49 protein-coding genes and 2 pseudogenes (1 of these 51 only partly in view) are annotated in these 56223 nt (G+C 66.6%); 24 read left to right on the forward strand and 27 right to left on the reverse strand.

Annotated elements, in window-relative coordinates; all coding sequences use genetic code 11:
• Positions 1 to 197 precede the first annotated feature (197 nt).
• Positions 198 to 560, reverse strand: coding sequence for a DUF3509 domain-containing protein (locus ACFW0B_RS11870; RefSeq protein ID WP_449148300.1), 363 nt, complete (start codon positions 558 to 560; stop codon positions 198 to 200).
• Positions 561 to 895: 335 nt separating this feature from the next.
• Between ACFW0B_RS11870 and ACFW0B_RS11875 the strand changes: the two genes are divergently transcribed.
• Together ACFW0B_RS11875 and ACFW0B_RS11880 are read left to right on the forward strand one after the other, a co-directional pair.
• Positions 896 to 1237 (forward strand): FKBP-type peptidyl-prolyl cis-trans isomerase, encoded by a 342-nt coding sequence (locus tag ACFW0B_RS11875; RefSeq protein WP_449148302.1) that lies wholly within the window; start codon positions 896 to 898, stop codon positions 1235 to 1237.
• Positions 1238 to 1523: 286 nt separating this feature from the next.
• Positions 1524 to 2183 carry a glutathione S-transferase family protein gene (locus ACFW0B_RS11880; protein WP_449148304.1) on the forward strand — a complete coding sequence of 220 codons (660 nt, stop codon included), beginning with the start codon at positions 1524 to 1526 and terminating at the stop codon, positions 2181 to 2183.
• Here the strand turns inward: ACFW0B_RS11880 and ACFW0B_RS11885 are convergent.
• Positions 2141 to 3058 carry a LysR family transcriptional regulator gene (locus ACFW0B_RS11885; RefSeq protein ID WP_449148306.1) on the reverse strand — a complete coding sequence of 306 codons (918 nt, stop codon included), beginning with the start codon at positions 3056 to 3058 and terminating at the stop codon, positions 2141 to 2143. The genes ACFW0B_RS11880 and ACFW0B_RS11885 overlap by 43 nt on opposite strands.
• A gap of 97 nt (positions 3059 to 3155) precedes the next feature.
• On the opposite strand from ACFW0B_RS11885, the gene ACFW0B_RS11890 reads away from it, so the two are divergent.
• The 3 genes from ACFW0B_RS11890 (at position 3156) to ACFW0B_RS11900 (ending at position 5658) form a co-directional block, all read left to right on the forward strand.
• On the forward strand, positions 3156 to 3686 hold the full coding sequence (locus ACFW0B_RS11890) for a GNAT family N-acetyltransferase (protein ID WP_190834148.1): 531 nt from the start codon (positions 3156 to 3158) through the stop codon (positions 3684 to 3686).
• A gap of 1 nt (position 3687) precedes the next feature.
• The gene (locus ACFW0B_RS11895) at positions 3688 to 4836 is read left to right on the forward strand and encodes an MFS transporter (protein WP_449148308.1); all 1149 of its coding nucleotides are present in this window, start codon (positions 3688 to 3690) and stop codon (positions 4834 to 4836) included.
• Between the two features lie 117 nt (positions 4837 to 4953).
• The gene (locus tag ACFW0B_RS11900) at positions 4954 to 5658 is read left to right on the forward strand and encodes a glutathione S-transferase N-terminal domain-containing protein (RefSeq protein WP_449148310.1); all 705 of its coding nucleotides are present in this window, start codon (positions 4954 to 4956) and stop codon (positions 5656 to 5658) included.
• A gap of 141 nt (positions 5659 to 5799) precedes the next feature.
• Here ACFW0B_RS11900 and ACFW0B_RS11905 read toward each other — a convergent pair whose 3' ends face one another.
• Entirely contained in the window at positions 5800 to 6387 is a 588-nt protein-coding gene (locus ACFW0B_RS11905) for an eCIS core domain-containing protein (protein ID WP_449148312.1), read from the reverse strand.
• Positions 6388 to 6584: 197 nt separating this feature from the next.
• Between ACFW0B_RS11905 and ACFW0B_RS11910 the strand changes: the two genes are divergently transcribed.
• The 6 genes and pseudogenes from ACFW0B_RS11910 to ACFW0B_RS11935 all read left to right on the forward strand — a co-directional run.
• Positions 6585 to 7217 carry a hypothetical protein gene (locus ACFW0B_RS11910; protein WP_449148314.1) on the forward strand — a complete coding sequence of 211 codons (633 nt, stop codon included), beginning with the start codon at positions 6585 to 6587 and terminating at the stop codon, positions 7215 to 7217.
• A gap of 22 nt (positions 7218 to 7239) precedes the next feature.
• Positions 7240 to 7851, forward strand: a complete 612-nt coding sequence (locus tag ACFW0B_RS11915; RefSeq protein ID WP_449148316.1) for a helix-turn-helix transcriptional regulator — start codon at positions 7240 to 7242, stop codon at positions 7849 to 7851.
• A 104-nt stretch (positions 7852 to 7955) separates the two neighbouring features.
• Positions 7956 to 8543 (forward strand): annotated as a pseudogene (locus tag ACFW0B_RS11920) (phosphoethanolamine transferase); the annotation flags it as partial.
• An 82-nt stretch (positions 8544 to 8625) separates the two neighbouring features.
• Complete coding sequence (locus tag ACFW0B_RS11925) at positions 8626 to 9321, forward strand: class I SAM-dependent methyltransferase (RefSeq protein ID WP_449148318.1); 696 nt, start codon at positions 8626 to 8628, stop codon at positions 9319 to 9321.
• A 15-nt stretch (positions 9322 to 9336) separates the two neighbouring features.
• Complete coding sequence (locus tag ACFW0B_RS11930; protein WP_449148320.1) at positions 9337 to 10278, forward strand: hypothetical protein; 942 nt, start codon at positions 9337 to 9339, stop codon at positions 10276 to 10278.
• 15 nt (positions 10279 to 10293) lie between these two features.
• Positions 10294 to 10383: pseudogene (locus ACFW0B_RS11935) on the forward strand (hypothetical protein); the annotation flags it as partial.
• 37 nt (positions 10384 to 10420) lie between these two features.
• On the opposite strand, the gene ACFW0B_RS11940 reads toward ACFW0B_RS11935, so the two are convergent.
• Positions 10421 to 10561, reverse strand: a complete 141-nt coding sequence (locus ACFW0B_RS11940; protein ID WP_449148514.1) for a hypothetical protein — start codon at positions 10559 to 10561, stop codon at positions 10421 to 10423.
• Here ACFW0B_RS11940 and ACFW0B_RS11945 point away from each other — a divergent pair, their 5' ends adjacent.
• Both ACFW0B_RS11945 and ACFW0B_RS11950 read left to right on the forward strand, forming a co-directional pair.
• Positions 10562 to 11245, forward strand: a complete 684-nt coding sequence (locus ACFW0B_RS11945; RefSeq protein ID WP_449148322.1) for a response regulator transcription factor — start codon at positions 10562 to 10564, stop codon at positions 11243 to 11245.
• A gap of 272 nt (positions 11246 to 11517) precedes the next feature.
• The gene (locus tag ACFW0B_RS11950) at positions 11518 to 12699 is read left to right on the forward strand and encodes an MFS transporter (protein ID WP_449148324.1); all 1182 of its coding nucleotides are present in this window, start codon (positions 11518 to 11520) and stop codon (positions 12697 to 12699) included.
• Here the strand turns inward: ACFW0B_RS11950 and ACFW0B_RS11955 are convergent.
• The 12 genes from ACFW0B_RS11955 to ACFW0B_RS12010 all read right to left on the reverse strand — a co-directional run bounded on the left by ACFW0B_RS11955 (position 12696) and on the right by ACFW0B_RS12010 (position 23616).
• Positions 12696 to 13625 carry a LysR family transcriptional regulator gene (locus tag ACFW0B_RS11955; protein ID WP_449148326.1) on the reverse strand — a complete coding sequence of 310 codons (930 nt, stop codon included), beginning with the start codon at positions 13623 to 13625 and terminating at the stop codon, positions 12696 to 12698. The genes ACFW0B_RS11950 and ACFW0B_RS11955 overlap by 4 nt on opposite strands.
• 149 nt (positions 13626 to 13774) lie before the next feature.
• Positions 13775 to 14791: a branched-chain amino acid ABC transporter permease gene (locus tag ACFW0B_RS11960; protein WP_449148328.1), complete on the reverse strand. Its 1017-nt coding sequence runs from the start codon at positions 14789 to 14791 to the stop codon at positions 13775 to 13777.
• Positions 14791 to 15654 carry a branched-chain amino acid ABC transporter permease gene (locus ACFW0B_RS11965; RefSeq protein WP_449148330.1) on the reverse strand — a complete coding sequence of 288 codons (864 nt, stop codon included), beginning with the start codon at positions 15652 to 15654 and terminating at the stop codon, positions 14791 to 14793. The genes ACFW0B_RS11960 and ACFW0B_RS11965 overlap by 1 nt, the downstream gene beginning before the upstream one ends.
• A 2-nt stretch (positions 15655 to 15656) precedes the next feature.
• Positions 15657 to 16358: an ABC transporter ATP-binding protein gene (locus ACFW0B_RS11970; protein WP_449148332.1), complete on the reverse strand. Its 702-nt coding sequence runs from the start codon at positions 16356 to 16358 to the stop codon at positions 15657 to 15659.
• A gap of 4 nt (positions 16359 to 16362) precedes the next feature.
• Entirely contained in the window at positions 16363 to 17085 is a 723-nt protein-coding gene (locus ACFW0B_RS11975; RefSeq protein ID WP_449148334.1) for an ABC transporter ATP-binding protein, read from the reverse strand.
• 84 nt (positions 17086 to 17169) lie between these two features.
• Entirely contained in the window at positions 17170 to 18474 is a 1305-nt protein-coding gene (locus ACFW0B_RS11980) for an ABC transporter substrate-binding protein (RefSeq protein ID WP_449148336.1), read from the reverse strand.
• Positions 18475 to 18556: 82 nt separating this feature from the next.
• On the reverse strand, positions 18557 to 19906 hold the full coding sequence (locus ACFW0B_RS11985; RefSeq protein ID WP_449148338.1) for an outer membrane beta-barrel protein: 1350 nt from the start codon (positions 19904 to 19906) through the stop codon (positions 18557 to 18559).
• Positions 19907 to 20281: 375 nt separating this feature from the next.
• Entirely contained in the window at positions 20282 to 20497 is a 216-nt protein-coding gene (locus ACFW0B_RS11990) for a DUF3820 family protein (protein ID WP_449148340.1), read from the reverse strand.
• A 49-nt stretch (positions 20498 to 20546) separates the two neighbouring features.
• A complete protein-coding gene (locus tag ACFW0B_RS11995) occupies positions 20547 to 20873 on the reverse strand; it encodes a DUF190 domain-containing protein (RefSeq protein WP_449148342.1) in 327 nt (108 codons plus the stop codon).
• 49 nt (positions 20874 to 20922) lie between these two features.
• Positions 20923 to 21666: an SDR family oxidoreductase gene (locus tag ACFW0B_RS12000; protein WP_449148344.1), complete on the reverse strand. Its 744-nt coding sequence runs from the start codon at positions 21664 to 21666 to the stop codon at positions 20923 to 20925.
• A gap of 305 nt (positions 21667 to 21971) precedes the next feature.
• Positions 21972 to 23168 carry a CynX/NimT family MFS transporter gene (locus ACFW0B_RS12005; RefSeq protein ID WP_449148346.1) on the reverse strand — a complete coding sequence of 399 codons (1197 nt, stop codon included), beginning with the start codon at positions 23166 to 23168 and terminating at the stop codon, positions 21972 to 21974.
• Complete coding sequence (locus ACFW0B_RS12010) at positions 23155 to 23616, reverse strand: nucleoside deaminase (RefSeq protein ID WP_449148348.1); 462 nt, start codon at positions 23614 to 23616, stop codon at positions 23155 to 23157. The genes ACFW0B_RS12005 and ACFW0B_RS12010 overlap by 14 nt, the downstream gene beginning before the upstream one ends.
• A 170-nt stretch (positions 23617 to 23786) precedes the next feature.
• Here ACFW0B_RS12010 and ACFW0B_RS12015 point away from each other — a divergent pair, with 170 nt between their 5' ends.
• Positions 23787 to 24659, forward strand: coding sequence for a LysR substrate-binding domain-containing protein (locus ACFW0B_RS12015; RefSeq protein ID WP_449148350.1), 873 nt, complete (start codon positions 23787 to 23789; stop codon positions 24657 to 24659).
• 82 nt (positions 24660 to 24741) lie between these two features.
• Here ACFW0B_RS12015 and ACFW0B_RS12020 read toward each other — a convergent pair whose 3' ends face one another.
• From ACFW0B_RS12020 to ACFW0B_RS12035, 4 genes are all read right to left on the reverse strand, one after another.
• Positions 24742 to 26199, reverse strand: a complete 1458-nt coding sequence (locus ACFW0B_RS12020; RefSeq protein WP_449148506.1) for an efflux transporter outer membrane subunit — start codon at positions 26197 to 26199, stop codon at positions 24742 to 24744.
• Between the two features lie 38 nt (positions 26200 to 26237).
• Positions 26238 to 29345 (reverse strand): multidrug efflux RND transporter permease subunit, encoded by a 3108-nt coding sequence (locus ACFW0B_RS12025; protein ID WP_449148352.1) that lies wholly within the window; start codon positions 29343 to 29345, stop codon positions 26238 to 26240.
• A 118-nt stretch (positions 29346 to 29463) separates the two neighbouring features.
• Entirely contained in the window at positions 29464 to 32553 is a 3090-nt protein-coding gene (locus ACFW0B_RS12030) for an MdtB/MuxB family multidrug efflux RND transporter permease subunit (protein ID WP_449148354.1), read from the reverse strand.
• On the reverse strand, positions 32550 to 33818 hold the full coding sequence (locus ACFW0B_RS12035; RefSeq protein WP_449148356.1) for an MdtA/MuxA family multidrug efflux RND transporter periplasmic adaptor subunit: 1269 nt from the start codon (positions 33816 to 33818) through the stop codon (positions 32550 to 32552). Before ACFW0B_RS12035 ends, ACFW0B_RS12030 begins: the two co-directional genes overlap by 4 nt.
• Before the next feature lie 169 nt (positions 33819 to 33987).
• Between ACFW0B_RS12035 and ACFW0B_RS12040 the strand changes: the two genes are divergently transcribed.
• The 4 genes from ACFW0B_RS12040 (at position 33988) to ACFW0B_RS12055 (ending at position 39731) form a co-directional block, all read left to right on the forward strand.
• On the forward strand, positions 33988 to 35421 hold the full coding sequence (locus ACFW0B_RS12040) for a TldD/PmbA family protein (RefSeq protein WP_449148358.1): 1434 nt from the start codon (positions 33988 to 33990) through the stop codon (positions 35419 to 35421).
• Positions 35421 to 36749 (forward strand): TldD/PmbA family protein, encoded by a 1329-nt coding sequence (locus tag ACFW0B_RS12045; protein ID WP_449148360.1) that lies wholly within the window; start codon positions 35421 to 35423, stop codon positions 36747 to 36749. Before ACFW0B_RS12040 ends, ACFW0B_RS12045 begins: the two co-directional genes overlap by 1 nt.
• Before the next feature lie 273 nt (positions 36750 to 37022).
• A complete protein-coding gene (locus ACFW0B_RS12050; RefSeq protein ID WP_449148362.1) occupies positions 37023 to 38381 on the forward strand; it encodes a glutamine synthetase family protein in 1359 nt (452 codons plus the stop codon).
• Between the two features lie 51 nt (positions 38382 to 38432).
• Positions 38433 to 39731, forward strand: a complete 1299-nt coding sequence (locus tag ACFW0B_RS12055) for an NAD(P)/FAD-dependent oxidoreductase (RefSeq protein ID WP_449148364.1) — start codon at positions 38433 to 38435, stop codon at positions 39729 to 39731.
• A 41-nt stretch (positions 39732 to 39772) separates the two neighbouring features.
• Here ACFW0B_RS12055 and ACFW0B_RS12060 read toward each other — a convergent pair whose 3' ends face one another.
• The 5 genes from ACFW0B_RS12060 to ACFW0B_RS12080 all read right to left on the reverse strand — a co-directional run bounded on the left by ACFW0B_RS12060 (position 39773) and on the right by ACFW0B_RS12080 (position 46491).
• Positions 39773 to 40654: a helix-turn-helix domain-containing protein gene (locus tag ACFW0B_RS12060; protein ID WP_449148366.1), complete on the reverse strand. Its 882-nt coding sequence runs from the start codon at positions 40652 to 40654 to the stop codon at positions 39773 to 39775.
• A gap of 103 nt (positions 40655 to 40757) precedes the next feature.
• Positions 40758 to 42047, reverse strand: coding sequence for a flavin-dependent monooxygenase QhpG (gene qhpG, locus ACFW0B_RS12065; RefSeq protein WP_449148368.1), 1290 nt, complete (start codon positions 42045 to 42047; stop codon positions 40758 to 40760).
• Positions 42040 to 42714 (reverse strand): subtilisin-like serine protease QhpE, encoded by a 675-nt coding sequence (qhpE, locus tag ACFW0B_RS12070; RefSeq protein ID WP_449148370.1) that lies wholly within the window; start codon positions 42712 to 42714, stop codon positions 42040 to 42042. Before qhpE ends, qhpG begins: the two co-directional genes overlap by 8 nt.
• The gene (locus ACFW0B_RS12075; protein WP_449148372.1) at positions 42704 to 44437 is read right to left on the reverse strand and encodes an ABC transporter ATP-binding protein; all 1734 of its coding nucleotides are present in this window, start codon (positions 44435 to 44437) and stop codon (positions 42704 to 42706) included. The genes qhpE and ACFW0B_RS12075 overlap by 11 nt, the downstream gene beginning before the upstream one ends.
• A gap of 146 nt (positions 44438 to 44583) precedes the next feature.
• The gene (locus ACFW0B_RS12080) at positions 44584 to 46491 is read right to left on the reverse strand and encodes a sigma-54-dependent Fis family transcriptional regulator (protein WP_449148374.1); all 1908 of its coding nucleotides are present in this window, start codon (positions 46489 to 46491) and stop codon (positions 44584 to 44586) included.
• 219 nt (positions 46492 to 46710) lie between these two features.
• On the opposite strand from ACFW0B_RS12080, the gene ACFW0B_RS12085 reads away from it, so the two are divergent.
• The 6 genes from ACFW0B_RS12085 (at position 46711) to ACFW0B_RS12110 (ending at position 53875) form a co-directional block, all read left to right on the forward strand.
• Entirely contained in the window at positions 46711 to 47109 is a 399-nt protein-coding gene (locus ACFW0B_RS12085; protein ID WP_449148376.1) for a MerR family transcriptional regulator, read from the forward strand.
• 42 nt (positions 47110 to 47151) lie between these two features.
• The gene (locus ACFW0B_RS12090; protein WP_449148378.1) at positions 47152 to 48315 is read left to right on the forward strand and encodes an isovaleryl-CoA dehydrogenase; all 1164 of its coding nucleotides are present in this window, start codon (positions 47152 to 47154) and stop codon (positions 48313 to 48315) included.
• An 84-nt stretch (positions 48316 to 48399) separates the two neighbouring features.
• Positions 48400 to 50007, forward strand: a complete 1608-nt coding sequence (locus ACFW0B_RS12095) for a carboxyl transferase domain-containing protein (protein WP_449148380.1) — start codon at positions 48400 to 48402, stop codon at positions 50005 to 50007.
• 101 nt (positions 50008 to 50108) lie between these two features.
• A complete protein-coding gene (locus ACFW0B_RS12100) occupies positions 50109 to 50903 on the forward strand; it encodes a gamma-carboxygeranoyl-CoA hydratase (protein WP_449148382.1) in 795 nt (264 codons plus the stop codon).
• 2 nt (positions 50904 to 50905) lie between these two features.
• Positions 50906 to 52849, forward strand: a complete 1944-nt coding sequence (locus tag ACFW0B_RS12105; protein WP_449148384.1) for an acetyl/propionyl/methylcrotonyl-CoA carboxylase subunit alpha — start codon at positions 50906 to 50908, stop codon at positions 52847 to 52849.
• A 120-nt stretch (positions 52850 to 52969) separates the two neighbouring features.
• Positions 52970 to 53875 carry a hydroxymethylglutaryl-CoA lyase gene (locus ACFW0B_RS12110; protein WP_449148386.1) on the forward strand — a complete coding sequence of 302 codons (906 nt, stop codon included), beginning with the start codon at positions 52970 to 52972 and terminating at the stop codon, positions 53873 to 53875.
• A 103-nt stretch (positions 53876 to 53978) separates the two neighbouring features.
• Here ACFW0B_RS12110 and ACFW0B_RS12115 read toward each other — a convergent pair whose 3' ends face one another.
• Together ACFW0B_RS12115 and ACFW0B_RS12120 are read right to left on the reverse strand one after the other, a co-directional pair.
• The gene (locus ACFW0B_RS12115) at positions 53979 to 55397 is read right to left on the reverse strand and encodes a short-chain fatty acid transporter (protein WP_449148388.1); all 1419 of its coding nucleotides are present in this window, start codon (positions 55395 to 55397) and stop codon (positions 53979 to 53981) included.
• 460 nt (positions 55398 to 55857) lie between these two features.
• A protein-coding gene (locus ACFW0B_RS12120) for an acetyl-CoA C-acetyltransferase (RefSeq protein WP_449148390.1) crosses the window boundary here: on the reverse strand, positions 55858 to 56223 show its final stretch. The gene runs 813 nt beyond the window's last position; the window shows 366 of its 1179 coding nt (coding positions 814-1179); its start codon lies off the right edge, out of view; its stop codon occupies positions 55858 to 55860.

Here is a 56223-nt window from a genome sequence, read left to right on the forward strand (position 1 = left end):
CTTGGACTGGTGTCGATACTGGATACGATCACTCGGCTTAGCCGTATGACCTGAACCGCCGTATACGGAACCGTACGTACGGTGGTGTGAGAGGACGGAGGCCGCGAGGCCTCCTCCTACTCGATTTTAGCGTCGTCCCGATTCCAGACGACGCCAGCACCCTGCGCGCCCAAGGTGTCTGGGCCGGCTGATGGCCCTCAGCGCGCCTGCGTCCGGCGGCTCTGTTGCTCGAGCGCTTGCTTGCGCCGCGCCACCAGGGTCTTGGCTGCGGTCAGATGAACGGGACCGCCCTGATAGGTGGGCAGGTCGCGGGACACCCAATCGATGCCCTTGTCGTGCCAGTGAGCTTCCCCGGCTTCCAGCTTCAAGTCCCGCTGCAGCTCGTGGATCACCTGGCGCACGCGCTCGTCACTGTAGAAGGCCGCGCTGTCGATGGCCTTGCATACCGGCTTGCCATCCCGTCCCACCAGGGTGAGCAACAGCGAACCATCGGGACGCAGCTGGACGGTTACCTGATGCTGCGGGAAGGCATCGTAAAAGGCAGTGAATGGCAGCTTCATCCGGAACTCTCCTGTCTGCTTGTCGCCTCCCGGTTTCTAGCGAAGGCCGTGCCCAAACCTGTGTTTCCGGAGATTTCCTTGGCAATCAGCCACATGGATGCGGGGTCCGCCATGGGCGGCGGGGAATCTGCACGATTGCCCCGCATCGAGTCATGCACAATGCCCGAAACCGGATTGCGAAAAGTCATGGCGACCCCGTCCACGGCTGACGCACCAGTTGCCAGGGCGCCCGATTCCTGCGAAAAGGCTGCCCGCGACCGTCACAGGCAAAGCCGGTGACTCATGACCACGTCCGCAAGGGCTGGTTTTCCACGTTCAAATCAAGGAGCACACCCATGGGTGACGAACTGCAGATAACCGATATCCAGCTGGGCGACGGCAAGGAAGTGGTCAAGGGCGCCCTGATCACCACGCAGTACCGGGGCACGCTGGAGGACGGCACCGAGTTCGACTCCTCCTACAGCCGTGGCAAGCCCTTCCAGTGCGTGATCGGTACCGGCCGCGTGATCAAGGGCTGGGACATAGGCCTCATGGGGATGAAAGTCGGCGGCAAGCGCAAGCTCTACGTCCCCGCGCATCTGGCCTACGGCGAACGCCAGGTGGGGGCCCATATCAAGCCCAACTCCAACCTGCTGTTCGAGATCGAACTGCTGGAAGTCCTGACCCGCGACGATTGATCCCCCGCCGCGACCAGGAGCAGGTGCGCGCGGCGCACCCTACCAGGTCAGCGCCGTGCGCCCTGGCTAACTGTAGGGTGCGCCATGCGCACCGCCTTGCACCGTGCCCGGGACGCTCGCAGGGCGGCAGGAGAGCCGGTGTCAGCTACCCTGCAATGCATCTCTGCGTGCGAGCGGCCGGTCGAGCCGAACGTCCGGCTACTCCAGATAAACGATGGAGCGGCTGTCGATTTCGTCGCGCGACAATCGACCAGTCAGCGAATCCGAACCTTCACAGGAGTCGCCCATGTCCCTGCAACTGTTCGCCCACCCCTTTTCCTCCTACTGCCAGAAAGTGCTGATCGCGCTCTACGAGAATGACGTTGCGTTCCGCATGCGCCTGCTTTCGCCGGACGACCCGGCCACCTTCGAGGAATTCCAGCGGCTCTGGCCAATGCAGCGCTTCCCCCTGCTGCTTGACGACGAGCGGGCGGTGATGGAGTCGAGCATCATCATCGAATACCTGCAGCGGCATCATGCCGGGCCGGTGAGGCTGATCCCCGAGGCAGCGGACGCGGCGCTGGAGGTGCGGATGCTCGATCGCTTCTTCGATTGCTACGTGATGACGCCGATGCAGAAACCAGTGGCCGACCGCCTGCGCCCGGAAGGCCAGCGCGACGAATACGGCGTGGACGAAGCGAAGCGCCAGCTGGAGCGCGGCTACGCCTGGCTCGACGAAAAGCTCGCGGGCCGTACCTGGGCCGCCGGCGAATCCTTCAGCCTGGCCGACTGCGCGGCGGCGCCTTCGCTGTTCTATGCCGACTGGGTGCATCCGATCGATGGCGCCTTCGGCAACCTGCGTGCCTATCGGCAACGCCTGCTGGCCCGCCCCTCCGTCGCCCGCGCGGTGGACGAAGCGCGTCCCTACCGGCCACTGTTCCCGCTGGGCGCACCGGATCGCGACTGAGCCAGCCCTTCCAGGGCTTCCACCACCTTGCGCAACCCCGCACCCACGGGCTTGTCCTGACGCAGCACCAGCCCCAGGGTGCGCGACAGATCCGGGGCCAGGGGGCGGACTTCCAGGCCTCGCCGATGGTGCGCCGCCTTGACCGCCATGCTCGGCACGATGCTGCAGCCGAGCCCCGCCGCCACCATTTCCTTGATGGCCTCGATGCTGCCCAGCTCCATCACCACCCGTGGGCGCAGGCCGGCCTGAAGGAACCAGTCGTCGATCAGCAGGCGCGTACTGCTGCCCGGTTCGAAGAGCACCAGCGGACGTTCCGCAAGATCCCGGGGCGAGATCTGCGCGGACAACGCCCCGGCCGCCGAGATGGCGACGAAGTCGTCTCGCAGCAACGGCTGCACATGCAGGTTGCGGCCCGCCGCCGGTAGCGTCACCAGGCCGATATCCAGGCGGTTCTCGATCACCGCAGCGACCACGTCGTCGGTATTGCCGGTACTGACACGGATATCCAGCGCCGGAAAACGTCGGCGCATGTCCTTCAGCAAGGGCGGCAACAAGTGGATGCAAGCCGTGGCACCCGTGCCGATGGCCACCTGCCCGGCCACGCCCAGGGCATGGCTGGACATGTCCTGCAGCGCCTCTTCCACCAGATCGTCGATGCGCCGGGCATGCTCCAGCAGCCGCTCACCTGCGGAGGTGGCCTTGAGCCGCTTGCCGACGCGCTCGATCAGGCGCACGTTCAAACGGTGCTCCAGCTGGCGGATCTGCAGGCTGACCGCCGGCTGCGTCAGGCCGAGGCGCTCCGCAGCGGCAGAAAAGCTCCCGGCGGTGATGACCTCGATGAAGGTGTGCAATTGGTCCAGGTTGAGGCGGCGCATATCAAAGTTTCACTTATGCATCGAATAACATTTGAAAGCTTCACTAAGACTACGGCCAGCCCCATCATTTCGCCATCCGTTGCCGATGGGCCAAACCATGAATCCGATCCTCCTGCGTGACGCCACCCCCGCCGACCTCCCGGCCATCCAGTCCATCTATGCACCCCACGTGCTCCACGGTTCGGCCAGCTTCGAGATGGAAGTCCCGGACCTGAACGAGCTGGGCGTGCGATTGGCCAGGGTGCGGGAAGCGCGCCTGCCGTATCTGGTGGCTGAGCTGGATGGCGAAGTCGTGGGCTACGGCTACGCCGCGCCCTATCGCCCGCGCCCGGCCTACCGCTTCACGGCGGAAGACTCGGTCTATGTGCGCGACGGCCTGGAAGGGCGCGGTATCGGCCGGCTGCTGCTGGAGCGGCTGATCCAGCGCTGCGAGCAGCAGGGTTACCGGCAGATGATCGCCATGGTCGGCGACAGCGGGAACCTGGCCTCCGTGGGCCTGCACGAACACCTGGGCTTTCGCCGCGTCGGCGTGCTGGAAAACGTCGGTTTCAAACATGGCCGCTGGCTCGATTGCGTGATCCTGCAACGGGCTCTGGGCGAAGGCGCCGGCACCCTCCCCGGTCAATGACATGTCATCGCTGGTCCTGCGCTTGGGCCTGGCCCAACTGATCAACTGGGGCGTTTCCTTCTACCTGCCCGGCGCATTCGCGTCCGCCATCCTCCGCGATACCCATTGGCCGGCCACCCTGGTCCACGGTGGGCTCTCCATCGCCCTGCTGGTCATGGCGCTGGTGTCACCCCTGAGCTGGCGTTGGATCGACCGCTTCGGCGGGCGCCGGGTGATGTGCGCCGGCAGCCTGCTGAACGCAGCCGGTTGCCTGTTGCTCGCTACCAGCACCACACCGGTTCATTACCTCGCCGCCTGGCTGGTGCTCGGTGTGGGCATGCGCCTGTCGCTCTACGACGCCGCCTTCGCCACCCTGGCCGCGATCCTCGGGCAGGACGCGCGCCGGGCGATGGTGCAGATCACCCTGTTCGGCGGGCTGGCCACCAGTCTGTTCTGGCCCCTGGGAAGCTGGCTGGCCGATAGCTTCGGCTGGCGCACGGGCCTTGCCTGCTTCGCCACTTTCGCCATGCTCGGCTGGACCTTGCTGCTGGGACTGCCGCAAATGGCCCGAGTGAGCCCGGCGGGAACGACTCGGAGCGTTGCCATCGACCTGCCTCGCCGCCCGGCGCTGCTCTATGGGCTGGCCATGGCGCTGATCGCCTTTCTCGCGTCGGGCCTGTCCGCACACCTGACCGGGCTGCTGGCCGGCCACGGCTTGCCCATCGCCCTCGCCGCGCTCTGGGGGATCGGCCAGGTGGCTGCGCGATTGGTGGAAAGTCTGCAGACGAGGCCCATTCCGGCGCTGCGTCTCAACCTCTGGGTGGGCGTCGCCCTGCCGGCCTGTTTCACCCTGGGCCTGGCGGGGCTCGGTTCGGCGCCGCTGGCTGGGCTCTTCGTACTGGCCTATGGCGCCCTCAACGGCCTGGCGACCCTGCTCCGCGCCAGCCTGCCACTGGAGCTGTTCGCCAACGACGCCTATGCCAGTGCCCTGGGACGCCTGCTCGCACCAGCCTTCGTCCTCGCCGCCGTGGCGCCCTGGGCGTATGCGCTGCTGCGCACCCGGGCCGGCGACCTCGCCATGCTCTGGCTTTCCCTGGCCATTGCCCTGGGCGTCATGCTGACGGCGCTCGCGCTATATCGAGTACCGGGAGTCGAACTCGCCGAGAAGTGAACCGCGATGAATCGCCGCGTCAGTGGGAAGGACTGTTCTGCCATCGGAGCCTTTCGCCAAGTGGCCGCTGGCAGGTAAGGTGGCCCATCCGCTCCTCGATCTGAACAGGATGTCCCCATGAATGATCTGTCGGCTTTCACCATTACCCGCAAATGGCCCGCGACCCAACCTGACCGCCTGCAGCTCTATTCCCTGCCGACGCCCAACGGCGTCAAGGTCTCGATCATGCTGGAAGAGACCGGCCTGCCCTACGAGCCGCACCTGGTGAGCTTCGAGAGCAACGACCAAATGTCGCCGGAATTCCTCTCCCTCAACCCGAACAACAAGATTCCCGCGATCATCGACCCCAAGGGGCCTGACGGCCGCCCGCTGCCGCTGTTCGAGTCCGGCGCCATCCTCATCTACCTGGCGGAGAAGACCGGCCAGCTGATCCCGCAGGACGCCGCCGGCCGCTACGAATGCATCCAGTGGCTGATGTTCCAGATGGGCGGCATCGGCCCGATGTTCGGCCAGCTCGGCTTCTTCAACAAATTCGCCGGCAAGGATTACGAGGATAAGCGCCCCCGCGACCGCTACGTGCAGGAGTCCGCGCGCCTGCTGGCGGTGCTCGACCAGCGCCTGGAAGGCCGCGACTGGATCATGGGCCAGCAATACAGCATCGCCGACATCGCCATCTTCCCCTGGGTGCGCAACCTGATCGGCTTCTACGAAGCGGGCGAACTGGTGCAGTTCGAGCGTTTCACCAATGTGCAGCGCGTGCTGGATGCCTTCCTGTCGCGCCCGGCGGTGATACGCGGCCTGGCAATTCCGAAGCGGGATTGAAGCAAGCGGGTTTTCCTGTGGGGGCGAAATCATTCGCTAAGCAGTTCGAGGACTGCCCGTCGATCTTGCAGGGGCTGCTGTGCAGCCCTTAGCGATTGAAATCGCCCCCACAAGAGCGGCATTAAGTCCGAGTACGCTCCATTACTCGCCCTTCCCCCGCAAGTCCTTCGTCACCCTGGACTGCATCTCGTAGGCCGGTTCCTCCACCGCGTCGGCGTCCTCGGTATAGCGCCTGGCGAACTCCTCCACGCCCCATTCCCGGTACTGCTGCACGTGCTTGAGCTCGTGGGCCCAGAGCGCCACGTCGTGCAACGCGCCTTCCTCGTAGCGGAAGAGAATGATGTCCACCAGGGTGACGGCCTTGGTATCCGGGTCATTGAGCATCGCGGCGGCAGTTCCCAGTTCGCTGCGATCGCCCACGCGATAGCGCACCGCATCCAGCACGGCGGCGTCGTAGTAGCGCGTCAGCTGGCGGCGAATCTCGGGCGGTATCGGTTGCACGCCGGCGGCTTCGGCATCGGCGCGCGCCTGCACCAGCCAATGCTGCATGGCCCCCGCCACCACACGGATCACTTCGTCCGGCAACGGCCCCAACACCTGGCGGGTATCCGGTACGCAAATGCAGTAAGTGACACAGACTTCGAACTCACCGGGCGGGCAGACCTGGGCCGTCGCCCCCAGGCAGCAGGTTGCCAACGCCACCATCACCCTCGAAGCCCAGCCAGCCATTCGCCCCTCCCCTGCAGGCTCGCCCCTGCAATGAATCAGACCTTGCACTGCAACGGATGTCGCCAGCCGCCCGGCGAACGGCTCCGTATCCCGCGAACCGGAGCCCTGCCGACGTACGGACCCAACAAAAACAATAATGGCATTTTTTTATGCTTTAATTGATCTTGTAGGACAATCCGCAACGCGAGGATCCCGTCATGAACTTCAGGACACTGGCCTTACTGCTACTTGTCACGCTCGCCCAACCCCTCTGGACCCAGGCCGCCGAGGAGCCGGCCCAGGTCAGCGGCGACAGCCCCGCTCTGACCACTCGCCTGGCGCTGCGCGACCTCTGGGTGGAACACATCTTCTGGACCAGGAATTACGCCTTCGCCAACCAGCAGCACCAGAAGAAGGAAGCCGAGGCAGCCGCCACCGAAGTGGTCGCCAACGCCAAGTCCATCGCCAACAGCATCGCCCCGCTCTACGGCCAGCCGGCGGCTGACCAGTTGCTGGAACTGCTGGCCGGCCACTGGAGCGCCGTGAAGCATTACAGCGATGCCAGCGTGGCCAAGGATGCCGACGGCAAGAAGGCCGCCGTCAACGACATGACCCGCAATGCCCAGGGCATCGCCAAATTCCTCTCCAGCGCCAACCCCAACCTGCCGGAAGATGCGCTTGTGAGCATGCTGGGCGCCCACGGTGGGCACCACGTGGCCCAGATGGATGCCCTGGCCAAAAGTGACTTCGCGGGCGAAGCCAAGAACTGGGCAGCGATGCGTCAACACATGCTGGTTCTGGCCGACACACTGGCGGCGGCACTGGTCAAGCAGTTCCCGGACAAGTTCTGAGCTAGGTCAAGGGGGGAGTCGAATGCTGCAAGGAATGGGACGTACACAACAGGACCTGCTCGGTGCCCTGCTCTACCAGCCGGGCGGCATGAGCATCGACGAACTCGCCAACCACCTGGCGGTGACCCGCACGGCGATCCGCCAGCACCTGGCCGCACTGGAGCGCGACGGGCTGATCCTGCGGGGCGAAACGCGGCCCACCGGCCGCCGCCCCGAGCAGCTCTACCTGCTCAGCCCGCGCGGCCGGGAGCTTTTTCCCCGCCAGTACCAACTGCTGGCCGACCTGCTAATCGGCGAAGTGGCCGGGCTCATCGGTCGTGATGCGCTGATCCAGCTCATGCGTGGCCTCGGCGGTCGTCTGGCCGGCGAGCTGGAAACACAGGTCGTCGACGAGGCACGCATCGCCCAGCACATGCACGCAACCGGCTACGAGGCCGAGGTGTTCTACCGCTCTGGTGGTGAGGCAGAAATCGTCGCCCACAACTGCGTCTTCCATCACCTGGCGGCCACCCACCCGGAAGTCTGCGAACTGGACCTGGCGCTCATCGGAACCCTGGGAGGCGGTGAGGTGGAGCACGCCGAATGCATGGTCCGCCACGGCCAGGTCTGCCGTTTCCGCATCAAGCGCAAATGAGCTACCCCATGTCGGCTGGACACCCGCAGGGCAGACCTGCGGCCTGCCTGGCGATTGAAATCACCCCCCACAGGTAAAGCGCCACCTGCACTCCCTATGGGGGCGTAATCGATCAGCTCAAGGACGACTCCGTGCTGGTCCTGCACCAGATGGGCAGCCACGGCCCGGAATACTCCAAGCGTTATCCCAGGCGCTTCGAGAAGTTCACCCCGGTGTGTACCAGCAATGCGCTCAATCAGTGCAGCAAGCAAAGCATCGTCAATGCCTACGACAACACCCTGGTCTACACCGACTACGTGCTGTCGAGCCTGATCGACCTGCTGCGCAAGAACCAGGACAAGGTCAACACCGCCATGCTCTATATCGCCGACCATGGCGAATCCCTCGGCGAGTACAACCTCTTCCTCCATGGCACGCCTTACCTGCTGGCCCCGCCCCAGCAGAAGCACGTGCCCCTGCTCACCTGATTCTCCGAGAGCTACCGCAAGGACTTCGCCCTCGACACGGCCTGCCTGGGCAGGCAACGGGACAAGCCGCTGAGCCAGGACAACCTCTTCCACTCCATGCCGGGCCTGCTGCAGCTGCAGACCGGGGAATACCAGGAAGACCTGGACCTGTTCACCCCTGCCGCACCGGGACTACGGTCGAGTCCGACACCTAGGTCCGGCGCTCGCCACGCAGTCGCGCCATGACATTTTTTTCACGGACTTTTGACTTCGCCACGACAGCCCGCCCACTACCTTCAATGGATTCCTGTACGGACCCGGTGCCCGCATGCCACAACCTCAGCCCAAGCCTTTCGAGCTGGACAGTTCCGGCGAACACGATCACGCGCACGCCGAACTTCCTCCGCGGCCACGACGCAACAGTCTGACCCGGCGCCTGGCCGACTGGCGCGAAGACTTCATGGTGCGGCACGCCCTGCGCATCGCCGGGGAGCCGAACCTGGTGCTCGACCTGCCCTGTGGCAGCGGCCGCTTCTGGCCGACCCTGACCCGTCACCCCAATCGCCTGGTGCTGGCAGCCGATGATCCGCCCCCTCGGTTCGACTGCCCCCACGCCAACAGGCCCGTGGAGATTGTCGAGCGCATCTGCGAGGTGCATACCCCCGCCTTTGCTATCGACCTCGGCGAGAACGCCGTGGACGCCATCTTCTGCATGCGTTTCCTGCATCGGCTGGACGGCGCGGACCGACGCCTGGAAATACTGCGGGAGTTCCACCGGATCACCCGCGACACCCTGATCGCTTCCCTTTGGGTGGACGGCAATTACCAGGCCTGGAGACGCAAACGCATGGAGCAGCGGCGCAACCCCAATGGCCTCGGCGGGCGCCGACCCGGCCGCTTCGTGGTGCCACGCGCACAGATCGAGCGCGAGTTCCACAGCGTCGGCTTCGACATCCTTTCCCACCTGGACCTGTTGCCCGGCTTCGCCATGTGGCGGGTTTACGTCCTGCGCAAGACGTCCTGAGCCAAGGAGCTTTTCGTGTCTGCAGATTCCGCCTCGATTCCCTACCGCCGTTCCCCCATCCGCAAGCGGCCACGCCCCGGAACGCAGCTGCTGATGCTGCTCCACCGGAGCGTCGCGCGCTGGCTGCTGACGGGTGTCGCCCTGCTCCTGCTGACAGGTGCCGGTGTCCCCGCCTGGTACCACCTCTACCCGGCCACCGCCGCCGAAGGCTGGCGCTACAAGGTGCAACTGGACGCCATCGAGCGGGTCAGCGCACTACTGCCGGACGGCCAGGGCGGCCTGTACCTCAGCCAGGAGATTCAGGATGGCAAGGGCAGGATTCTCCGTACCGGGCCGGACGACCAGCACCTCGTGGTGGAAACGGGCCTGTCCAAACCCGACGGCATGGTGAGCTATCGCGGCGGTGTCGCCTTCAGCCAGGAACAGGGCGAACACCCGGTGTCGTGGCTGAACGACCAGGGCACCCGGCAGTTGTTCAGCGCTGACAGCGTCGAAGGGCTGGCCACCGACGGCCACTACCTCTACGCCATCGAGGACCTGCACAAGAACGGCCGGCTGCTGCGCTACGACCCGGAAACCGACAGCGTGACCACCCTGCGCAACGGACTGGACGAGGCCGAGGCAATCGCCTCCTGCCCCGACGGCCGGATGTTCTACACCGAGAAGAACCTCGGCCACGTTCGCCAGCTTGGCGCCGACGGTCGCGATCCCGTGGTCCTCGACGGCCTGCGGGAACCCGGTTTCATGCTCTGCAACCGCGAAGGCCTGTGGATCACCGAAGACGCCACCCACATGGCGCGCGTCCTGCTGCTGGATAACCGGGGCGGCCTGAATGTCGTGCTGTCCCACCTGCGCTCACCGCAGACCATCGTCGAGACCGCTCCGGGCCGTTACCTGGTGGCCGAGCAGGGGCGTAACCGGGTGCTGGAACTGACGCGACAGGAAGATCGCCGCTGAACGGGATTTGCAGAGATGGCCTGCAACGCCGCCCACCAGTGCATCTTCAACGCCAGGGCGCGCCTGGGCCAGGCCGAGGGCCTGACCCGCGATGACGCAGGCAACCTGCAGGTGGTGAGCGGGCCGAACCTGTTCTGCCGCTTCAGGAGGTACTGGCCGGCAACGCAGCGTCCGCCTCCAGCGGCGCGGGTCGATAGAGCACCAGGCGGTAGCAGACCAGGCTGATCAGCCAGTCGAGCAACAAGGTCGAGACGTTATGAGAGTGGGCAAGAGGGGGCAACACGTGCGCTTACTGATCATCGAAGACAACCGCGACATCCTCGCCAACCTGCTGGACTACCTCCAGCTCAAGGGCTATGGCGTCGACTGCGCCCGGGACGGCCTCTCGGGCCTGCACCTGGCGACCACCCAGCACTACGACCTGATCGTGCTGGACATCATGCTGCCCGGCATCGACGGCCTGCAGCTGTGCAAGCGCCTGCGCCAGGAAGCGCGCCGCGATACGCCGATCATCATGCTCACCGCCCGAGACACCCTGGAGGACCGCCTGACCGGGCTCAGGTCCGGTGCCGACGATTACCTGGTCAAGCCCTTCGCCCTGTCCGAACTGGTGGCCCGCATCGAGGCCGTGGTGCGGCGCAGTCACGGCGGGAGCAAGCGCCGGCTGCAAGTGGCCGACCTCAGCTACGACCTCGACACACTCGAAGCGATCCGCGCGGGCCGGATCATCAAACTCCACCCCCTCGGCCACAAACTGCTCACCACCCTGATGCGCAGGAGCCCCGCCGTGGTCCGCCGCGAAGTGCTGGAAGAAGCCCTGTGGGGCGACAACTTCCCGGACAGCGACAGCCTGCGCAGCCATATCCACCAGTTGCGCCAGGCCCTCGACAAACCCTTCCCGCGCCCGCTGCTGCACACCATCCATGGTATCGGCTACCGGCTGGTGGACTTGGAAGAACGGGACTGATGCGTGATTCAAAAGCCAGTTCGTTGGATGGCGCGCTTTACATGCACCAGCGGCGTCCAGCCGAACCTTGCATGGTGGATCGATGAAGCGTGATCCACCCATCGGGCCGGCTTTTCTGTGGGGGCGAATTCATTCGCAAAGGGGAGCGCAGCTTCCCCCTTCAAAACCATCGGGCGAACCTTCGGTCCGCAAGGCGATTGAAATCGCCTCCACAGGTTCGCGATCCCCTTCTTGCCTAACCTGATATCAGCCGCCCCCCACAGGACAGGGACATGCCCGCTGCCACAACCACCTCCCGCATCCCGCGCACGGTCTGGGCGCTGGGTTTCGTCAGCCTGTTCATGGACCTTTCCTCCGAGCTGGTGCATGCCCTGCTGCCGCTGTACCTGGTGGGCAGCCTGGGGGCCAGCATGCTGGCGGTGGGGTTGATCGAAGGCCTGGCCGAAGCCACCGCCCTGGTGATCAAGGTGTTCTCCGGGGCCATCAGCGACTACCTGGGCAAGCGCAAGGGGCTGCTGCTGTTCGGCTACGGCCTGGCGGCCCTGAGCAAACCCCTCTTCCCCCTTGCCGGTTCCGCCGACCAGGTGCTGCTCGCGCGCCTGCTGGACCGGGTCGGCAAGGGTATCCGTGGCGCACCGCGGGATGCGCTGGTGGCCGATATCGCGCCACCGGAAATCCGTGGTGCCTGCTTCGGCCTGCGCCAGGCCATGGACACCGCCGGTGCCTTCCTCGGGCCGTTACTGGCGATCCTGCTGATGACGCTGCTGGCCGGCAATATCCGTCTGGTGCTCTGGTTCGCGGTGCTGCCGGCGCTGGTTTGCGTGGCCTGCATCCTGGTCGGGGTGAAGGAACCCGACGCTGCCCGGCCTTCCCGGCCGTTGCGTTCGCCGGTGCACTTCGGTGCCTGGCGCAGCTTTCCCGCCGCCTACTGGTGGGTGGTGGGCCTGGGCGCCCTGTTCGGCCTGGCCCGCTTCAGCGAAGCCTTTCTGGTGCTGCGGGCGCAGGACGCCGGTTTTTCCACCACCTGGGTTCCCCTGGTGATGGTGGTGATGGCGGGCTTCTACATGCTCTCGGCCTACCCGGCCGGCAAACTCTCGGACCGTGCCAGCCCGACAGGGTTGCTGGCCTTCTCCCTGGTGCTGCTGATCGTCGCCGACCTGCTGCTGGCCCGTGCCGACGCCCCTGCCCTGCTGCTGGCCGGTGTCGCCTTCTGGGGCCTGCACATGGGTTTCAGCCAGGGCATTCTCGCGGCCCTGGTGGCGGAAACCACCCCGGCGGACCTCAAGGGCAGCGCGTTCGGCCTGTTCAACCTGGCCAGCGGCGCCGCCCTGCTGCTGGCCAGCGTGCTGGCGGGCTGGCTGTGGCAGAGCCTGGGCGCGGCCAGCACCTTCCTCGCCGGCGCCGCCTTCTGCATGGCGACGCTCCTGCTGCTGGCCCTGCGCCGGCGCGGCTAGGGCTGCACCCAGCCTTTTTCGAGCAGTGGCCGGTCCCAGGCCGGTTCCTCGCTGATGCGTTCCACCAGGAACTCGATCAGGGTGCGCACCTTCAGCGCCCGGCGCTGGGTGGCCGGGTATACGGCGGAGAAGTTGAAGGAGGTCAGCGAGTAGTCGGTAAGCACCGGCAGCAGGCGGCCGTCCAGCAGGTCGGCGCTGGCTGCGAGAGTGGGCAGGCAGACCACGCAGGCGCCGGTGATGGCGTAATCCCGCAGCAGGTGCACGGAGTTGGAGCGCACCTGTCCGGTGAGGTTGAGTTCCACCGGGTCGATGCCGTTGAACACCCACTTGTTGCGCGATGGATAGCCCTCGTAGAGCGCTACCTTGTGCGCCTGCAGGTCCGCAGGCACCTCGGGCGCGCCGTGGCGCTCCAGGTATTGCGGTGATGCGCAGAACAGCCGGCGCACGGAAAACAACTTGCGCTCGATCAGCGATTCGGCCAGCGGCGGAAACATCTGGAAGGCCACGTCGAAGCCTTCTTCGATCGGGTCCACCACCCGGTCGTTGACGATCACATCCACCTCGATATCCGGGTACAGCCCGGTGAACTCCGCCAGCAGCGCGCCAAAATGGCCGAGGGCGAAACCCGGCAGCATCTGGATGCGCAGCTTGCCGCTGGGCTTGGCGCGCAGGTCGCGCATCTGCTCGGTGAGGCTGTTGAAGCTGGCCACCATGTCGGCGCATTCCTTGTAGTAGGTCTCCCCCACTTCCGAGAGCCGCACATGGCGGGTGCTGCGGTGGAACAGCGGCGCGCTGATGTATTCCTCCAGCTGCTGGATGCGGTGGCTGATGACCGAACGGGTCACCCCCAACTGCTGGGCGGCCCGGGCGAAGTTGCCGGTTTCCGCGACGCGGACGAAAGCTTCGATGCTGAGCAGGCGGTCCATGTTGTTTTCCGTTACTGGCAATGACTTGCAGGATAGAAACATGTGGGGGCGAATTCATTCGCTAAGGGGCGCGAAGCGCCCCCCAAAAGGCAGTCCTTCGGACTGCATAGCGAATGAATTCGCCTCCACAAGAGCAGCTCCATTCGCCCCTAGCTACCGACCAACCTCCGCTGCATCGGGAACAACTGCCAGCCCAGCCGCTCGCTCACCAGTCCCCACACGCCCTGGGGCGCTTTCAGCATCATCACCACCGCCACGCTGCCGAGGATGATCATGTACAGCGCGCCGAACTCGGCGAAGCAGCTGCGCAGCGCGAAGTAGATCAGGGTGCCGATCAGCGGGCCTTCCAGGGTGCCGATGCCGCCGATGATGACGATGAAGATCACCGCCGCGGTCCAGTCCTGCACGCTGAAGGCGGCGTCCGGGGAGATGCGTAGCTTCTGCAGGAAGATCAGCGCGCCGACCACGCCGGTGCAGCCGGCCGCCAGTACGTAGACCATCAGCTTGGTGCGGAACACATTGACGCCCAGACTGCCGGATGCCGGCTCCGAATCACGGATGGCGGTCAGCGCCAGGCCCTGGCGCGAGCGCAGCAGCAGGTAGACCAGCAGCACCGCGCCAACGGCGATGGCCAGGGCGCTGAAGTACAGCAGCATCTCGCGACCATCCCGGCTGCTGCCGATCTGCCGCACGATGGACGCCGGCAGGCTCTGCCCGGAACCGCCGCCCAGGCTGCCGACCTGCGCCAACCCGAGGCGGAACACCTCGGCCACCACCCAGGTGCCGATGGCGAAATAGGCACCGCGCAGGCGGAACAGCACCAGCGCCGTGGGCACTGCCAGCACAGCCACCACCAGTCCGGAGAGGAATACCGCCGCCAGCGGCGGCACGCCCAGTTGCGAGGCCAGTACGAACAGCAGGTAACCGCCCAGGCCAACGAAGGCCTGCTGGCCCACGGAAACCATGCCGGCGTAACCAGCCAGCAGGTTCCACATCTGCGCCAGGGCCAGGTAGTAGGCGAACTCCACCACCAGGCGCAGCACTGCGCGATCGGCCCAGAACGGCAGGGACGCCAGCAGCAGGACCAGCACGCCCAGCAGCGCCAGGCCCACCTGGCTGCTGCGGGTGGCGCGCTGGACGAGGTAGGCATTGTTCATCGCATTCATCAGTCGACACTCCGGGGGAACAGGCCGCGCGGGCGGAATACCAGGATCAGCAGGAACACCAGGTGGCCGGCGAGGATCTGCCAGCCCGGGTCGATGCGTGCGCCGACGGCCTGGGCGACACCGAGGATCACCCCGCCGACCAGGGTGCCCCAGAGGCTGCCGAGGCCGCCGATGATCACCGCCTCGAAACCGTAGAGCAGGCGCGCCGGGCCGACGCTGGGGTCGAAGCTGGTACGCACCGCGAGGAACACCCCGGCGATGGACACCACCGCCATCGCCAGGGCCATGGCCAGGCCGAAGATGTGGCGGTTGTCGATGCCCATCAGTTGCGCGGTGGACTGGTCGTCCGAGGTGGCGCGGAAGGCGCGGCCCAGGCGGGTCTTGTAGAACAAGAGCTGCAAGCCGCCGATCACCGCCAGGGCGCAGCCGAATACCAGCAGCGGCATCACGCCGAGGCTGAGGCCACCCACGGCGACACTGGCCACTTCCAGGTCGCCCTGGGAGAGCTTCCGGCTGTCGGCGCTGAAGAACTCCAACAGCAGGTTCTGCAGGATGATCGACAGCCCGAAGGTCACCAGCAGCGGCGGCAGGATGTCGTTGCCGAGGGTGCGGTTGAGCAGCTGCCGCTGCAGGCCGTAGCCGACCACGAACATCACCGGCACCACCAGCGCCAGGCTGGCCAGCGGCGACAGGCCGAGCACTTCCACCACCACCAGGGCCAGGTAGGACGCCAGCACGATGAAGTCGCCGTGGGCGATGTTGACCAGGCGCATGATGCCGAACATCAGCGACAGGCCGACCGCGAACATGGCGTAGAGACCGCCGAGCAGCGTGCCTTGCACCAGGGTATTGAGCCATTCCATCGTCATGCCTCCGCCAGGCCGAAATAGGCCGCCTTGATCTGTTCCTTGCTCACCTCGCCCGGCTTGCCGGACAGGGAAATGCGCCCCTCCTGGAAGCAGTAGAAGCGGTCGGCGACGCTGAGGGCCTGGTTGATGTCCTGTTCCACCAGGATCACCGCCGTGCCATCGGCCCTGATCGAGGGCAGCGCGGCGTAGATGTCCTTGATGGTGGTGGGCGCGAGACCCAGGCTGATTTCGTCGCAGAGCAGCAGGCTCGGACTGGACATCAGCGCGCGGCCGATGGCGACCATCTGCTGCTGGCCGCCGGACAGCGCGGTGCCGGGGCGCTTGCGCAACTTCTCCAACACCGGGAACAGGCCGTAGATGCGCTCCAGGTTCCAGGCACCCTGGCGCTTGCTGTAGGCGCCGATCAGCAGGTTTTCCTCGACGCTGAGCGAGGGGAACAGCTTGCGCCCCTCCGGCACCAGGGCGATGCCGCGCTCCAGAACACGATTGGCCGGCAGACTGCCGATGGATTCGCCCTTGAAACGGATGGCCTCGGAGTCGTTGCGGATCAGCCCGGCCAGCGAGCGCAGGAAAGTGGATTTGCCGGCGCCGTTGGAGCCGATGATGGCGACGGTTTCCCCGGCCGCCAGGTCCAGGTCGATGCCGAACAGCGCCTGGAAGTCGCCGTAGCCGGCGCGCAGTTTGCGAATCGTCAGCATGACTTCAGCTCCCGATGCCCATGTAGATTTCCTGCACCTTCGGATTGGCCATCACCGCATCGGGCTCGCCCTCGTCCAGCTTGCGGCCGAAGTTGATCACCGCCAGGCGGCCGACCACCGCCAGCAGCGCGTGGACGATATGCTCGATCCAGATGATCGCGGTGCCGGAGCGGTGGATGCCCTGGATGGTGCCCACCAGTTCCAGGCACTCCGGCTCGGTGAGGCCGCCGGCGATTTCGTCGAGCAGCAGCAGTTGCGGCCTGGTGGACAGGGCGCGGGCCATTTCCAGGCGCTTGCGCTCCAGCAGGGTCAGCGAGCCGGCCAGGGCATTGGCTTTCTTCATCAGGCCGGTGAGTTCGAGGATGTGTGCGCACCAGGCGTAGCTGTCCTTCTCCGACTGGCCGGCACCGAAGGTGGCGCCCACCAGCAGGTTCTCGAACACCGTCATCTTCACGAACGGATGGGGAATCTGGTGGGAGCGGCCGATGCCACGCTGGCAGCGTATGAACACTGGCTCGCGGGTGACGTCTTCACCCTGGAAGCGGATGCGCCCGCTGTCGGCGGCAACGCCCCCGGCGATGAGGTTGAACAGCGTGCTCTTGCCGGCGCCATTGGGCCCGATGATGCCCAACGCCTCCCCGGGCGCCAGGGCCAGGCTGAGATCGTCGGTCACCTTCACCGAGCCGTAGCTCTTGTGCACCTGCTCCAGTACGAGGAGTTGTTGCATGTCGTGATACCTGCTTCATACCGCGCCCTCTCCCCCGTGGGGGAGAGGGCTGGGGAGAGGGGGTAAGGGGCGTAGCCCGGCCGGTCAATAGGCGATCGCCTGCATCTCCCCACCAACGGGAATCTGCGGCGCGGTCTGGTTGCTGGTGATCACCAGGTCGTAGGTGAATGGCCCGCCCAGGCGCCACTGGCCGGACACCAGCGGGGTCTTGGCGACGTTCTTCACCGGGCCGTTCTTCCAGCTCACCGGGCCGACCACGGTGTTCAGTTCGGTCTTGAGCAGCGCATCGCGGGTGGCCTCGGGATTACCCACTTCCTCGGTGCGCTGGAGGATGTCCACCGCCAGCTCGAACAGCGCATGGACGAAGCCCAGCGGCTGGGTCCACTGCTTGCCGGTGGCCTTGGTGTAACGCTCGGCCAGTTGCCCGGCGCTAAGGCCGTTGAGCGAGGACACGAAGGGATGGCTCGGGCTCCACCAGATTTCCGTGGAGAGGTTGTGCCCGGCCTTGCCCAGGGCTTCCACCGCCGAAGGGAACAGCAGCGCCTTGCCCACCGACATGGCCTTGGGCTGGAAGCCCTGCTGGCGCGCCTGGGTCCAGAAGGTGGTGAGGTCCGGCGGAATGACCACGCCGGTGACGATTTCCGCCTCGGCCTTCTTGAACGCGGAAATCTGCGCGGAGAAGTCGTCGGTCAGGCTCTGGAAGCGGCCCGGGTCCACCAGCTGGAAGCCCTTCTGCGCGAGCACCGGCGGGAAGCCCAGCTTGCTGTCGCCCCAGGCATTGCCGTCGCCGTCGTTGGGGAACAGGCCGCCGATCACCTTGTTGCTGCCCATGCCGCCCCACATGGCGGTGTAGGTGGCGATCACGTCTTCCAGGCCCCAGAAGAAGTGGTAGGTCCACTGGAAACCTTCCTCCGGCTTGCCGCCACGGGTGAAGAACCAGGGCTGCCAGGGCGCCACGGTGGAGATGCAGGGGATTTCGTTGATCTCGCACTGGTCCGACACCGGGTTGGTGGTTTCCGGGGTGGACGACACCAGCATCAGGTCGACGCCATCGGAAAGGATCAGTTCGTTGGCCACTTCGGCGGCACGGTTGGGGTTGGACTGGCTGTCCTTGACGATCACCTCCAGGCGGCAGCGCTGGCCGCCCACGGTAATGCTGTTCTTCAGCACCGACGCCAGGCTCTCGATGATGTAGGCGTCCGCGGCGGCAAAGGGCGCCAACGGCCCGGTCTGGGGGCTGACGTAGCCGATGCGGATGACCTTTTCCGCCGCCAGCAGCGGGGCCGAAGAAAAGCCCGCCAGCAGCGAGCCACCGGCCACGACGCCGCTCGCCCGCAGGAAATCACGCCGGGAGAGCCCGGCACCCAGGAGTTTCTTGTTGTTGTCCATGACGGATGCCTCGATTGGGGAATGAGGCCCGGCGCGGGCACGCAAGGGTGACCGGCCGGGGTGGCGATGAATTGAAGCCGGATCAGAAGAAGACGGTGATGTCGAAGGAACCCACCAGTTGGCTGTCTTCGCGGCCATCGCCGAAGGCGTCGCGGCCGTTGCCACTATGGATGTCGTAGCGCAGTTCGGGGCGCAGGCGGACGTTGGGCACCGGCGTCCAGGCCAGGTTGGTGGTGAAGCCGTAGAAGCTGCCCCAGCTCGGGTCGGGAATGCCGGTCTGCGTGTCGATGTTGGCCATCACCACATGTACCGGCGCGTCGGTGTAGAACCACTCGGCGCGGCTGTTCCACATCAGGTTGTCGCCCAGGCGGTGGTACCAGTTGACGTCGGTGCCGTACCAGTGGGCATTGCCCTTGTTGGCGAACGCGGCGAAGGCCGCGTCTTCCTGCTGGCCGTAGTTGAACTCCACGGCGACCCGGTTGCGCTCGTCGAGCACATGGGAAACCGTCAGGTAGGAGGCGTAGCGGGTCAGGTCCTCATCCTTGCTGCCGGCCGGAATGGGCGAGCCGCAGGCGCATTCGGCGAAGCTGTCGCCGGCGCCATTGCCGTAGATGTTTTCCCAGTCCACCCAGGTGCGGAAGTCGGCCGAGCGCCAGCGCAGGTTGGCGATCAGGTCCGGGTCGCCGTTGGGGTCCTGCATGTTGTTCCAGCCCTGCACCAGGCCCAGTTCGAAACCGAGCATGCTGCCGCCCTCTTCCTGGGGCAGCTTGAAGGAGTACAGCGCGCCGGTGTGCTTGGCCGGGCCGTGCATGAAGGAATAGGTGTGGCTGTAGAAGTCCGCCGGGGCCGGGCTGCCCAGGGCAAAGCCGATCTCGTTTTCCAGCGGGGTATGGAAGACGCCGAGCATCAGGTTGGAGCCGCCGAGCACCGGGATATAGAAGTCCAGGTAGGCCTGAGCGATGTTGAAGTTCTCGTCGTTGGCATCGGCGCTGCGGTTGACGCCGAAGTCTTCGTCGAAGCCGTAGGTCTTGAAGAAGCGCGCATCCTTGCCATAGAGCGCGGTGACGTTGAAGCCCCAGTCGGCTTCCTGCGGCATCGGCCCCGGGAACGGACCGACGCGGCCCACCACGTTGCCCTTGGGCGTCTTCTCGATGGCCAGGGCGAACTGGTTGAGGTTGAAGCCTTCGTCGTTGTTGAAGAAGGCCTGCTTGCTCACGTCGTCAGTGCCGTTGTCGTTGTAGATCCAGCCGGCCTGGGCCCAGCCATGGACCTTGATGCCGTAATCCTGTTCCAGGCCGTCGCCGAAGGCACTGCGCAGCAGCGAACCGGACGGCCCCGGCTCAGCGGCCTGGGCAAATGCAGGAAACAGCGCGGCGGCCGCCACGAGCGGGGCGAACAGGGAGATTGCGGGACGATGCTTGCGAGGAATCATGGCAGCTACCTTGTTGTTATTAGTCAGCCTGATGCGGACGCGCCCCGCTGGCAGTGCGGGGCTGGCTGTCCGGCTGGGGCGCAAGCTACAAGCGGCCCTCGCCACCAACAATTCCGGTTTCAGCGATATGAGTGTTTGCGAATCGAGAACAATCGCGCCTGCCCTGAGCTAGAGCGGCTGATGGGGAAATGGGGCGCGGCGCGGTGGGCGGTTATCGGACGGAATTACTTTGCGTACAGGGAAAGCAAACCTTGTGGGGGCGATTTCAATCGCTAAAGGGCGGCGCCGCTGCCCCCGGCGATGCCTGACAGGGCAGTCCTGCGGACTGCTTAGCGATTGAAATCGCCCCCACAGAACAAGCGGGCCGTGGGATTTTCAACGCTTCTTGCGCAACGGCTCCAGCAAGGGCTTCAGCCCGTTGTGGTCGATCTCCTGCATCAGCATCAGCAGCCGTCCGATCTCGCCCTTGGGGAAGCCTTCGCGGGCGAACCAGTTGAGGTAGTGTCCGGGCAGGTCGGCGATCAGGCGGCCCTTGTACTTGCCGTAGGGCATCTCGCGGGTGACCAGGAGCAGCAGGTCTTCGGGGTTCATCGGGCGGCCTTGCGGGTAAAGGAGGCGACGATTGTCGCAGAGCCAGGGCTCAGGCATCCACCGGCGTGCCCAGCAGGCCGAACTCCGCGGGCACCTTTACGTAGAACAGGGTCACGCCCTCCTCTTCCAGGCGCCTGAGCAGGGCGTCGCACTCCGCTTCGCTGAGGGCCATGAGGATCAGCATCGGCTGGTCGGCCATCTCGAAGAAGTGATGGGAATGAAACTGCCTGGTATGCCCGAAGCCTTCGATACCGGAAACCAGGGTGGCACCGCGCAGGCCCATTTCCATGGCCAGGGCAACAATCCAGTCGGCGAGCATCTTGCCCTCGTGACGGCGGTTCTGCTGGGTGTAGAGGGTGAGTTGGTAGCCTTTCATGCATGCAACCTCCTTAAGAGCCTGCTCACGATCGCGCGCGGGCGCCCGCTCAAATTATTCCGCCGTTGACGCGCAATGTCTGGCCATTCACCCAGGCACCCTCCGGGCCGACCAGGAAGGCCACCAGGTTGGCGATGTCCTCGGGGTTACCGAGGCGCTCCAGCGGTGCCTGCTTGGTCAGGCGTTCCACCAGTTCCGGGGACTTGCCGTCGAGGAACAGGTTGGTGGCCGTGGGCCCCGGCGCCACGCAGTTGACCGAGATGCTGCGGCCACGCAATTCGCGGGCGAAAATCGCACTCATGGTTTCCACCGCCGCCTTGGACGCCGCGTAGATGGCGTAGCCCGGCAGCCCCATCCCCACCACGCTGCTGGACAGGTTGACGATGCGCCCGCCGCTGCGCAGTCGCGAGGCGGCCAATTTGAGGGTGTTGAAGGTTCCGCGGGTGTTGATGGCGAACATCCGGTCGTAGAGCGCCATTTCGGTGTCGGCCAGCGGCACCAGGCCGGGCTGGATCACCCCGGCGTTATTGACCAGGATGTCGACGGCACCGAACTCCATTTCCGTCTGGTCGAACAGCACCGCGACCGCCACCGGGTCGCTGACATCGGCCAGCACCGGATAAGCCTTGCCCCCCGCCCGTCTGATTTCGTCCACGACCCGCTCGGCCGCTTCTGGCCGCGTGGCGTAATTGACCACCACCTGGATGCCGTCGGCTGCGAGACGGCGAGCGATGGCGGCGCCGATACCCCGGGACGCTCCGGTGACGATTGCGGTTCTGGCAGTTTCTGGCATGCGGCTCTCCCGTACGGCCCTCGAAGCCACGGCTGGTGCCGCTTGCGGGGCCTTTTCAGTGGTATAGCCGCAGATGGCGAAGCGTGTGAGACCGGCTATCCGGCGCCTGTAACGTGCGCTGTGCGCGCCGAGAATCCTCTGCCGGCCCTTCGAATCTGTGTAGGGGCAGCAGCTTGGACGCCGGCACGGACAGCCCCCTCTCCCTTCAGGGAGAGGGTTGGGGAGAGGGCCTTTTGCCTGTTGGGCCTCGCTGCGCTCGGACCAATCTACGGGGCCGCTGCGCGACCCTTGGCGAATGAATTCGCCTACAAGGCTTCAACCGCCGACGACTGGGTGACGCCCGATCCATAGCTCGCCGGACTGAACAACCGGGTCACGCCGAGCATCAGCAGCACGCCGACCACCAGCACCAGCCAGGCAGCGGTGAAGCTGCCGGTGAGCTCCCGCAGCCAGCCGCTGAGCCAAGGCGACACGGCGTTGATCAGGAAGCCCACGCCCTGCACGAAGGCGGCCAGTTGGCCCGCCTCGCGCGGGTCGCGGCGGTGGTCGAGGGTGAGGATCAGGCTGAGGGCGAAGCACGCACCCAGGCCGAAGCCAATCAGGGCGATCCACAGGGCGAACAGTTCCAGCGGCGCCCAAATCAACCCGGCGAATCCCACCGCCTGGGCGATCAGGCTCACCGACAGCAACGGCCGGCGATCCGTGCTGCGCTGCGCCAGGGCGGGCATGCCCAGGGCCGCGATGACCTGGAAGATGGTCATGAAGGCGAGCAACGAACCGCTGCGGGTCGGGCTCCAGCCCAGCTGCTGATAGTAGGCCGGCAGCCAGGCCACCATGCTCATGTAGCCGCAGTTGACCAGGCCGAAATACAGCGCCAGCAGCCAGGCCCGGCGATTGCCCATGAAGCTCGGGGACCGGCCAGCGGCGACGGGTCCCGGGCTCGGCAGCGGCCGCGACAGCCAGAGCGCCAGGGCCAGCACCGCCGGCACCAGCCAGAGCCCGAGCCCCGCCTGCCAGTGCTCGAAGCGCTGGGCCAGCAACGGACTGCTCAGCGCCGCCATGCCCCCGCCGCTCATCAGCGAAGCCGAATACACACCCATGGCCAGCGCCACCCGCCCCTCGAAGCGGCGCTTGATCACCGCCGGCAGCAGCACCTGGATCAGCGCGACACCGGCGCCGCCCAGCAAGGCGGTCGCCAGCAGCGGACCGGCCTGGCCACACAGCAGCCGCGCCAGACAGGCGCCGGCGATCAGCGCAAGGCCGAGGCCGATGCCGCGTCGTTCACCCAGTCCGCTCAGGCGATTGCCCAGCAGCGCCACCAGGCCCATGCAGACCACCGGCAACGTGGTCAGCAGCGCGGCGGTCTGGAAGCCCATGCCGGTGGCGCTGCGAATGTCCGCCAGAAGTGGACTGACCGAGGCGAGGATGGGTCGCAGGTTCAACCCCACGACCACCAGCAGGGCCCAGGCGGCAAGGTTGTCGAGACGTTCAGCGCGCGGCATGCAGGGCCTGCCAGCGGGCGTAGATTTTGCTCATGGCCGGTTGTGGCAGGTGCTGGATGTCCAGCTTCTGCGCCTCCAGGGGCAGCGCCATCTGCTGGTAGACCGCCGCGGTGGACAGGCCGAAGGGTTCTCCCACGGCGTTGGCGGCGGCGAACACCACCCGGCTCACGCCGCACAGGTGCATGGCCGCCAGGCACATGGGGCACGGCTGGCCGCTGGCGTAGATCACGCAGCCATCCAGGCGCGGGCCCAGTTGCCGGCTGGCGGCGCGGATGGCCTGGAGTTCGGCGTGGCAGGTGGGGTCCTGGGTCAGGTGGATTTCATTCACCGCGCGGGCCAGCACCTGGCCGTCGCGCACCAGCAGCGCGCCGAACGGGCGGCCGCCCTGCTCCACGTTCTGCCGCGCCAGTTCCACGGCCTGTTCCAGGTAATTGCGATCTTCAGACATGGGGTGCTCCATCAATCAGCGGGGGCCGGCGGCGATCAGCAACTCGGCAGGGAGTCCGGCCTTCATGGATCGCCTTCGCGTTTGGTCGGACGGGCGAAATTATGTCCAGCTGGTCAGGTATTCTGAAATTAAATATAACCATGCCTATCAGTGGTACCTGGAATACATCCATGTTCGATCCCCTCCTTCTGCGCAGCTTCGTCACGGTTGCCGATTGCGGGAACTTCACCCGCGCCGCCGAACGTCTGCACCTCACCCAGTCCACCGTCAGCCAGCAATTACGCCGGCTGGAGGAAAGCCTCGGCTGCCGCCTGCTGGACCGCAGCCAGCGCCAGGTGGTGGCCACCGCCGAAGGCGAACAGTTGCTCGGCTACGCCCGGCGCATCCTCGCCCTGCAGGAAGAAGCCGCCGAAGTGCTGCGCCACCAGCCCGGCAGCGGCGTGCTGCGCCTGGGGGTGCCCGAGGACTTCGCCGCCGAGCGCCTGATGCCGGTCCTCGCGGAATTCTCCGCCGCCTGGCCCGGCGTGCGCCTGGAGGTGACCAGCGGCCTCAGCCCGGAACTGCTGCGCCTGTACCAGGGCGGCGAGTTCGACCTGCTGCTGGTCAAGCGCATGGGCGATGGCGGCGACAGCCTGGCTTCCTGGCCGGAACCCCTCGGCTGGGTGGATAGCGCGTCCCGCCCGGCCTACGGCCGCGAGCCGCTGCCCCTGGTGGTCTTCCCCAGCGGCGGGCTGTATCGCAACGAGATGCTCCACGGCCTCGACGTGCAAGGCCGGCGCTGGCGCATCGCCTACTCCAGCGCCAGCCTGGCCAGCGTGCGCGCGGCGGTGGCAGCGGGCCTGGGCGTGAGCCTGCTGCCGTTGCGGGTATTGGGGCCGGAGCATCGGCTGCTCGGCAAGGCAGAAGACCTGCCGGAGATCCAGGGATTGCGGCTGGCGCTCTATGGGAGAAAGGGCTTGGGGCGTGCGGAGGATGAATTGGTGGAAAGGTTGAAGGCGCTATGCGGAGCAGATGACTCTTGTGGGGGCGAATTCATTCGCTAAGCGGGCCGCAGGCTCGCCCTAGCAGGCCAATGGGACAGCTGCGCTGTCCTTCGCGAATGAATTCGCCCCCACAGAAAAGCGATCAGGGCGTCTCTTCCGAATCCGCATCCACCTGCTCCAGCTGCCCCTGGTCCCAGCCGCCGCCCAGCGCGGCGATAAGCTGGACGCTGGTGGTCAGGCGGGAGCCCATCAGGGTCAGGACGGTGCGTTCGTTGTTCAGCGCGGTGGCCTGGTTGGTGACCACGCTGTTGTAGTCCACCAGGCCCGCCTTGTACTGGTTGGTGATCAGGCGCAGGGCTTCGCGGGCGGCCTCCAGGGCTTCCTGCTGGACCGCGCTCTCCTCTTCCAGCACGTCGAGCTGGACCATGTAGTCCTCGGTTTCGCGGAAGCTGTCCAGCACGGTCTGGCGGTAGGCGGCGACGGTCTGGTCATAGCTGGCTTCGGCCTGGGCCACCTGGGAGCGGATCAGGCCGCCGTCGAACAGGGTCATGGCGAATTCCGGCCCGATCGACCAGAAGCGGTTCGGCGTGGTGATCCAGTCATGCAGGCTGCCGCTGCGGTAGCCGCCGGCTGCACTGAGGCTGAGGCTCGGGAAGTAGGCCGACTTGGCCACGCCGATCTGGGCGTTGGCGGACATCATGTCGCGTTCGGCCGAGGCCACATCCGGGCGGCGTTCCAGCAGTTGCGACGGCAGCAGGGCCGGCACCCTTGGCAGTGTCGGGACGCTGTCCACCTCGGCAAGGCTGAACTCCGCCGGGGGCACGCCGACCAGCACGGCGATGGCGTTCTCCAGTTGTGCACGCTGGTACTTGAGGTCGATCGCCTGGGCTTCGGTGCTCTTGAGCTGGGTGGTGGCCTGGGCCACGTCGGCGCGGGTGACGATGCCGGCCTTGTACTGGTTCTCGGTCAACTTCAGCGCCCGCTGATAACCGGCGATGGTCGCTTCCAGCAGGCGCTTCTGGGCATCCAGCACGCGCAGTTGCAGGTAGTTCTGCGCCAGCTCCGATTGCAGGCTGAGGCGCGCGGCGGCGAGGTCGGCGGCGCTGGCCTGCATGTTCGCGGTGTCGGATTCCAGCTGGCGGCGCAGCTTGCCCCACAGGTCGATTTCCCAGTTCACGCCCAGGCTCGTGTCATAACTCTTGGACACGCCACCGCCGCCGGAGCTGGTGACCGTGGAGCCATCGGACAGGCGCACGGTGCTGTCGCCACCGCCCTGTCCCGAGCGGGTCTTGCCGGCATTGGCGGTCACCGAGGGGAAGAACGAGGCGCGGGCGCCACGGGCGAGCGCCTGGGCCTGGCGGTACTGGGCGACCGACTGGGCCAGGGTCTGGTTGGACTGTTCCAGGCGCAGTTGCAGGTCGTTGAGGGTGGCGTCGCCGTACAGCTCCCACCAGCGGCCACGCTGCTCCAGGTCCGCAGGGCTCGCCAGGGTCCAGCCTTCGGCATGCTTGAACTGCGCGGGCACGCTCTGCTCCGGGCGCTTGTAGTCCGGGCCTATGGCGCAGCCGCCGAGCAGCAGGCCGGCAAGGGCCAGGGCCATGGCGCGACGCAGGGGTTTCAGGGAAGTGGCAGCGGTGTTCATAGGGGTGTTTCCAGAGCGGCGTCGGTACGCACGCCACGCCAGCGGTTGAAGCGGTGGCGCAGACGGTCGAGTTGGAGGTAGACCACGGGGGTGGTGTAGAGGGTCAGCAACTGGCTCAGCACCAGGCCGCCGATGATGGCCAGGCCCAGCGGCTGGCGCATCTCCGCGCCTTCGGCCCCGCCGATCAGCAGCGGCACAGCGCCGAGGATGGCGGCAACGGTGGTCATCAGGATCGGCCGCAGGCGCAGCAGGCAGGCCTGGTGGATGGATTCGTCCGGGCCCAGGCCGTCGTGGCGTTCCAGCTGCAGGGCGAGGTCGATCATCATGATGGCGTTCTTTTTCACCACGCCGATGAGCAGGAACAGGCCCAGCAGCGAGATGAGGCTGAACTCGCCGCCGGTGAGCAGGATCGCCAGCAGCGCACCGACACCCGCCGAGGGCAGTGTCGAAAGGATGGTCAGCGGGTGGATGTAGCTCTCGTAGAGGATGCCGAGCACCAGGTACACCAGCACCAGGGCGGCGAGGATCATCCACGGCTGGTTTTCCTGGGTGGCCTGGAAGGCGCTGGCGCTGCCGCCCATGCGCGCGATCACCGAGCTGGGCAGGCCGATGGCGGCCACCGCCTTCTCGATGGCCACGGTGGCCTTGTCCAGGCTGACACCGGGCGCCAGGTCGAAGGCGATGCTCTCCGAAGCGAACTGGCCTTCGTGGTTGACCCGGTCTTCCTCCAGGCTGCGCTCGTAGTGAGCGAAGCTGGACAGCGGCACGCGCTGGCCATCGGCGGTGACCAGCTGGACCTGCTTGAGGGTTTCCGGGTCCTGGGCGTACTTCGGGTTGACCTCCATCACCACCTGGTACTGGTTCAGGGTGTCGTAGATGGTGGAGATCTGCCGCTGGCTGTAAGCGTTGTTCAGGGCGGTGGTGACCATGGACATGTCGATGCCCAGGCGCTTGGCGGTGTCGCGGTCCACCTTCAGGGTGACCTGCTGGGCACCCTCCCCTTCGTTGGCGTCGATAGCCGTGAGCTCCGGCAAGGCCTTGAGCGCGGCGGTGACTTTCGGCGCCCAGCTGCGCAGGTCGGACAGTTCGCCGCTCTGCAGCACGTACTCATACTGCGAACTGCGCTGTTCGCGCCCGCCACCGAACTGCAGGTCCTGGTCGGCCATCAGCATCAGGCGGCCACCGGGCACCTTGGGCAGGTTGGCACGCAGGCGTTCGATCACCTTCTGCGCCGACACCTTGCGCTCGGCGATGGGTTTCAGGCGCACGATCATGAAGGCGTTGTTGATGCCGCCGCTGCCGCCGATGAAGCCGGCCACGCTCTCCACGGCCGGGTCCTTGAGGACAGCACGGCGGAAGATTTCCATCTTCGGCTGCATCACGCTGAAGGACAGGCCGTCGTCGCCGCGGATGAAGCCGATCAGCTGGCCGGTGTCCTGTTGCGGCAGGAAGGTCTTGGGCACCAGCACGTAGAGGGCGACGTTGCAGGCGATGGTCAACAGCAGGCTGGCCAGGGTCAGGCGCGGATGGCGCAGGGCGACGCCCAGGGTGCGGTCATAGGCGCCAACCATGCGCGTATGCAGCGCCTCGCTCCAGCGTTGCAGGCGGCTGTCCTTGTCCGGCACATGGGGTTTGAGCCAGCGCGCGCAGAGCATCGGCGTCAGGGTCAGGGACACCAGTAGCGAAACCAGGATGGCCACCGCCAGGGTCAGGGAGAACTCGCGGAACAGCCGGTCGATGATGCCGCCCATGAACAGGATGGAAACGAACACCGCCACCAGCGAGAGGTTCATCGACAGCAGGGTGAAGCCGACTTCGCGGGTGCCCTGCAGCGCCGCCTTGAACGGCGCCATGCCCTCGTTGATGTGCCGCGAGATGTTTTCCAGCACCACGATGGCGTCGTCCACCACCAGGCCGGCGGCGAGGATCAGCGCCATCAGCGACAGCACGTTGAGGGAGAAGCCCATCAGGTACATCACCGCGAAGGTGCCGACCAGCGACACCGGCACCGCCAGCGCCGGGATCAGCGAGGCACGCAGGTTGCCGAGGAACAGGTAGACCACGAGGATCACCAGGGCCACGGCGATCAGCAGGGTGCGCTCGGCTTCGTGCAGGGTGGCGCGGATCACCGGCGAGCGGTCCATGGCCAGGTCCAGTTTGACGCTGGCCGGCAGCACCGCCTGCAACGCGGGCAGCTGCTGCTTGATGCTTTCGATGGTCTCGATGATGTTGGCGCCGGCCTGGCGGTTGATCACCAGCAGCACCGCCGAGTCGTCGTTGAAAAAACCGCTGTTGTAGCGGTCTTCCACCGCGTCGCGGACCTTGGCCACGTCACCCAGGCGCAGGGCCGCGCCGTCCTGGTAGCGGATGATCAGCGGCGCGTAGTCGGCGGCCTTCTCCAACTGGTCGTTGGCGCTCACCTGCCAGTGGCGCTCGGCGTCTTCCACCGCGCCCTTGGGCCGGCGCTGGTTGGCAGCGGCGATGGTGCTGCGCACGTCGTCCAGGGCGATGCCGTACTGGGTCAGCAGGTGCGGCTCCAGCTCCACCCGAACCGCCGGCAGCGAGCTGCCGCCGATCTGCACCTCGCCCACGCCCTTAACCTGGGACAGGCTCTGGGCCAGGATGGTGGACGCCAGGTCGTAGAGCTGGCCCTTCTCCAGGACGTCGGAAGTCAGCGACAGCACCATGATCGGCGCCTGGGACGGGTTGACCTTCTTGTAGGTGGGCATGCTGCGCATGCCGCTGGGCAGCAGGTTGCGCGAGGCGTTGATGGCCGCCTGCACGTCACGGGCGGCGCCGTTGATGTCGCGGTCCAGGTCGAACTGCACGATGATCCGCGTCGAGCCCTGGCTGGTGCGGCTGGTCATCTGGTTGATGCCGGCGATGGTGCCCAGCGAGCGCTCCAGCGGCGTGGTGACGCTGGACGCCATGATCTCCGGGCTGGCACCCGGCAGGCTGGCCTGCACGGTGATCACCGGGAAGTCCATCTGCGGCAGCGGCGATACCGGCAGCAGGCCGAAACTGACGCTGCCCAGCAGCAGGATCGCCAGGCTCAGCAGCATGGTGGCCACCGGGCGGTGGATGAACGGGGCGGAGAGGTTCATGGGAGGCGGCTCCAAGCTGCAAGCTTCAAGCTGCAAGCGGCCCCGTGCACGCAGTGAGGCCGAGGCAGTCCTGCTCTTCTCTTGCAGCTTGTGGCTTGTGGCTTGCCGCTGGCGCCCATCACACCTGCACCCCCGCGGCTGAGCGGCCCCAACGCCGCGCCAATCGATCAAACGCGAGATAGATGACGGGCGTCGTGAACAGGGTCAGTACCTGGGACAGCAGCAGCCCGCCGACCATCACCAGGCCCAGCGGCTGGCGCAGCTCGGCGCCGGAACCTGTGGCGAGCATCAGCGGCACGGCACCGAACAGGGCTGCCAGGGTGGTCATCAGGATCGGCCGGAAGCGCAGCAGCGCCGCCTGGTAGATGGCCGCCTCCGGGCTCATGCCCTGCTGCCGCTCTGCCTCCAGGGCGAAGTCGATCATCATGATGGCATTCTTCTTCACGATGCCGATCAGCAGGATGATGCCGATGATGGCGATCAGGCCCAGGTCATTGCCGGTCAGCAGCAACGCCAGCAAGGCGCCGACGCCCGCCGAGGGCAGCGTGGAAAGGATGGTCACCGGGTGGATATAGCTCTCGTAGAGCACGCCCAGCACGATGTACATGGTCACCACCGCCGCCAGGATCAGTAGCAGCGTGCTGGACAGGGACGCCTGGAAGGCCGCCGCCGCGCCCTGGAAGCGGGTCTGGATGCCTTCGGGCATGCCGATTTCCTGCTGCACCCGCTCGATTACCGCCACCGCCTCGCCCAGGGCGACGCCCGGAGCGAGGTTGAAGGACAAGGTCACCGCCGGGAACTGGCCGATATGGTTGATGGCCAGCTGGGTCTGGCGCTCCTCGACCCGCGCCAGGGCCGACAGCGGTACCTGCCCGCCGTCACGGTTGGCGACGTGGATCTGCTGCAGCGCCTGCGGGCCGATCACCTCGCCGGCGGCGGATTCCAGTACCACACGGTACTGGCTGGCCTGGGTGAAGATGGTGGAGATCTGCCGCTGGCCGAAGGCGTCGTAGAGCGCATCGGTGATGGCGGAGATTTCCACGCCCAGGCGCCCGGCCATGTCGCGGTCGATGTTCAGGTACACCTGCAGGCCCTTGTCCTGGAGGTCGCTGGCCACGTCCGAGAGTTCCGGCTGCTGGCCCAGGGCGTCCACCAGCTTGCCCGTCCACTCGTTGAGCAGATCGGCGTCCGGGGACTCCAGGCTGAACTGGAACTGGGTACGACTGACCCGGTCCTCGATGGTCAGGTCCTGCACCGGCTGCAGGTAAAGGCGGATGTCGCTCTGCCTGTCCAGCTCAGGCTGCAGGCGCGCGATCACCTCGCTGGCGGTGACGTCGCGCTCGCCGTGGGGCTTGAGGTTGATCAGCATGCGGCCACTGTTGAGGGTGACGTTGTCGCCGTCCACGCCGATGTAGGAGGTCAGGCTGGCCACCGCCGGGTCCTTGAGGATCAGCGCGGCAACCTTCTGCTGGCGTTCGCTCATGGAGCGGAAGGACACCGACTGCGGCGCCTCGGTGATGCCCTGGATGACGCCGGTGTCCTGCACCGGGAAGAAACCCTTGGGCACCGCGAGATAGAGCACCACGGTGAGCGCCAGGGTGCCGACCGCCACCAGCAGGGTCAGGCCCTGGTGCCGCAGGACCCACTGCAGGCCGCGGCCGTAGCGTTCGATCATGCCGTCGATGAAATCGCCGCTGGCCTTGTAGAAGCCGCCCTCCTCCTCTTTCTTCTCCCGCTTGAGCAGGCGCGCGCACATCATCGGCGTCAGGGTCAGGGACACCACCAGCGAAATCAGGATGGCCACCGCCAGGGTGATGGCGAACTCGCGGAACAGCCGGCCCACCACGTCCGCCATGAACAGCAGCGGGATCAGTACCGCGATCAGCGAGAAGGTCAGGGAGATCAGGGTGAAGCCGATCTGCTTCGCGCCCTTGAGCGCGGCGTTGAGCGGCGTCTCGCCCTCTTCCAGGTGGCGGGCGATGTTCTCCAGCATGACGATGGCGTCGTCCACCACGAAGCCGGTGGCGATGGTCAGGGCCATCAGCGTCAGGTTGTTGATGGAGAAGCCGGCCAGGTACATCACCGCGAAGGTGCCCACCAGGGACAGCGGCACGGCGATGGAAGGAATGATGGTGGCGCTCATCCGGCGCAGGAACAGGAAGGTCACCATCACCACCAGGGCGATGGCGAGGAACAGTTCGTGGCGCACATCGGTGATGGCGGCACGGATGGTCTGGGTGCGGTCAGTGAGCACCAGGACATCGATACCCGCCGGCAGGTTGGCGGTGATCGACGGCAGCAGCGCCTGGATGCGGTCCACCACCTCGATCACGTTGGCGCCGGGCTGGCGCTGGATGTTCAGCAGCACCGCTTCGTTCTGGTTGGCCCAGGCGGCGAGGCGTTCGTTCTCGGCACCGTCGACGATCTCGGCCACGTCCTTCAGGCGCAGGGCGGCGCCATTGTTGTAGGCGACGATGAGGTTGGCGTACTCCTCGGCGGACTTGAGCTGGTCGTTGGCGTCCAGCATCGACACGCGGGTGGGGCCGTCGAAGTTGCCCTTGGGCTGGTTGACGTTGGAAGCACTGACCAGGCTGCGCACGTCCGACAGGTTCAGGCCGTTGGCCGCCAGCGCCTCGGGGTTGACGCGGATGCGCACCGCCTGGCGCTGGCCACCGGCGATGCTGACCATGCCGACGCCATTGATCTGCGCCAGCTTCTGCGCCATGCGGGTGTCCACCAGGTTATGCAGCCTGGGCAGCGGCATGGTCTTCGAGCTGATGGCGAGGGTCAGAACCGGCGTATCGGCCGGGTTGACCTTGTTGTAGACCGGCGGTGCCGGCAGGTCGTTGGGCAGCAGGTTGGTGGCCGCGTTGATGGCCGCCTGCACCTCCTGCTCGGCCACATCCAGCTCCACTTCGAGGGAAAAGCGCAGGGTGATGACCGAAGCCCCGCCGGAGCTGGTGGAGGACATCTGGGTCAGGCCCGGCATCTGCCCGAACTGGCGTTCCAGCGGCGCGGTGACGGCGCTGGTCATCACATCCGGGCTGGCCCCCGGATAGAGGGTAAGGACGCGGATGGTCGGGTAATCCACTTCCGGCAGCGCGGAAACCGGCAGCAGGCGGTAGGCGACCAGGCCGGCGAGGAGAATCGCCAGCATGCTCAGGGTGGTGGCGACCGGCCGCAGGATGAACAGGCGAGAGAGATTCATACGCCGCCTTTCACGTCCTGGCCTTCGGGCTTGGCGCCCTGCAGCTGTTCAGTGGGCTGGCTGGGGATTTCGTCGGCGTCGTGCACCACCTCCACCTCGCTGCCGTCGCGCAGGCGGTCGGTGCCTTCCAGTACCACGCGCTCGCCCGGCTGCAGGCCGCTCCTGACCACGGTGCGCTCGCCGTCGTCCGGGCCGGTTTCCAGTTTGCGCACCCTGACCTTCTTCTCGCCGTCCATCACGTAGGCGAAGGTGCCCTGGCTGCCGAACTGCACGGCGGCGGACGGGATCAGCACGGCTTGCGGCAGCAGCTCTGCGCGCAGGCGGATATTGACGAACTGGTTGGGGAAGAGGCTTTCGTCCTCGTTGGCGAAACGCGCCTTGAGCTTCAGGGTGCCGGTGGTGGTGTCGATCTGGTTGTCCAGGCTCTGCAGCACGCCTTCGGCCTGCAGGCGCTTGTCGTTGCGGTCCCAGGCCTCGACCACCAGCGGCTGGCCGGCGCGGAACCGACTGACCACGTCCGGCAGCTGACCTTCGGGCAGGGTGAAGGCGACGCTGATGGGCTTGGTCTGGGTAATGACCACCAGCGGCGTGGTGTCACCGCTGCTGACCAGGTTGCCGAGGTCAACCTGGCGCAGGCCGAGGCGCCCGGAGATGGGCGCGCGCACCTGGGTGAAACCGAGGTTCAGCCGAGCTTCGGCGACCGCCGCCTCGTTGGTCTTGATGGTGCCGCGATATTGCGCCACCAGCGCTTCCTGGGTGTCCAGGGTCTGCTTGGCGATGCTGTCCTCGGCGTACAGGCCACGGTAACGGGCCAGGTCGATCTCGGCGTTCTTCAGCTGTGCGCGGTTCTGCGCCAGGGTGCCTTCGGCCTGCTGCAGGGCGACCTGGTACGGACGCGGGTCGATCACCGCCAGCAGGTCGCCGGCCTTGACCTGCTGGCCTTCCTCGAACTGCAGCTTGACCAGCTCGCCATCGACGCGGCTGCGCACGTTCACCGTGTTCAGCGCGGTGACGGTGCCCAGGGCCTTGAGATAGACCGGGAAGTCGGCCTGGGTGATGGTGGCGACGCGCACCGGCACCGGCCCCGAGAAGGCGCCGAAGCCGGGACGCCCCGGCCCGCCCCGGCCTCCCTGGTGATTCGGCTTGGCGGCGGTTTCCGGCCAGAACCACCAGATCAGGAGCACGAGCGCCAGCAAGGCGACGGCGATGGCCAGCCAGTTACGGAAGGAACGGGAGTTCGGGGATTTCTCAGTGTTCGGGGACATGATTCAGGTCGAAATAGGCGAGAGCATGAACGATAAGCAGTTGAATGCAGAAGGCAAAGTCAATTTACCGGCTATTTACTCAGGCCTGACGCAGCGAACTATCCTTGATGACCTGCAATCGCCCTGCTTTTGTGGGCATAACTGATTTCACCGGACCGGGGAGAGTTCCGTGCTCGATAGTTTCCGGCAGCGTTTCGCCGCCCTTGCCACCCGCGCCGAATGCCATTCCCTGCGCGTTGTCTGCCAGACCAGCGAGCAGGCCCTGCTGCGCCGCGGCGTCGCCGAACCACCGTCCCTCAGCCAGGACATGGGCGCCATGCTCAGCGTACGTCTGGCCGGGGTGGAGGCCTACGCGGCCACCGCGGACCTCAGCCTGGCCGGCCTGCAGCGTGCCCTGGAGCGGGCCGAGGCGCTGGCCCGGCAAATCGCCCGCTACGCCCTGATCGACCAGCGCCGGATGGAGCCGGCGACGTCCAGCGCCCGCTACTGCTCGCCGGGACTTGACCAGCCCTGCCCCAGCCTTGCCGAGCGCTTCGAGTTGCTTGCCGAGGAGTCGGCGCACATTCCCACCGACCCGCGCCTGGTCAACTGGAGCCTCTACCTGGACCTCCAGCGCCATGAGCAGCTCTACCTCAACAGCGCCGGCGCCGAGCAATGGCAGGACCTGCGCTTCACTTACCCGGGCATCAGCGTCACCGCCTTCGACGGCAACGACAGCCAGACCCGCAGCTTCGGCGGCTATCACAGCGGCCAGCAGGGCGGAATGGAAGTCCTGCAGCACCTGGGCTTCGCCGGCGCCGCGGCCAGGGTGGCGGACGAGGCCCTGCAACTGCTGCTGGCGCCCAACACGCCCAGCGGCATCACCGACCTGCTGCTGATGCCGGACCAGATGATGCTGCAGATCCACGAATCCATCGGCCACCCGCTGGAGCTGGACCGCATCCTCGGCGACGAACGCAACTACGCCGGCACCAGCTTCATCGGCCTGGAGGATTTCGGCCGCTACCAGTACGGATCGAAGCTGCTGAACATCAGCTTTGACCCCGGCGTGCCGGAAGAGTTGGCCAGCTACGGTTTCGATGACGACGGCACGCCTGCGCGCAAGGAAATGCTCATCCGCGACGGCCTGCTGCTGCGTCCCCTGGGCGGCGCGCTGTCCCAGCAACGTAGCGGCCTGCCGGGCGTGGCCAACAGCCGCGCCAGCAGCTGGAACCGTGCGCCCATCGACCGCATGGCCAACCTCAACCTGGAACCGGGCGACCAGAGCCTGGCCCAGCTCATCGCCGGCATCGAACGCGGCGTGCTGATGAGCACCAACCGCTCCTGGTCCATCGACGACGCCCGCAACAAGTTCCAGTTCGGTTGCGAATGGGGCCGGCTCATCGAAAACGGCGAGCTCGGGGCCGTGGTGAAGAACCCCAACTATCGAGGCGTATCCGCCCGTTTCTGGCGCAGCCTGGCGGCCGTTGGCGATGCCAGTACCTTCGAGGTGCGCGGCACTCCGTACTGCGGCAAGGGCGAACCGAACCAGGTGGTGCACGTGGGCCATGCCTCGCCCGCATGCGTCTTCAGACAAGTGGAAGTCTTTGGAGGAGCCCAGTGATGGCCGACGCGGAATCCCGCTTCACCGCCCTGGCCGGGAGCCTGGGCGCCAGCCTGCAGGCAGGCGAGGATTTCAGCCTCTGGTACAGCGCCGAGGAATCCGAATTCATCCGTTTCAACCGGGCCCAGGTACGCCAGGCCGGCCACGTGACCCAGGCCACCGGCCGCTTGCGCCTGATCCGCGACGACCGCAGCGCGGAAATCGCCATCACCCTCTCCGGCGACCTGGAAAGCGATCGCCAGCGCCTGGCCGAAGGCCTGGTGCAACTGCGCCTGGTGATCTGCCAGCTGCCGCCGGACCCGTATCTGCAGGTGGAACGCTCCGCCTGGCAGCGCCGCTCGGTGGACGCCGCCACCCTCCCCGACTGCTCCAGCGTGCTGGCTGAAATCGACCAGGCGGCTAGTGGCCTCGACCTTGTCGGCATCTACGCCGCCGGGCCGCTGTATCGCGGCTTCGCCAACAGTTTCGGCGCCCTTGGCTGGCACGCTGCCCACTGCTTCAACTTCGACTGGAGCCTGTTCCACGCCAACCACCAGGCGGTGAAGGCCGATTACGCCGGCGCGCGCTGGGACGCTGCCGACTTCGCCAGCCGCTTCGCCAATGCCCGCCAGCAACTGGAACACCTGGGCAAGCCGGTGCGCCACCTGCAACCCGGCGATTACCGCGCCTACCTGGCCCCGGCCGCCCTTGATGAAGTGCTGGGGATGCTGTCCTGGACCGGCTTTTCCGCCCGCGCCCTGGCCAACAAGGAAAGCCCCCTGCAGCGCCTGCAGGAGGGCAGCACATCTTTCAGCCCGCTGCTGAATCTGAACGAACGGGTGGCCGGCGCCCTCGCCCCGGCCTTCGGCCCCGAAGGCGCGCCGCGCAGCGACGTATCCCTGGTGCGCAATGGCAAGCTGGCCGGGCAGCTGGTCTACCCCCGCAGCGCCCGCGAGTACGGGCTGCAAGCCAATTGCGCGGATGCCAACGAAGCCACCCAGTCGCTGGTGATGGACCCCGGCACCCTGCCGCAGGACAAGGTGTTGGAACAGCTGGACCACGGCCTCTACATCGGCAATCTCTGGTACCTGAACTGGTCCGACCTGCCCGCCGCACGCATGACCGGCATGACCCGCTTCGCCACCTTCTGGGTGGAAGACGGCCAGATCCAGGCGCCGGTGGACACCATGCGCTTCGACGACAACCTGTTCAGCCTGCTCGGCGACCAGCTCCAAGCCCTGACCCGGGAACGCCAGCTGCGCCTGTCCAGCAGCACCTATGGCGAACGCCAGACCTGGTCGGCGCTGCTGCCGGGAGCGCTGGTAGGGAACCTGAAGCTGACGTTGTAGATGCTCCCGCCGGACCGCGGCATGGAGTATCGCGCCGCCCGCCCCCATCTACGGCCGGCCAAGGGTGCGCTGCGCGCACCGATTCCAGAACCCGCCGGGGCATCGGTGCGCACGGCGCCCCCCTACTGGATCGCCCCCTATTTCCATGGCTCGGACATGTGTGCGGAAAGTGGATAGAACAGGGTCCCCCTGCGAACGACACTATTCCCGCGGCCTGGCAGCGGCATGCAGCCGGCTCGCTCATTCCGAAACCATGAACCTTCCGAGGCGTGTATGACCACCCCTGCCGAGCAACTGGAGCAACGGCTGAAACAACAGAAAATCACCGAAGTGGAGTGCCTGATCAGCGATCTGACCGGCATCGCCCGCGGGAAGATTTCCCCAACCAACAAGTTCCTCGGAGAAGGCGGCATGCGACTCCCGGAAAGCGTGCTGCTGCAAACGGTCACCGGTGATTTCGTCGACGACGACGTCTATTACGACCTGCTGGACGAAGCCGATATCGACATGGTCTGCCGTCCCGACCCGAATGCGGTATTCCTCGTGCCCTGGGCGCTGGAGCCGACCGCCATGGTCATCCACGACAGCTTCGACCGCTACGGCAATCCCATCGAGCTGTCGCCGCGCAACGTGCTCAAGCGCGTCCTGAAGCTGTATGCGGACAAGGGCTGGAAGCCGGTCGTGGCCCCTGAGATGGAGTTCTATCTAACCAAGCGCAGCAGCGACCCGGACTTCCCCCTGGAAGCGCCCGTGGGTCGATCGGGCCGCCCGGAGAGCGGGCGCCAGAGCTTTTCCATTGATGCTGCCAACGAGTTCGACCCGCTGTTCGAGGACGTCTACGACTGGTGCGAAGCGCAGGGGCTGGACCTGGACACGCTGATCCACGAAGACGGCCCGGCGCAGATGGAGATCAACTTCCGCCACGGCGACGCACTGAGCCTGGCCGACCAGATCACCGTGTTCAAGCGCACCATGCGCGAAGCCGCGCTCAAGCATGATGTGAGCGCGACCTTCATGGCCAAGCCCATCACCGATGAGCCGGGCAGCGCGATGCACATCCACCAGAGCGTCCTGGATGCCGCCACTGGCAAGAACATCTTCGCCAACGAAGATGGTTCCAAGAGCGAGCTGTTCCTGCACTTCATCGGTGGCCTGCAGAAGTACATCCCGAAGATGCTGCCGATGTTCGCGCCGAACGTGAACTCCTTCCGCCGCTTCTTGCCGGACACCTCGGCGCCGGTCAACGTCGAGTGGGGCGAGGAAAACCGCACCGTGGGGCTGCGGGTTCCGCCCTCCTCGCCCGAGGCGATGCGGGTGGAGAACCGCCTGCCCGGCGCCGACGCCAACCCCTACCTGGCGCTGGCCGCCAGCCTGCTCTGCGGCTACCTGGGCATGGTCGAGAAGGTTGACCCCGGCACCCCGGTGCAAGGGCGCGGCTACGAGCGGCGTAGCCTGCGCCTGCCGATCACCATCGAGGACGCACTGGCGCAGATGGAGGACTGCGAAGTGCTCAGGGAGTACCTGGGCGGCAAGTTCGTGCAGGGCTACGTTGCGGTGAAACGCGCCGAGCACGAGAACTTCAAGCGGGTGATCAGCTCCTGGGAGCGCGAGTTCCTGCTGCTGAGCGTGTAGTTCGCTCGCACTCCGCCATCAGGACAAGGCTTACGAATCGAGAACGATCCCATGACTCACACCCAGGAGCATGTTGCGTCCTATTACGCCGCAACCGCCCGAGACAAACAGTTGTATCCCTCGCTCGCGGGGGACGTCCGCGCGGACGTTTGCGTCGTCGGCGGTGGGCTTACAGGCGTCAACTCCGCGCTGGAACTGGCCCAGCGCGGCCACTCCGTCGTGCTGCTGGAGGCCCGGCGCATCGGCTGGGGCGCCAGCGGACGCAACGGCGGCCAATTGATCCGCGGCATCGGCCACGACGTCAGCGGCTTCGCCAGGCACGTGGGCGAGGAAGGAGTCCGCTACCTGCAGCGCGCGGGTATCGACTCGGTGGCCCTGGTGGCGGAGCGCATCCGTGACCTGAGCATCGACTGCGACCTGCGCTGGGGTTTCTGCGAGCTGGCCAACACCCCCGCCCAGTTCGCCGCCATGGCCGAGGAGCAGGAGGAACTGAATGCGCTGGGCTATCCGCATCGGACCCGGCTGGTAGGCCCCGACCAGATACATGAGGTGGTGGCGAGCGATTGCTACGCTGGCGGCCTGGTGGACATGGGCTCGGGGCACTTGCATCCGCTGGACCTGGTGAAGGGCGAAGCCCGTGCGGCCACGGCCTTCGGCGCGCAGATCTTCGAGCAGAGCCCGGTGCTGCGCATCGAGCACGGCAAGACCGCGATCATCCATTGCGCGCAGGGACGCGTGCTGGCAGACAACCTGGTACTTGGCTGCAATGCGCATCTGGAGGATCTGGAACCGGGACTGACCGGCAAGGTGCTGCCCGCGGGCAGCTACGTGGTCGCCACCGAGCCGCTTCCCGAGGAACTGGCGGCACAGCTGATTCCGCAGAACATGGCGCTGTGCGACCAGAAGGTGGGACTGGATTACTACCGCCTGACGGCCGACCGGCGCCTGCTCTTCGGAGGAGCCTGCCATTACTCCGGCCGGGACCCGAAGGACATCGGCGCCTACATGCGGCCGAAGGTGCTCAAGGTATTTCCGCAGCTGGCGCAGGTGCGAATCGACTACCAGTGGGGCGGCATGATCGGCATCACCGCCAATCGCTTCCCCCAGGTAGGACGGCTCAAGGCGCATCCGAACGTTTTCTTTGCCCAGGGCTATTCCGGTCATGGACTGAACGTGACCCACTGGTCGGCCAGACTGCTGGCGGAGGCTATTCATGCCGGGCAGAGCACCGGGCTGGACCTGTTCAGCGCGGTGCCGCACCTGACCTTCCCCGGAGGCAAGCTGCTGCGCTCCCCGCTGCTGGCGCTGGGGATGGCGTGGTACCGGGTGCGAGAGTTGCTGGGCCGATAGACCGGCCTTGCAGGATGAGGGCGCCAGGGCGGCGGTCTCGATCAGGCCCTGCTGACCCGCTTGACCGTGGTTCTGGGGTGCTCGCCGAAGAGCGCGTGGTAGGACTGGGAGAAGCGGCCCAGGTGCCAGAACGACCATTTCATGGCCACCTCGGCCACGGTCACGCCCGACTCGGCGGCGGCCAGCAAGTCGCGGCGAGCCGCGTTCAGGCGGCGGTTTCTGAGCCACACGATGGGCGGGACGCTGGCGTAACGCAGGAAGGCTTGCTGCAGGCTGCGCGGTGAAACGCCCGCTTTCGCGGCCAACTCCACCATCCCGAAGTGCTCTTCGGGGCAATCGTTCACTACTTCCCTGACTCGCTGCACGACACGCTTGGCCTGCTCGATGGAACGCGGGCGATGCTTGTCGGCGCCAGGTGCCTCGCACAGCAGGGAAAAGCAGTCGGACACTATGCTATGCGCGACGCCGGGCGCATCCATCTGGTGCTGGCCGCCGGACGCGCTGGTGAGCATGTGGCTGAGCGAGGCGGCAACCGACCTGCAGTTGTCGGAGCGAAGCGGCGTCAGCACCAGGTCGGCAACCCCATCGGGGGCTTGCCCCCACTGCCCCGCCTGCTTGATCACCACCGCCACCTCGCGGTAGTTCTCCGGCGTGACCCAGGCGTTACGGGTTTCGCCATCGAGCAGGTAGAGTGTGTTTTCCGACATGTCGAAGCTGAACACCAGGGCGTCGGACGGCGCATGGAATTCCTGCTCCACGCGAAGGTTCATCTGCTCTTCATAGAACTCGATCCCCTCGACTTCGGCATGCAGGATCCGCCCCGAGAAGCGCCCGGCCGACATCTGCGTGTACTGCTGTTCCCAGCCCGGAATGGCTATCCGCTGCTGGTCGACTTCTTGTGCTTCGACAACCCTGATTGCCATACCCGGGCCTGCTGGATTTTCAGGCCCGGAAGGCTATCAATCGGAAAGATCCGCGTGCAAGCCGGCTGTACATCCATGATCGGCTGCGCCGGGCCGAAGGCCTTCAGGGGCGGTAGCCCTGGGACAGGAGCCAGCCCTGGACCATGCGGCGCTGCCGCTCGGGCAATGCCGCCAGGGCCTGGTTCAGTTCGCCACGCAGGTGGGCCGTGATGATGGGTGCGAGTTCCATGCCTTGCAGGTGCCAGATACCCAGGGGCTGGTCGGCGGTTACCACCACCTCCACCTCTTCGATCAGGTCGCCGTGGATCACCGGTGCCCGCTCTACCCGCACCCGGCTGAAATCTGCCGCGGCATGCATGGGCTCGGCATCTGGCCAGGTGCGGCGCTCGCGCCAGAAGGGTTGCTCGGGCCAGCGTTGCTCCAGGGCGTAGAAATCCCGGCCGGTGCGGGCGAAGCGCAGGAACAGGTGCTCGACCCGGCGCTGGTGGAATTGCCGGGCCAACGCAGCCCGCTCGGAGCGTTGCAGCAGGGTGTTGATGACAGCCGGCGCCTGTAGCGCAGAGGACAGGGACTGGAAGATGCCGTTGCCGGAAAGCGGGTCCACGGCCATCGCCGCATCCCCGACTCGCAGCCAGTTGGGGCCGCTGGCTTCATGGAAGAGGATCGCCGTGCTGCTGCGGGCATGGAGGCTGGCCGGTTGCAGCGCGGCGCCGCCGAACAGTTCGCGCACCAGGTCGGATTCGGCGCGGCGCCGGGCGCAGTAGTCCGCCAGCTGGTCCCTGGGTGGCAGGCCGCCGGCGTCCTGGGTGATCTGCCAGTAGCAGCGGCCATCCTCCAGGCGCGCCATCCAGGCCCAGCCGTCGGGCAGGCTTTCCACCGCAGAACCGGGGCGGCCCGGTGCTTCCTGCCACTGGTTGAGCAGGCTGAGGGTTTCCGGCCCGCGCAGGCGGCCGCCGGCGAGTGGTGCCGAACGGCCACGGGCTTCGACGAGGAAGCCGGCGCGCAGCGGTTCGCGGGAGTCGAGATGGATCAGGTGGCCGGCAGCGGTGCTTTCCACTTTCAGCACGCGGGCTTCCAGCGTTTCGATTCCGGCCTCGCGCAGGTCCTCGCGAATGGCCGCGTCAAAGCGGGGGCGGTCCAGCAGGCATTCCTGATTGATCGACTGGCCATCGCCATTCCACAGCACCCGCCGGGGCGACGGCGCCGCCGCACAGGCCAGGGCACGCTGCAGGCCGGCCTGGCGCAGGCCGTCCAGCACGCGCTGGGAGACGCCTTCCACCGCCGCAAAGCGCCGCCATTCGCTGACCACGCGCACGGCGTAGCCCAGCCGTTTCAGCCCCAGGGCCACCGCCGCACCGGCCGGGCCGGCGCCGAGTACGACGATCTCAGTCATGGCCACGGCGCTCCGGGCCGATGAAGGTCGCACTGTCTCGCAGCCAGTGCAGCACCGCGTCGCGGTTTGCGCCGGGTTGGGACTGCAGGTAGCCGGCGATGATCCCCGAGAGCGCCGCACAGCCCACGCTGGAGCCCGCCAGGCCATTGGCGGCGGCGACGTGGGCGCCGAAGTCGGCCTGGGGGCTGTTCAGCCAGGACCATTGCCCCGGCGCGCAGCGCGCATCGCCAGTGATGCGGATGACGCCCGGATAGCTGGCCGGGTATACCGGCTCGCCTTGGGCGGGGCTGGAGGCGCAAAGCAGGATGCCGGCGGTCTGGGCCAGCACGCAGGTCTCTCGCAGCACCGGGCGGTCGTTGCGCAGGCCGAGGCTCATGTTCACCAGCGCGACGTCCTGTTCGATCAGCCAGTGCAAGGCGGCGGCGATCTGCAACGGGCTGGTCTGCCAGCGCTCGCCGAAGACCTGGGCGACACAGAGGCGGATCGGGCCACTCTCGCGGGTCAGGGTGTCCAGCACCACGCTGCCGTGGCCGAGCACATCGGCTTGGGTGTCGCCCTCCTTCAGTTCCCCGCCTTCCAGCCAGAAGCGCCGCGCCAGGGCAACGCGGCCGCCCTGCTCCGGCGCGAAGCCGCTGTCGATGATACCGACGGAGAATTCAGCGGCCATGGCTCACCTGCTCCGATTCCAGGCTGTGCAACTGGCCATGTTCCAGGCGGAAGGCGACGTCGGCCTGGGCCAGGGTGGATGGCCGGTGGCTGATCAGGATGCGGGTACGGCCGTGGAACAACTGGTCGATGGCGGCGATCACTTCGCGCTCGGTGGCTTCGTCCACCGCCGAAGTGGCTTCGTCCAGCACGAGGATCAACGGGTCCTGCAGCAACGCACGGGCGATGGCGATGCGTTGCTTCTGGCCGCCGGAAAGCTGCTGGCCACGCTCGCCCAGGGGGCTGTCCAGGCCCATTGGCAGGGATTCGATCAGGCCGTCCAGGCGGGCCAGGCGCGCTACCTGTTCCAGGGCCTCGCGGCTGGCGTCCGGGGCGCTGTAGGCGAGGTTCTCGGCCAGGCTGCCACGGAACAGGACGATGTCCTGGCTGACCACGGCAATGCGCCGGCGCAGGGCGAAGAGGTCCAGCTCGCGCAGGTCGGCACCATCCAGCAGGACGCGCCCCTGTTCCGGGTCGTAGAAGCGTTGCAGCAGGTCGATCAGGGTGGACTTGCCGACTCCCGAGGCGCCACTGATGGCCACCTTGAGACCGGCCGGAATCACCGCGTCCACCCCGCGCAGCACGGCAGTGGCGCGCTGTTCATGGGCGAAGTGCACGCCCTCCAGGCGCAGTTCCCCCCTGCCCTCGGGCATGGCTTTCGGTGCATCGGGCTGCCGTACCGGCACCGGTTCCTGCTGCAGCTCCATCACCCGACCTAGGCTGACGGTCATCCGCTGCAGGGCGACGTAGAGGCCCAGCAGGCTCTGCACCGGGCCCACGGCCATGCCGAGGTAAGTGGAGAAGGCAATCAGCGAGCCCAGTTGCCAACTGCCTTGGATCACCCAGTAACCGCCAATGAGAAAGGCGCAGGCGCGGGACAGGGAGGTCAGTGTGCCGGGCACCGCGTGGGTGAAGAACTCGGTGACTTGGACCTTGAGCAGCTGGCGCATATAGCCCTGCCCCAGCCCTTCCAGACGACGGGATTCGCGCTGTTGCTGGCCGGCGGCCTGGATGAATTTCATCGCCGGCAGGGTTTCCACGAGGAAGGAGGATACATCCGCCGAACGCTCGCGCAGGCTGCGCACCTCGCGCTCCACCTTGCGCCGCATCCAGCGCAGCCAGAGCACTTCGATGGGGATGAGCAGCGCCAGCAGCAGGGAAAGCTGCCAGGACAGCAGCAGCATCAGCGCTACCGCGCCGATCAGGCCGATGATGCTGGAGACGGCGGAGAACAGTGAGTCCACGGCGAAGCGCTGGATCTCCGCGACGTCGCCATCGAGCCGGGACAGGATGTCGCCGATGCGCTTGCGGCCGTAGAAGGCCGGCGAAAGCTGCTGCAGGTGACGATAGAGGTCGTCGCGCAGGGCAAAGAGGATGCGCCCGGAAAGCCGCGTGTGCAGGTAGCGGTTGATGCCCGACAGCAGGGTGCCGAGGATGCCGACGGCGATCATCGCCACGGCCACCTGCACCAACATGCCGAAGTCCCGCGCCAGCAGGCCGTCGTCGATCAGGGTCTTGGTCAGCCAGGGCTGGGCCAGCACCAGCAGCGAGGCGCCGAGGGACAGGCCGAGCAACACCAGGATGGCGCGCAGCTGCGGGCGAACGAAGCCGTAGAGCCAGGCCAGGGCACGACGCAGCAGCTCAGGGTCGCTGGTTTCTACGAGTTTGAGGAAGAGGCGGGTCATCACGTTACGGCCAGAATTTGCAGTTTCATTGTGGGGGCGAATTCATTCGCTATGGGCTGCAACGCAGCCCCCTTCAGCCTTTCAGGGCAGACCTGCGGTCTGCTTAGCGAATGAATTCGCCCCCACAGAAAAGCCACAGCCTCCACTCATCCCCTTAGTTGCTTCAACTTGCGATACAGGGTCGCGCGGCTGATGCCGAGGGAGTCGGCGGCGGCGGAGACGTTGCCCTGGTGGCGATCCAGGGCATTGCGGATCAGCTCCAGTTCGTTCTCGCGGATGCTGCCCGGTTGGCGGCAGCTGGCGGTCAGGTCGTCCAGCAGGCTGTCGGTCAGATGGTCGAGGCCGAGCACGGTCTCGCCCTCTTCACGCATGGCCAGGGCCGAACGCAGGACCATTTCCAGCTGGCGGATGTTGCCCGGCCAGTCGTAACCGGCCAGCAGCTCGCTGAGGTCCTTGTCGAGGCTGACGTTGGTGGCGCCGAACTTGTGCAGCACGCTGCTGATCATCCCGGCCAGGTCATCCCGCTCGCGCAGGGCGGGCAGGCGCAGGCAGACGCCGTTGATGCGGTAATAGAGGTCTTCGCGGAAGTGCCTGTCCTGGACCAGGCGCTTGAGGTCGCGGTGGGTGGCGCAGATCACGGCGACGTCTATGTCCTGTTCTTCGCCGGCCCCCAGCGGCGCCACCTTGCGTTCCTGCAGCACACGCAGCAGGCGCGCCTGCAGGCTGAGCGGCATGTCGCCGATCTCGTCGAGGAACAGGGTGCCGCCGTGGGCCTGCATCAGCCGGCCGACCATGCCGCCCCGGCGCGAACCGGTGAAGGCGCCTTCGCGGTAGCCGAAGAGTTCGGATTCGATCAGGCCTTCGGGAATGGCGGCGCAGTTCACCGCCACGAAGGGTTTGTCGGCACGCGGACTGGACTGGTGCAGCGCGCGGGCCACCACTTCCTTGCCGGTGCCGGTCTCGCCCAGCAGCAGCACCGGCAGTTCGTTGGCCAGCCCCTGGCGGGCCATGCGCAGGGCGCGGGCGAAACGGCTGTCGCGGCCGGCCAGCTCTTCGAGCAGCTGGGTTTTCTGTGCAGAGGGCGCCCTGGCAGCCGGAGCGGCGCCGCCAATGCTGGCATGGCGCGGCACCTGCAGCGCGCGGAAGAAGAATTCGCCCTTGGCGGTCTGCACGCTGCTCACCCCGCCCTGCAGCAGGCGCGCGATGAACAGTGGCGAACGCTCGCCGATCAGGTCGCTGGAACGCCGGCCCACCAGGGCTTCGCGGCGAATCTCCAGCAGGTCGCAGGCACGCTCGTTGGCGGCCAGCACTTCGCCGTCCAGGCTCAGCGCCAGCAGCCCATGCCAGGCGCTGCCGAGGTATTGCGGGCGGTTGTGGAAGGCCAGCACCAGCTGGTCCGGGTAGCAGAGGCCGAACATGCGGCTTTCGATATTGCCGGCGGCCAGCATCAGGGTGGCGAGGTTGTCCTGGGGCTGCGCCATGACGCCTTCGCGGGTCAGGTCGAGCACGCCCACCACGCGCCCCTGGGGATCGCGCAGGGGCACCGAGGTGCAGGAAAACGGACTCAGGCGGTCGAGGTAGTGTTCACCGCAGTTGATCAGCGTCGGGCGCCCTTCCACCACTGCGGTGCCGATGGCGTTGGTACCGCGCAGGGATTCACTCCAGCAACTGCCGGGCCTGAGGTCGCGCAGGCCGAAGCTCTTGAGGAATTCGGTCTGGCCTTCGATGGCCAGGACATTGGCCTGGGCGTCGCCGAGGATGATCAGCCCGCCCTTGCCCTGCTGGCTGACCAGGTATTCGAGTTCGGGCGTGGCGGCGTCGATCAGCAGGCGGTTGCTGTCCAGCAGCAGTTGCAGGTCACTGGCCTGCTCCAGCCCCACATGGTCGCCTTCCAGGCAGTTGAGGCCATAGCCCAGGCTGCGTCGCCAGGAGGCGTCGATTTCGTCGCGCAGCACGCCCTCGGGCAGTTCGCCCTCGCTGGCCAGCTTCAGGCGGAACTCTCGCGATTCCTGCACCGGGTCGGCAGCGTTTTTTATTCGAATGTCTTGCACCATCTCTCGCTCCAGCGTGCGCCCCGGCATGGGCCGACGGACACGTCGCACGCCCTGAATGTCTACACTGCCGGCCCGCGTCCGTAAAGAGCGGGCAACCTCCCCTGCAAGCAGCAAGTATCAGGCCATTGCGGCCGCCGCCTGCCAATGCGGCGCGTAGTTGACAGTCAGGTTGGCACAGGTTTACGTTAACGTAAAGGTAAACGCCAAGAGCCCCTGACCATGCCGATCACCTACAGCATTTCCGACCTGGCCCGCGAACTGGACGTCACTACCCGCGCCATCCGCTTCTATGAAGAGCAGGGCATGCTCAGCCCGGAGCGCCGCGGCCAGGAACGCATCTACAGCCCGAAGGACCTGGTGGCGCTGAAGCTCATCCTGCGTGGCAAGCGCATCGGCTTCTCCCTGGCCGAATGCAAGGAGCTGATCGACCTCTACGACCCCAGCAGCGGCAACCGCAAGCAGCTGGAAACCTTCATGGGCAAGATCGCCGCGCGCCGCGCGCAGCTTGAACAGCAACTGCTGGATATCCAGCAAATGCAGCTGGAACTGGATACGGCCGAGGAACGCTGCCTGGCGGCCCTGGCCGAAACCGAACGCAAACAGGGCGTCAACGCCTGACCCCTCCCCCACTCACCGACAATGACAAGCACAGGTGTAACGATGAGCTATCCCACCCTCAACTTCGGTCTCGGCGAGACAATCGACATGCTGCGCGATTCCGTCTACCAGTTCGCGCAGGCCGAGCTGGCCCCGCGTGCCGCGCAGATCGACCGCGACAACGAATTCCCCATGGACATGTGGCGCAAGTTCGGCGACATGGGCCTGCTGGGCATGACCGTGGAAGAGGAGTACGGCGGCACCAACATGGGCTACCTGGCCCACGTGGTGGCCATGGAAGAGATCAGCCGCGCGTCCGCTTCGGTCGGCCTCTCCTACGGTGCCCACTCCAACCTGTGCCTCAACCAGATCCGCAAGAACGGCACCCACGAGCAGAAGCTCAAGTACCTGCCCAAGCTGTGCTCCGGCGAGCACGTCGGCGCGCTGGCCATGAGCGAACCGAATGCCGGTTCGGACGTGGTGTCGATGAAGCTGCGCGCCGACAAGAAAGGCGACCGCTACGTGCTCAACGGCAACAAGATGTGGATCACCAACGGCCCGGACGCCAACACCTACGTGATCTACGCCAAGACCGACGTCAACGCTGGCTCGCGCGGCATCACCGCCTTCATCGTCGAGCGCGACTTCAAGGGCTTCTCCCGCCACCAGAAGCTGGACAAGCTGGGCATGCGCGGCTCCAACACCTGCGAGCTGGTGTTCGAAGACGTCGAAGTACCGGAGGAAAACATCCTCGGTGCCGAAGGCCGTGGCGTGGCCGTGCTGATGAGCGGCCTGGACTATGAGCGCACCGTGCTCTCCGGCGGCCCGACCGGGATCATGAGCGCCTGCATGGACGTGGTGCTGCCCTACGTGCACGAGCGCCAGCAGTTCAAGCAGTCCATCGGCGAGTTCCAGCTGGTGCAGGGCAAGCTGGCCGACATGTACGCCGGCATGAACGCCTCCAAGTCCTACCTGTACACCGTGGCCAAGGCCTGCGACCGCGGCGAGGAATCGCGCAAGGACGCCGCCGCGGTGATCCTCTACACCGCAGAAATGGCTACCAGGATGGCCCTGGACACCATCCAGCTGCTCGGCGGCAACGGCTACACCAACGAGTACCCGGCCGGCCGCCTGCTGCGTGACGCCAAGCTCTACGAGATCGGCGCCGGTACCAGCGAAATCCGCCGCATGCTGATCGGCCGCGAGCTGTTCAACGAAACGAAATAACAGCGGCTACAGGCGGCAGGCCACAGGCTTCAGGCCTCGCCTGCGGCCTGTGGCTTGAAGCCTGCTGCCCGGACGGAGTCCGTCATGACCATCCTGCACACCCAGATCAACACCCGTTCCCCCGAGTTCGCCCGCAACAGCGCGGCCATGCTCGAACAGGTCGGCGCCCTGCACAAACTGCTCGGCCGCATCCACGAAGGCGGCGGCGCCAAGGCCCAGGAACGTCACACCTCGCGCGGCAAGCTGCTGCCCCGCGAACGCATCAACCGCCTGCTGGACGTCGGCTCGCCCTTCCTCGAAATCGGCCAGCTGGCCGCCCATGAGGTGTATGGCGAAGACGTACCCGCCGCGGGCGTCGTGGCCGGCATCGGCCGCGTGGAAGGCGTGGAATGCATGATCGTGGCTAATGACGCCACGGTGAAAGGCGGCTCCTACTACCCGCTGACCGTGAAGAAGCACCTGCGCGCCCAGACCATCGCCCAGCAGAACCGCCTGCCCTGCATCTACCTGGTGGACTCGGGCGGCGCCAACCTGCCGCGCCAGGAAGAGGTGTTCCCCGACCGCGAGCACTTCGGCCGGATCTTCTTCAACCAGGCCAACATGAGCGCCATGGGCATCCCGCAGATCGCCGTGGTGATGGGCTCCTGCACCGCCGGTGGCGCCTATGTGCCGGCCATGTCCGACGAAACCATCATGGTGCGCAACCAGGCCACCATCTTCCTGGCCGGCCCGCCGCTGGTGAAGGCCGCCACCGGTGAGGTGGTGACCGCCGAAGAGCTGGGCGGCGCCGACGTGCACTGCAAGGTGTCCGGCGTGGCCGACCACTACGCCGAGAACGACGAGCACGCCCTGGCCCTGGCCCGTCGCAGCATCGCCAACCTCAACTGGCGCAAGGCCGGCGAGCTGAACCTGCGCGCCCCGCTCGCCCCGCGCTATGCCAGCGATGAGCTGTACGGCGTGATCCCGGCGGATGCCAAGCAGCCCTTCGACGTACGCGAAGTCATCGCCCGCCTGGTGGACGACTCCGAGTTCGATGAGTTCAAGGCGCTGTTCGGCACCACCCTGGTGTGCGGCTTCGCCCATCTGCATGGCTACCCCATCGCGATCCTCGCCAACAACGGCATCCTCTTCGCCGAAGCCGCGCAGAAAGGCGCGCACTTCATCGAACTGGCCTGCCAGCGCGGCATCCCGCTGCTGTTCCTGCAGAACATCACCGGCTTCATGGTCGGCAAGAAGTACGAGGAAGGCGGCATCGCCAAGCACGGCGCCAAGCTGGTAACGGCGGTGGCCTGTGCCAAGGTGCCAAAGTTCACCGTGATCATCGGCGGCAGCTTCGGCGCCGGTAACTACGGCATGTGCGGTCGCGCCTACGACCCTCGCTTCCTGTGGATGTGGCCCAACGCGCGCATCGGCGTGATGGGTGCCGAACAGGCTGCCGGCGTGCTCACCCAGGTCAAGCGCGAACAGAGCGAACGCGCCGGCCACACCCTGAGCGCGGAAGACGAAGCGCGCATCAAGCAGCCGATCCTCGAGCAGTACGAGCGCCAGGCGCATGCGTACTACTCCAGCGCACGTCTGTGGGACGACGGCGTGATCGACCCGGCGCAGACCCGCGACGTGCTGGGCCTGGCCCTCTCCGCCAGCCTCAACGCCCCGATCGAGCGGACCACCTTCGGCGTGTTCCGGATGTAAACCCTGCTTGCGAGCGGTGGAGCCATCGTAGGAGCCAGCTTGCTGGCGAACCCGGGCACCACCGTTGATCGCGAGCAAGCTCGCTCCTACAGGAGAGCACGATGACCGACTTCACCACCCTGCAACTGGACATCGCCGACAACGGCGTCGCCACCCTCTGGCTCAATCGCCCGGAGAAGAACAACGCCTTCAACGCCGGCATGATCCGCGAGCTGATCCTCGCCCTGGACGCCGTCAAGGACCACGGCCAGGTGCGTTTCCTCATCCTGCGCGGCCGCGGCCGGCACTTCTCCGCCGGCGCGGACCTGGCCTGGATGCAGGAATCCGCCCAGCTCGACTACAACGCCAACCTCGACGACGCCCGCGAGCTGGCCGAGCTGATGTACAACCTCTACCACCTCAAGGTGCCGACGCTGGCCGTGGTGCAAGGCGCGGCCTTCGGCGGCGCACTGGGCCTGATCAGCTGCTGTGACATGGCCATCGGTGCCACCGACGCGCAGTTCTCCCTGTCCGAAGTGCGCATCGGCCTCGCCCCGGCGGTGATCAGCCCCTTCGTGGTCCAGGCCATCGGTGAGCGCGCCGCGCGCCGCTATGCCCTGACCGCCGAGCGCTTCAGCGGTGAACGCGCCCGCGAACTGGGCCTGCTCGCCGAATGCTATCCGGCCGAAGAGCTGGACCAGGCGGTGGAAAGCTGGACCGCCAACCTGCTGCAGAACAGCCCGCAGGCCATGAGCGCCACCAAGGACCTGCTGCGTGAAGTCGGCAGCGGTGCGCTCTCCCCCAACCTGCGCCGCTACACCGAAAGCGCCATCGCCCGCATCCGCGTGAGCCCCGAAGGCCAGGAGGGCCTGCGCGCCTTCCTGGAAAAACGCAAACCGTCCTGGCAGGAGCAATAACAATGATCACCACCCTGCTGATCGCCAACCGCGGTGAAATCGCCTGCCGCGTCATGCGCACCGCCAAGGCCCTCGGTATCCGTACTGTGGCCGTGCATAGCGCCATCGACCGCAACGCCCGCCATGTGCGCGAAGCCGATATCGCCGTGGACCTCGGCGGCGCCAAGCCGGCAGAAAGCTACCTGCTGGTGGACAAGCTGATCGCCGCCGCCAAGGCCAGCGGCGCCCAGGCCATCCACCCCGGCTATGGCTTCCTCTCGGAGAACGCCGGCTTCGCCCGCGCCATTGCCGATGCCGGCCTGATCTTCCTCGGCCCGCCGGCCACCGCCATCGACGCCATGGGCAGCAAGTCCGCCGCCAAGGCCCTGATGGAAGCCGCCGGCGTACCGCTGGTGCCCGGCTACCACGGCGAAGCCCAGGACCTGGAAACCTTCCGCGCCGCCGCCGAGCGCATCGGCTACCCGGTGCTGCTGAAAGCCGCCGCAGGTGGTGGCGGCAAGGGCATGAAGGTGGTAGAGCGCGAAAGCGAACTGGCCGAGGCCCTGGCCTCCGCCCAGCGCGAAGCCCAGTCCGCCTTCGGCGACTCGCGCATGCTGGTGGAGAAGTACGTCCTCAAGCCGCGCCACGTGGAAATCCAGGTGTTCGCCGACAGCCACGGCAACTGCCTGTACCTGAACGAGCGCGACTGCTCCATCCAGCGCCGCCACCAGAAAGTCGTCGAAGAAGCGCCCGCCCCCGGCCTGTCGCCGGAACTGCGCCGCGCCATGGGTGAAGCCGCCGTGCGCGCCGCCCAGGCCATCGGCTACGTCGGTGCCGGTACCGTGGAATTCCTGCTGGATGAGCGTGGCGACTTCTTCTTCATGGAAATGAACACCCGCCTGCAGGTGGAGCACCCGGTCACCGAAGCCATCACCGGCCTCGACCTGGTGGCCTGGCAGATTCGCGTTGCCCGTGGCGAAGCGCTGCCGATCACCCAGGAGCAGGTGCCGCTGATCGGCCATGCCATTGAAGTGCGTCTTTACGCCGAAGACCCGGACCAGGACTTCCTGCCCGCCAGCGGCCGTCTCGACCTTTACCGTGAAGCTGCCGCCGGCCCCGGCCGCCGCGTGGACAGCGGCGTTGCCGAAGGCGATGAAGTCTCTCCCTTCTACGACCCCATGCTGGCCAAGCTGATCGCCTGGGGCGAGAACCGCGAGGAAGCCCGTCAGCGCCTGCTGGCCATGCTGGACGAAACCGCCGTGGGCGGCTTCAAGACCAACCTGCCCTTCCTGCGCCGCGTGCTGGCCCATCCGGCCTTCGCCGATGCCGAACTGGACACCGGTTTCATCCCCCGTCACCAGGAGCAGCTGCTGCCCGCGCCGGCCGCCCTGCCCCCACTGTTCTGGCAGGTGGCCGGTGAAGCCTTCCGCCAGGGCGAGGCCGCGCATGTGCGCGGCGACGACCCGCACTCGCCGTGGGGCCGCAACAGCGGCTGGCGCGCCGGCCTTCCGAGCGAAACCGACCTGCACCTCGTCTGCGGTGACGAGCGAGAGGTGGTCCGCCTGCGTGGCGTGGCCGCCAGCCCGATCCAGCTCAAGGGCGAGCAGATCACCCTGGAGCAGGACGGCTTGCGCCGCCAGCACCTGGCGATCCGTCGCGGCGAACACCTCTACCTGGAATGGGACGGCGAGCTGCGCAGCGTCAACCGCGTCGACCCCATCGAGGAAGTCGAAGCCAGCCACGCCCACCACGGCGGGCTGACGGCGCCCATGAACGGCAGTATCGTGCGTGTCCTCGTGGAAGCCGGGCAGCAAGTCGAAGCCGGCACCGCCCTGGTGGTGCTCGAAGCCATGAAGATGGAACACAGCATCCGCGCGCCCCACGCCGGCGTGGTCAAGGCGCTGTATTGCAATGAGGGCGAACTGGTCAACGAAGGCGCCGCGCTGGTGGAGCTGGAAGAGGCCTGAGGCCTTGTCCGGTGCGCGCGGCGCACCCTACCTGGGAAATCCCGGATGTAGGGTGCGCCGTGCGCACCAATGCATTCTCGCCGTAGCTTCGCCCGACCTCCCTAATCGAGAGATGACGCCATGAACATTCCCAGCAAGGTCCGCCTGGTCGAAGTCGGCCCACGCGACGGCCTGCAAAACGAGAAGCAACCCATCAGCGTCGCCGACAAGGTGCGCCTGGTGGACGACCTCACCGCCGCCGGCCTCGGCTATGTCGAAGTCGGCAGTTTCGTATCACCCAAGTGGGTGCCGCAGATGGCCGGTTCCGCCGAGGTGTTCGCACAGATCCAGCGCAAGCCCGGCGTCACCTACGCCGCCCTGGCGCCGAACCTGAAAGGCTTCGAAGCCGCCCTGGAATCCGGCGTGAAGGAAGTGGCGGTGTTCGCTGCCGCGTCCGAATCCTTCTCGCAGACGAACATCAACTGCTCCATCGCTGAGAGCCTGGCGCGCTTCGTGCCGGTGATGGACGCGGCCAAGGCCAACGGCGTCAGCGTGCGCGGCTATGTGTCCTGCGTGCTGGGCTGCCCCTATGACGGTGCGGTGCCGGCCGAACAGGTGGCTGCCGTCGCCGCCGAGCTGTACGCCATGGGCTGCTACGAAGTGTCCCTGGGCGACACCATCGGCACCGGCACCGCCGGCGCCACCCGCCACCTGATCAACGTGGTGGGCACCCGCGTACCGCGCGACAAGCTCGCCGGCCACTTCCACGACACCTTCGGCCAGGCGGTGGCGAACATCCACGCCAGCCTGCTGGAAGGCATCGCCGTGTTCGACAGCTCGGTCGCCGGCCTCGGCGGCTGCCCCTACGCCAAGGGCGCCACCGGCAACGTCGCCACCGAAGACGTGCTCTACCTGCTCAATGGCATGGGCATCGAAACCGGTATCGACATGGACAGGCTGGTGGACGCCGGCCGGCGCATCTGCGCCGTGCTCGGCAAGGAAAATGGCTCGCGGGTGGCGCGGGCGATTCTGGCGAAGAGGGGCTGATACAGCCCTCTCCCCGGCGGTACGCCTGTAGGGGAATTCATTCGCCAGGGAGCGCGGTAGCGCTCCCGGCAGGGTTCACCTTGCAGGCGCCCTCCCCCAAACCTCAGGGCATCACCGGCGGCGCATACGCCAGTGTCGCGCCCAGCGCCCACAGCAGCACCATCACCAGCGGGATGTGTACCAGCAACTGGACGAACGAGAAGCCGATCAGATCGCGCGCCTTCAGGCCCAGTACACCCAGCAGCGGCAGCATGTAGAAGGGGTTGATCAGGTTGGGCAGCGCCTCGGCGGCGTTGTAGATCTGCACCGACCAGCCGAGGTGGTAGTTCAGCTCGTTGGCCACCTGCATCACATAGGGCGCCTCGATGATCCACTTGCCACCGCCGGACGGGATGAAGAAACCCAGCACAGCGGAGTACACGCCCATCAGCAGCGCATAGGTGTCGTGGTTGGCGATCTGCACGAAGAAGGTGGAAATGTGGTGCGCCAGGGTCTGGCCGTCCACGCCCTTCACCGTGGTCATGATGGCGGCGATGGAGCCGTACAGCGGGAACTGGATCAGCACCCCGGTGGTGGTCGGCACGGCGCGTGCCACCGCGTCGAGGAAGCTGCGCGGGCGCCAGTGCAGCAGCGCGCCAGCCATGATGAACAGCAGGTTGTAGGTGTTCAGGCCGGAGATGGCGGTGATCGCCGGCTTGCTGGCGAACTCCTGGGCCAGCCAGCCACCCGCCAGGGCCACCAGCAGGATGATCAGCAGCGGGCTGTGCTCCAGCCATTCGCCCGGACGGGTCGGCTGGACCTGCTGTGGCGCGGTGAAGCTCGGGTCCACGCCACAGGCCTTGGCGTCACGGGCGCTGGCGGCGCTCGGGGCGGTCATGTAGGCGATCACCAGCGACACCACTATCAGCGCCAGCAGCATTACGCCCGACTGCCAGAGGAAGATGGTCTCGGTGAAGGGAATCACGCCGGTGATGGCAAGGATGGACGGCGGCAGGCTGGCCGGGTTGGCCTGCAGCTGCGCGGCCGAGGAAGACAGGCCCAGCGCCCAGACGGCGCCCAGACCCAGGTAGGCGGCAGCACCGGCGGCGCGGTAGTCCATCTTCAGCTCCTCGCGGCGGGCCAGGGCGCGTACCAGCAGGCCGCCGAACACAAGGGAAAGACCCCAGTTGAGCAGCGAGGCGAGCATGGAGATCAGTGCCACCCAGCACACCGCCGAGCGGCCGTTCTTCGGCACGCGGGCCAGCAGGTCGATCAGCCGCGAGGCCGGGCCGGAACTGGCGACCACGTAGCCGCCGATGACCACGAAGGCCATCTGCATGGTGAAGGGGATCAGGCTCCAGAATCCGTCGCCAAAGGCCTTGGCGGCCTGGCTGGCCGGTGCACCTATGCCCAGCGCGGCGACGGTGACCAGCAGTACGGCGACTGCGGCGAAGACCCAGGAGTCGGGGAACCAGCGCTCCGCCCATGCGGAGCAGCGCATGGCAAAGCGGGCGGAACGGCTTTCGTGAAGTGTGTTGGCCATCGGATACCTCTGGAATGTTGTTCTTATCGGCAATCGCCCAGCCGCAGGCTCGGTCGGGCGCCGGGACAGTGGTCTTGAAAGGAACTCGAGGGTCTTGGCCCTCTTTTTGTCCGAAACGACGACGCCACGCCCGGAAGGGGCATGGTGAGGTCTGGTGCCCTTCGGGCCTTTCGGCCTTGGGCTCGTGCGTGATGGCCTTGCGTGGACCTGGACATGGCAGGTCCGTTTTTTTGTGTAGGTTGGTCCGAGCCTGCGAGGCCCAACTGTTGGGCTTCGCTGCGCTCGCGGAACGCCGTCCGGCCCAACCTGCGGGTGTTGCGTTATCGGAACGGGTAAAGCTGTCGGGTGGATCACGCTTCATCAATCCACCATCGGGGCCTGGCAGGCCCCGATGGTGGAAATAAAAAGCGATTTCCACCCTACATGACCCGCAATGCAGGTCGGGGGGGGGTGTTGTGGCTTAGCGCTCGACAGCCAGGGCTACGCCCATGCCGCCGCCGATGCACAGGGTCGCCAGACCCTTCTTGGCGTCGCGCTTGATCATTTCGTGGATCAGGCTGACCAGTACACGGCAGCCGGAAGCGCCGATGGGGTGGCCGAGGGCGATGGCGCCGCCGTTGACGTTGACCTTGGCCATGTCCCAGCCCAGCTCCTTGCCAACCGCCAGGGACTGCGCGGCGAAGGCTTCGTTGGCTTCGATCAGGTCGAGATCGTCGAGGCTCCAGCCGGCCTTGTCCAGACAACGACGGGTAGCGCTGACCGGGCCGATGCCCATGATCGCCGGATCGACACCGGAGTTGGCGTAGCCGGCGATGCGCGCCAGTAC

The organism is Metapseudomonas phytobenefica (genome assembly GCF_043392685.1).
Classification (GTDB): domain Bacteria; phylum Pseudomonadota; class Gammaproteobacteria; order Pseudomonadales; family Pseudomonadaceae; genus Metapseudomonas.

Excerpts from the sequence above, each read along its gene's own strand:
- ACFW0B_RS12075 (WP_449148372.1), bottom strand. The coding sequence starts at position 44,437 with ATGACCCGCCTCTTCCTCAAACTCGTAGAAACCAGCGACCCTGAGCTG.
- ACFW0B_RS11905 (WP_449148312.1), bottom strand. The coding sequence starts at position 6,387 with ATGGCTGGCTGGGCTTCGAGGGTGATGGTGGCGTTGGCAACCTGCTGC.
- ACFW0B_RS11925 (WP_449148318.1), top strand. The coding sequence starts at position 8,626 with ATGCCACAACCTCAGCCCAAGCCTTTCGAGCTGGACAGTTCCGGCGAA.
- ACFW0B_RS12005 (WP_449148346.1), bottom strand. The coding sequence starts at position 23,168 with ATGCCGCGCGCTGAACGTCTCGACAACCTTGCCGCCTGGGCCCTGCTG.
- ACFW0B_RS12055 (WP_449148364.1), top strand. The coding sequence starts at position 38,433 with ATGACTCACACCCAGGAGCATGTTGCGTCCTATTACGCCGCAACCGCC.
- ACFW0B_RS11980 (WP_449148336.1), bottom strand. The coding sequence starts at position 18,474 with ATGGACAACAACAAGAAACTCCTGGGTGCCGGGCTCTCCCGGCGTGAT.
- ACFW0B_RS12030 (WP_449148354.1), bottom strand. The coding sequence starts at position 32,553 with ATGAATCTCTCTCGCCTGTTCATCCTGCGGCCGGTCGCCACCACCCTG.
- ACFW0B_RS12035 (WP_449148356.1), bottom strand. The coding sequence starts at position 33,818 with ATGTCCCCGAACACTGAGAAATCCCCGAACTCCCGTTCCTTCCGTAAC.
- ACFW0B_RS11910 (WP_449148314.1), top strand. The coding sequence starts at position 6,585 with ATGAACTTCAGGACACTGGCCTTACTGCTACTTGTCACGCTCGCCCAA.
- ACFW0B_RS11985 (WP_449148338.1), bottom strand. The coding sequence starts at position 19,906 with ATGATTCCTCGCAAGCATCGTCCCGCAATCTCCCTGTTCGCCCCGCTC.
- ACFW0B_RS12100 (WP_449148382.1), top strand. The coding sequence starts at position 50,109 with ATGACCGACTTCACCACCCTGCAACTGGACATCGCCGACAACGGCGTC.
- ACFW0B_RS11950 (WP_449148324.1), top strand. The coding sequence starts at position 11,518 with ATGCCCGCTGCCACAACCACCTCCCGCATCCCGCGCACGGTCTGGGCG.
- ACFW0B_RS12025 (WP_449148352.1), bottom strand. The coding sequence starts at position 29,345 with ATGAACCTCTCCGCCCCGTTCATCCACCGCCCGGTGGCCACCATGCTG.
- ACFW0B_RS11970 (WP_449148332.1), bottom strand. The coding sequence starts at position 16,358 with ATGCTGACGATTCGCAAACTGCGCGCCGGCTACGGCGACTTCCAGGCG.
- ACFW0B_RS11955 (WP_449148326.1), bottom strand. The coding sequence starts at position 13,625 with ATGGACCGCCTGCTCAGCATCGAAGCTTTCGTCCGCGTCGCGGAAACC.
- ACFW0B_RS12020 (WP_449148506.1), bottom strand. The coding sequence starts at position 26,199 with ATGGCCCTGGCCCTTGCCGGCCTGCTGCTCGGCGGCTGCGCCATAGGC.
- ACFW0B_RS12090 (WP_449148378.1), top strand. The coding sequence starts at position 47,152 with ATGAGCTATCCCACCCTCAACTTCGGTCTCGGCGAGACAATCGACATG.
- ACFW0B_RS12000 (WP_449148344.1), bottom strand. The coding sequence starts at position 21,666 with ATGCCAGAAACTGCCAGAACCGCAATCGTCACCGGAGCGTCCCGGGGT.
- ACFW0B_RS11870 (WP_449148300.1), bottom strand. The coding sequence starts at position 560 with ATGAAGCTGCCATTCACTGCCTTTTACGATGCCTTCCCGCAGCATCAG.
- ACFW0B_RS11960 (WP_449148328.1), bottom strand. The coding sequence starts at position 14,791 with ATGAATGCGATGAACAATGCCTACCTCGTCCAGCGCGCCACCCGCAGC.
- ACFW0B_RS11995 (WP_449148342.1), bottom strand. The coding sequence starts at position 20,873 with ATGAAAGGCTACCAACTCACCCTCTACACCCAGCAGAACCGCCGTCAC.
- ACFW0B_RS11875 (WP_449148302.1), top strand. The coding sequence starts at position 896 with ATGGGTGACGAACTGCAGATAACCGATATCCAGCTGGGCGACGGCAAG.
- ACFW0B_RS11895 (WP_449148308.1), top strand. The coding sequence starts at position 3,688 with ATGTCATCGCTGGTCCTGCGCTTGGGCCTGGCCCAACTGATCAACTGG.
- ACFW0B_RS12050 (WP_449148362.1), top strand. The coding sequence starts at position 37,023 with ATGACCACCCCTGCCGAGCAACTGGAGCAACGGCTGAAACAACAGAAA.
- ACFW0B_RS11880 (WP_449148304.1), top strand. The coding sequence starts at position 1,524 with ATGTCCCTGCAACTGTTCGCCCACCCCTTTTCCTCCTACTGCCAGAAA.
- ACFW0B_RS11890 (WP_190834148.1), top strand. The coding sequence starts at position 3,156 with ATGAATCCGATCCTCCTGCGTGACGCCACCCCCGCCGACCTCCCGGCC.
- ACFW0B_RS12080 (WP_449148374.1), bottom strand. The coding sequence starts at position 46,491 with ATGGTGCAAGACATTCGAATAAAAAACGCTGCCGACCCGGTGCAGGAA.
- ACFW0B_RS12115 (WP_449148388.1), bottom strand. The coding sequence starts at position 55,397 with ATGGCCAACACACTTCACGAAAGCCGTTCCGCCCGCTTTGCCATGCGC.
- ACFW0B_RS12045 (WP_449148360.1), top strand. The coding sequence starts at position 35,421 with ATGGCCGACGCGGAATCCCGCTTCACCGCCCTGGCCGGGAGCCTGGGC.
- ACFW0B_RS12015 (WP_449148350.1), top strand. The coding sequence starts at position 23,787 with ATGTTCGATCCCCTCCTTCTGCGCAGCTTCGTCACGGTTGCCGATTGC.
- ACFW0B_RS11965 (WP_449148330.1), bottom strand. The coding sequence starts at position 15,654 with ATGGAATGGCTCAATACCCTGGTGCAAGGCACGCTGCTCGGCGGTCTC.
- ACFW0B_RS11990 (WP_449148340.1), bottom strand. The coding sequence starts at position 20,497 with ATGAACCCCGAAGACCTGCTGCTCCTGGTCACCCGCGAGATGCCCTAC.
- ACFW0B_RS11900 (WP_449148310.1), top strand. The coding sequence starts at position 4,954 with ATGAATGATCTGTCGGCTTTCACCATTACCCGCAAATGGCCCGCGACC.
- qhpE (WP_449148370.1), bottom strand. The coding sequence starts at position 42,714 with ATGGCCGCTGAATTCTCCGTCGGTATCATCGACAGCGGCTTCGCGCCG.
- ACFW0B_RS11915 (WP_449148316.1), top strand. The coding sequence starts at position 7,240 with ATGCTGCAAGGAATGGGACGTACACAACAGGACCTGCTCGGTGCCCTG.
- ACFW0B_RS12110 (WP_449148386.1), top strand. The coding sequence starts at position 52,970 with ATGAACATTCCCAGCAAGGTCCGCCTGGTCGAAGTCGGCCCACGCGAC.
- ACFW0B_RS12105 (WP_449148384.1), top strand. The coding sequence starts at position 50,906 with ATGATCACCACCCTGCTGATCGCCAACCGCGGTGAAATCGCCTGCCGC.
- ACFW0B_RS11885 (WP_449148306.1), bottom strand. The coding sequence starts at position 3,058 with ATGCGCCGCCTCAACCTGGACCAATTGCACACCTTCATCGAGGTCATC.
- ACFW0B_RS12060 (WP_449148366.1), bottom strand. The coding sequence starts at position 40,654 with ATGGCAATCAGGGTTGTCGAAGCACAAGAAGTCGACCAGCAGCGGATA.
- ACFW0B_RS12095 (WP_449148380.1), top strand. The coding sequence starts at position 48,400 with ATGACCATCCTGCACACCCAGATCAACACCCGTTCCCCCGAGTTCGCC.
- ACFW0B_RS12010 (WP_449148348.1), bottom strand. The coding sequence starts at position 23,616 with ATGTCTGAAGATCGCAATTACCTGGAACAGGCCGTGGAACTGGCGCGG.
- ACFW0B_RS12085 (WP_449148376.1), top strand. The coding sequence starts at position 46,711 with ATGCCGATCACCTACAGCATTTCCGACCTGGCCCGCGAACTGGACGTC.
- qhpG (WP_449148368.1), bottom strand. The coding sequence starts at position 42,047 with ATGACTGAGATCGTCGTACTCGGCGCCGGCCCGGCCGGTGCGGCGGTG.
- ACFW0B_RS11975 (WP_449148334.1), bottom strand. The coding sequence starts at position 17,085 with ATGCAACAACTCCTCGTACTGGAGCAGGTGCACAAGAGCTACGGCTCG.